We start from the raw sequence: 57671 nt of genomic DNA, 5'->3' as shown, positions 1-57671 counted from the left end.
ATATATTCAATGCTCTGGTCAAAAGCCCACTCAAAAACGCCGTGTTCAGATTTGAAGTGAGCCTCGCCCTCAAGATTCTTGAGCAGCGCACTATCGGAGGAAGAACGCAGGGCAGAAACACTGGGCGCCAGATCGCGGGTAGAAAGCTCCACGCTCTCACCGGGCCACTCCCCCATGCACTGAACCTGAACCTGCCCCATCTGCGGATGCTCCACCGTAACCGAATCGAAGAGGCAGCTCAGTGCCGCACCGGCAACCAGCACCGGACGACCGCCGGCAACACGGCGACCAATCACGCGCTCAGCGTCCTTAGCTTTCAGATCTTCATATGCCTCAAGAGAGCTCGCACCGCCGGTAACCACCATACCGTCAGCCTCACGCAGCTGATCGGGCACAGCGGTCACGATAACGTCCGCCCCCGCATCCTGAAGAAGCTTCACCAGGGCGCCACGAGTTCCGGGTTCCCCCAAAACGGCAACCACAGGACGGGCGGTCTGAGCATTCTGTACAGATTCAGTTTCGACGGGTGCGGATTCAACGGGAACAGGCATCGGTGCGCTCCTATTTCATAGGCTCAAGAATTCGGCTCAAGCGCTCTAGCTTGAGAGATAGCGGATTCGGAGTCAAGACATCAACCTCATGCAGAAGCCAACCACACGCGGGTCCATGCTTAGCGCTGAGTCTGAGGAATTTCCAGACGCTGACCGGCATCAACAGAGGTACTGGTCAACGAATTCAACTCCATAATACGAACCACAGTATCACGGGTGTCACCTTGCGGATCCACCGCCTGAGCAATATCCCACAGGGTCTCGCCGTGCTTGACCACAACGACGGTTCGAGTCACCGAAGCGTTCTCCACGGAAGCCGAAGCCGCCGGGCCAAAGAAGCTAATAGCACCGAGCACAATCAGCGCCGCCAAAGTCAGCAGAGGCAGACCCTTCAGGAAACCGCGCACAGTGCCAAGACGACGAATAGAAGAGGGAACCGTGCGCAGAAGCTCGCCACCCTTAGCCAGAAGAGCACTCTTCGCGCCAGGTGCCTGAGCCACAGAAGATGCCTGAGTAGAAACAGCAGGGGCAGAAACAGCGGGAGTAGAAACGGCGGGAGCGTGGGCGGGCTGAGCCACCTGCGCAGGACGGGGTGCATGAGCCGCACGAGAGGAGCGAACAGACTGCGAAGACGCAGGCACACGAGAACGCCCCTGCGCAGTGCGGGCAGGCGCGGTGCGGGCGGACGCAGTGCGGGCGGGGTGAAGTACCACCAAACCTGCCGGAAGGTGTGCAGAAGTGCCACGAGAAGCAATAGGTGCTGCAGTAGTCATTGTGGTTCCTTTCTCTCAGCTCGCCCCGGGGTTACCCCGCGGGTCTAGCAATGCCGAACGATACCCGCTCGGAGGTCCTAGTTGAGTGATAACTATGGAGTGGTGATTGTTAGGCGATAACTATTGGGTAGCTATTCTCTAGTTAGGTCAGAGCGTCGGGTGCACCGGGCTACGCGGGGTCGCACTGGGTGACCCCGGAACCCCATCCCCTGCGCTCTCTCTTCGCCAGATGCTCCCTAGAGCATCCGAGGTAGATCATGCGAAGAGAGGCAGAGGATTCGAATACATTCGAACACTCATTCACTCTCCTCTCCCGGAAGGCTCCGGGTCGAATCTTCGAATATTTTTCGAACATCCACCCGCAAATCCTGAATTTCAGGAGAGATTCAAGAGTATATACGAACTCTTGTTCTAAAGTCTAGCAGAGATGTACTAAAAATTTCTTCGAGTTTCGAAGAAAAAATCTAGAATATTTGTTTGAGTTTTTCGGTGTAGTGTTCTACACTGGTGTCAAGAGACGTTCCACACGCTCCTGATGAATCCTACTCACAGCAGGTTTCTGTACCCGTTACAGCTTGGTTCTGTATCGAATGCAGGTGTTGCTGGCTGAGTTTTATAGGGCGGAGGCACATACTCGTTGCCTGTGTATCGCTCCGGTATCGCTCCGGCACGGATAGAATTCCTCCACACCCTGACGAGATAAGACCCATTTCGGCAGAACCAAAAATTTTTAGGACACCATCAGAAAACGTGTGAAGCACCCATCCGTGCCCAGACCGGAATACAAAGGCCGGAGTACAGACCGAAGGAAAAGAAATGGCAACAGCACCCCGTCCGGCGCTGACCGCGCGCCAGCAGAAGATTCTTGACGCGATCCGCACCGAGATTGAACAAAAGGGTTACCCGCCGTCCATGCGCCAGATTGGTGATATGGTGGGTCTTGCGTCCCTGTCCTCGGTCACTCACCAGCTCGGTCGCCTCGAGACCATGGGCTACATTCGCCGCGATCCCAAGCTTCCCCGCGCCATTGAGGTCCTGGATGAGAATGGCGTCGGCATCCACGGTAGTGCTTCCTCTTCCCTGCCCGAGCTGCCGAACTTCGAAGTCGGCGATGAAGACCTCGTACCCGTTCCCCTGGTTGGACGAATTGCAGCAGGCGGTCCCATCACCGCCGAGCAGTCCGTGGAGGATGTGCTCGCCCTGCCCCGCCAGTTGGTCGGTAACGGCAAGCTGTTCATGCTCAAGGTCAAGGGCGATTCCATGATTGACGCCGCAATCTGCGACGGCGACTGGGTGGTTGTCCGCGAGCAGCACACCGCAGACAACGGCGATATCGTTGCCGCTCTGCTCGACGATGAAGCAACCGTGAAGGTGTTCCGTCAGGTTGACGGCCACACCTGGCTCATGCCGCGCAACTCCAACTACGAGCCGATTATGGGCGACCGCGCAACCGTCATGGGTAAGGTCGTCTCCGTGCTGCGCAGTCTCTAAAAGACGCGGGCTCTAAACAGCACAGCTTCTCAAAGAAGCTGTTTTAAACAACGCAGCTTCTAAAAGACATAGCCGCGAGGCTTTTAGCTCTATATAGAAATCACCCCGGTGATACGTGAACGTTCACGTATCACCGGGGTGATTTCTATATTTCTACAGCGAATATTTTCAAAGCGGCTATTTCCACAGCGGATATTCCTAAATCAGAGCGCGGCGCTGCCAGGATGGATCTTCTTACCCGAGCTAACGCTCAATACTCGCCGAAAGACGAGCCAGCGCGCCAATTACCGCGGCCTTATTCTGCGTTGACCACATCGGCGGCATCGCCTTCATCAAGAAACCGCCGTAGCGTTTAGTCGCCACGCGAGAATCCAGCACAGCCACCACGCCGCGGTCAGACACCGAACGGATTAGGCGACCGGCGCCCTGCGCCATACGAATCGCCGCGTGGTGAGCAGAAACCGCCATAAAGCCGTTACCGCGGTGACGGTTCACCGCCTCCGTACGAGCCTGCGCAATCGGGTCATCCGGGCGCGGGAACGGAATGCGGTCCATCACCACCAGGCGGCAAGAGTCACCGGGAACGTCCACACCCTGCCACAGGCTCATCGTTCCGAACAGGCATGAGTCAACGTCCTCGCTGAACTCCTCCACCAGAGCCTTGAGCGAAGACTCACCCTGCAGAAGAATGTTCAGGTCGCTGTGCTCACGCATGTACTCGGCGGCACGCTCGGCGGCGCGCTTCGAGGAGAACAGGCCCAGGGCACCGCCCTCCGAGGCCTCGCACAGCTCACGCAGACGCTCCAGCTGACCTTCATGCACACCGAATCCCGGAGGTTTCAAGTCTCCGGCAACGTACATAATGCCCTGCTTGCGGTAGTCGAAAGGCGAACCTACGTCGATGCTCGTCCAGCGAGGCGCGCCCTCGCCCTGCAGTCCCAGGGCACCGGCGGCAACGTCAAAAGAGTCACCCACCGTCAGGGTCGCACTCGTCAGAATCACGGTGCGGTCAGCGAACAGGCCGTCACGTAGCTGTAGGCCAACGCTCAACGGGGCGATGTTCAGGGTCGCCGGGTCGGTATCGGAAGCAGCCACATAGCGGCCGTTCTCCCAACCACCCTGACGAGAAATCCACAGAACGTCCTGCTCGCCCGAAGCCTCCAGAATGCGGCTACTCATATCGTGTACCTCAGAGACACGCGAGCGCGCCATCTGCAGGCCGGCGTCAACGTCCTGACCGTCCGGCTTCGTATCGGATAGGGCGGTGCGGGCGGCATCATTGACCGCAGAAATGGCGGTCAAAAGGCGACCATCCAGGCCTTTCAGCAGGCCCTCGGCAAGGCCCTCGAACGCGGTCTCCAGGGTGCCGGCAGCCATTTCCAGTGCGCCGGAATCAGCCTTCGAATGCTTCTTCACGCTACGCGCCGCACGGCGAACCATCGCAACCGTCAAAGAACCAGACACGGCACCTGTCACGCGGTCCACCAGCTCATGAGCCTCATCAATAATGACCGTCTCATGTTCGGGTAGAACCTTCATGCCCTCGAAAGCGTTAATCGCCAGCAGGGCGTGGTTCGTGATGACAATGTCAGCCTCAGCGGCACGGCTACGCGCCATCTCGCTAAAGCACTCTTCCACCAGCGGGCAGCGGCGGCCCAGACACTCGGCGGCACTGACCGATACCTGAGCCCAGGCGCGGTCAGAGACGCCGGGCTTCAGCTCGTCACGGTCGCCGGTCTCCGTGCGGTCAGCCCACTCGCGCAGGCGCACCACTTCCTCACCCACGCGGGAAGTCGAAGAAGGCATGTCAAAGAGAGCATCCGGCTCGTCTTCCGGGTAGCCGCCCTCCAGCTTGTGCAGGCAGAGGTAGTTATTACGGCCCTTGAGCAGAGCAACCTGCGCCTGCGATTCCGGGCGCGGCTCCAGCGCTTGTAGAAGACGCGGAATATCGCGGTTCACGATCTGCGCCTGCAGGGCAAGAGTCGCCGTCGCAACCACAATCGGCTGGTCCGACTCCCCCACCCGCGCCAGGGCAGGAACCAGGTAGCCCAGGGACTTACCGGTACCGGTACCCGCCTGGACTAGCAGGTGACGCTGCAGTTCAAGAGCCTGCGCCACATGCGCCGCCATGGTGCGCTGACCGGCACGGTTCTGACCGCCGGTGGCGGCAACCGCCTCGTCCAGCAGGGTCAGGGCGTCCTTCGCACCGGGCAGGGTCTCAAGCTCCTGCCCGGTGAATCGGGTGCCGTCGGTTGCCGGTCCGGGTACAGTTCCCGGGGTGTTTTTGGGCGCGTTGATGCTCTCGGTCACGCTCATACGCTCCTAGAGAGCCTCGGAGGTAGAGGACTGTTCGGATTCAGAAGCGGTCGCTTCAGCCAGGGCGTGTGCCTCCGCAAGTTCCTCTTCCAGAACCTCCAGTAGGTCGCCCTCCAGCACATACTCGGACAGTTCGGAGGCGACATCCTCACGGACCAGAGCCACCACGAATGTGCCGTCCGATACGAAATCGGTGCTCTTAATTTCGGCGTCCCATTCGTGCAGGCGCGAAATAATCTCACCGTGCGAGTACGGAATCAGCAGCTTCACCTCAATGGAGGGGCGCGGAATGGTGTCCGCAATCTTCTGCTTCAGCTCATCAATACCCTCACCGGTACGCGCCGAAACGATCACGTGCTCCGGCTCGCGCTGGCGCAGACGCTCCAGCACGAACGGGTCGGCGGCATCCGCCTTATTCAGCACAATAATCTCGGGGATATGGCGGGCGTCGACCTCCGCGATGACCTCGCGGACAGCACGAATCTGTCCCTCCGGGTCCGGGTGCGAAGCATCGACCACGTGCAGGATGACGTCAGCGTCAGCGACCTCTTCCAGGGTGGAGCGGAACGCCTCGACCAGCTGGGTCGGCAGCGAACGCACGAAACCCACAGTGTCGGAGAGGGTATAGCCGATACCGTCCGGGGTCTGCGCCTTACGGACGGTCGGGTCCAGGGTTGCGAACAGGGCGTTCTCCACGAGCACGCCGGCATCGGTCAGACGGTTCAGCAGGGAGGACTTACCCGCATTCGTGTAGCCAGCGATAGCCACCGAAGGCACACGGTTACGGCGACGGTTCAGACGCTTCGTCTCACGCGCCGGCGCCATCGCAGCGATCTCACGCTTAAGCTTCGCCATGCGAGCGCGCAGGCGGCGGCGGTCCATCTCAATCTTGGTTTCACCGGGACCACGCGAACCGATACCCTCACCGGCTGCGGCACGGCCACCCGCCTGACGGGACAGGGACGCACCCCAACCACGCAGACGCGGCAGCATGTACTCCAGCTGAGCCAGCTCAACCTGTGCCTTACCCTCGCGGGACTTAGCGTGCTGAGCGAAAATGTCGAGAATCAGGGCGGTGCGGTCAATGACCTTGACCTTCACGATGTCTTCGAGGGCACGACGCTGCGAGGGAGCCAGCTCGGAGTCGACGATGACGGTGTCGGCGCCGGTCGCCTCGACAATGTCCTTGAGCTCCAGTGCCTTACCGGAGCCGAGGAAGGTGCCGGGATCCGGCTTGAGGCGGCGCTGAACCAAGCCGTCCAGAACCTCGGAACCTGCGGTTTCAGCCAGTGCCGCGAGCTCACGCAGGGAGTTCTCTGCATCCTCTACGGTGCCTTCAGTCCACAGACCAGCCAGCACCACGCGCTCCAGGCGCAGCTGGCGGTACTCGACCTCGGTGACGTCCTCAAGTTCGGTGGAGAGGTTCGCGATACGGCGCAGTGCGCGGCGCTCAGCAAGATCTTCCTGGTCACCGTCATATTCTGAGTGCTCGCGCTGAACGTCAGAAATTTCGCGCGCGCGAGTATCCAGCACACGGCGGCTATTGTTGCCGTGGGTGCTGGAAGAGTTATCGCTGTGATGCGCGGTACCGGCGGCGTCATACGTCGTGACGGAGGCGGCGGCCTGGGAGCGGCCCAGAACGCGGTCTACGGTGCGGCGCAGCTGCTCATCACTGGGCAGCTTTTCGGTATTAGATACGGGGGTGTTCTTAGAATTCATACGACTCTAATTCTACCGCCGTTGCCCGCATCAGGTAGGGGGTTCGGTCGCCTGTGCGCTCAGGGCGTGCAAGCTGCTGACCCGCCCCGTGCATTCTCTGCCCGTGTGCGGCGGGTCCTTGCCCTACCGGTACACTGGATAGCATGAGCGAGCAGCATTATTTTTCTGAAACCCCCGAGACCGAATTCAAGCCCCGCCCCGTGCAGGTGGAGCTTGCCGGCCGCAAGGTCACCGTCACCACAGCTAACGGCATTTTCAGCCCCTCCGGCATTGATAAGGGCACCGCTATTTTGCTGCAGGAAGCACCCGATCCGCAGGGCGAACGCATGCTCGACATCGGCTGTGGGTGGGGACCCATCACCCTGACTTTGGCGATGCTCGCCCCGCAGGCGCAGGTGCACGCGGTGGATGTGAACTCCCGCTCCATTAGCCTGACCGAACGCAACGCCGCCGCTCTCGGCCTGTCCAACGTTACCGTGGGAACCCCCGAATCGGTTGACCCCGAACTGCGTTTTGACACCATCTGGTCGAACCCGCCGATTCGCGTGGGCAAGGAGGTTCTGCACGAAATCCTGCTGACCTGGCTACCTCGCCTGGCACCCGGTGGTGACGCCTACCTGGTGGTTCAGAAGAACCTGGGCTCCGACTCGTTGCAGAAGTGGATGGACGCGCAGCTTGGACAGCTGCACCCCGGCGAGTTTGAGGTGTCGCGCTATGCGACCTCGAAGGGCTTCCGTATTCTGCAGGTGCACCGCTACGAGGACTAGAACCTCTCGCGCTAAATCCTCTGGCGCTCATTGCTTAAAAATATAAAAGCGGCGGGTGTTTTCTGAATGTGTTGTCAGAAAACACCCGCCGCTTTTGTCTATAAAATCTCTGTTCTAAAACAGCACGTTATCGCAGCACGACGGTCGCAACCATCTGCGCCGGACCAGCCAGAACAACATGCTCCAGGTCGTCCGGGCCCAGCACGAAAGTCACCGCGAGAGTACCGCCGGGCACATGCACCAGCCACTCATCCGGTGCTTCCTCGCCACCCCAGAAACGGGTCGCCGCAGCCGCCGCACACGCGCCGGTACCGCACGACAGAGTCTCGCCCACGCCGCGTTCGTGCACGCGCATACGGATAGCACCCACATGCGCGCCGCTCTCAACGTCCAGGTCGACCGGCACCACAAACTCAACGTTCGTACCGTTGACCGGGGCGGGGTTCACCTGAGGCAGGCTGTGCAGGTCCAGGCCGTCCAGCTTACCGTCGGAGCCGAGCATCACCACGGTGTGCGGGTTACCCATCGAAATGGACAGGCCAGCACGCGGAGTCTTCAGGCCGCGAGCAGACACCAGGCAGTCCTCGCCACCCTCACGGGCAGCCTCACCGTGAATGAAGCTCCACGGACCCATATCAATCGCGTAGCCCTCTTCGGTGCGCGCCACAGTCTTCACGCCGGCACGGGTACCAATCTTGACGGTCTCGCCCACCTCAAGCTCAACCAGGCCCTCAGTGCGCAGGTACTCCACGAACGCGCGCACACCGTTGCCGCACATTTCAGCGATAGAGCCGTCACCGTTGCGGTAGTCCATGAACCAGACAGCGTCCGGGTGCTCCTCGAGCAGCTTCTGACCCGCGCGGGAGGCGGTGCTACGGGCAGCACGAATGAAGCCGTCCGCGCCAATGCCGAAGTGTCGGTCGCAAGCGCGGGCTACCAACTCGGGGGTAAGGGCGATTTCTGCGTTCTCGTCCGTCAGAAAGATGAAGTCGTTACCGGTGCCGTGACCCTTGGTGAGGGTCAGGCCTGCCAGCTCGCCCCAGATGGAAGGGTTCTCGCTCATATGCTGTCCTTAAGGTTGGTGACCTGTCCGTTTATGATTTTACCGCGCCGACCGGTTCGAGGGAGTATCTGTTCGGCGGCGGCTCGTTATTGTGGCTTATCGGGTGCTTTCGCGGATGATAGCTTCCGCTTCATCGGCAAGGGTAGGTGAGAGCGCATCCAGCCAGTGCACACGCGGATCCGCACGGAACCAGGTCAGCTGGCGGCGCGCAAACTGGCGGGTCGCAATCGTCGTGTCCTCAATCGCCTGCTCCACGCTGTAATCCGCGTCCTCAAGGGCGCGAGCGAACTGCGCGTAACCAATCGCGCGGGAGGCGGTTTTACCCTCCTGCAGCCCCTGCTCGTTCAGGGTGCGAATCTCATCGAGCAGACCCTGCTCGTGCATCAGCTCCACACGGCGGTGCAGACGCTCGTGCAGCAGGGCACGATCCATATCCAGACCAATCTGAATACTCTTCGTCACGTACTCGCGCACCGGCATGAACGCCGAGAACGGGCGGCCCGTCACCTCGAACACCTCCAGGGCTCGAATAATGCGGCGCTCATCCTTCACCCGCGCAGCCGACTCCGGGTCGACCTCCGCCAGGCGGGCGTGCAGAACACCAATACCCTCGGTACGCGCCTGCTCCTCCAGACGCTCACGCACCCGCGCATCCGTGCCGGGGAACTCCAACTTATCCAGGGCGGCACGCACATACAGGCCGGAACCACCCACCAGAATCGGGTAGCGGCCACGGCCGCGAATCTGCTCAATCAGCTCACGGCTACGCTCCTGAAACTCCGCCACGGACGCCTCATCCCGCACGTCCATAATGTCCAGCAGGTGATGCGGAACGCCGCGCATCTCCTCAGCAGTGACCTTCGCGGTACCAATATCCATACCCCGGTAGAACTGCATAGAATCAGCGTTAATGCACTCACCGTTCAGGCGCAGAGCCAGCTCAATGGCGAGCGCGCTCTTACCGGTGCCGGTCGGGCCCACAATAGCGATAACGGGCAGAGTTTCGGAGATAGTCATGCGCCCCATTCTACCGGTTCCCCCACCCCCACTTGCGGTGGCGGCAAGAGCCCGAAGAACAGGGCGCATGATTCGTTATAGGTTTTAGGGGCGCAGACCGATGGTCGGCATGCCCAGACCCACCGGCGCACCGGGCACCTGGGTGGTGCCGGTACCGCAAGAGTCAGCCTGGGAGCGGTCCCACGCGTCACCGGCGCGGGTGCGGCGCAGCTGGTACTGCTCGGCGGTCGGGTCAGAAATCAGGTGGAAGGAACCAGCCTCGGTAATGGGCACGGTGACCATGTCACCGGGGCGGGGAGTCTCGCAACCCTCGGGCACCGAGAAGTGCACGAGGCGCTGGTCCGGGCCGCGACCGGAGAGGCGGTGAGTCTGGTCAGCCTTACGGCCCGCCTCCGCAACGACCATCAGCTCAACGGTCTTACCGAGCTGCTTGCGGTTCTCCTCACCGGCGATGCGGTCCTGCAGGGCAATCAGACGCTCGTAGCGTTCCTGCACGACCTCCTTCGGGATCTGGTTCTCCATGGTCGCCGCGGGGGTGCCGGGGCGGATCGAGTACTGGAAGGTGAACGCGGAGGAGAAACGAGCCTGCTCCACAACCTTCAGGGTGTCCTGGAAGTCCTCTTCAGTCTCGCCGGGGAAGCCCACAATGATATCGGTGGTAATCACGGCGTTCGGGATGCGCTCGCGCACCTTGTCCAGAATGTTCAGGAACTTCTTGGAACGGTAGGAGCGGCGCATGTCCTTGAGCACCTTGTCGGAGCCGGACTGCAGCGGCATGTGCAACACAGGCATGACGTTCGGGGTCTCCGCCATCGCGTCAATCACGTCGTCGGTGAACATTGCCGGGTGCGGGGAGGTGAAGCGTACACGCTCCAGGCCCTCAATCTCACCGCAGGCACGCAGCAGCTTGGAGAATGCCTGGCGGTCGCCGAACTCCACGCCGTAGGAGTTCACGTTCTGGCCGAGCAGAGTCACCTCGATAGCGCCGTCATCGACCAGCGCCTGAACCTCAGCGAGAATGTCGCCGGGGCGGCGGTCCTTCTCCTTACCGCGCAGAGACGGCACGATGCAGAAGGTGCAGGTATTGTTACAGCCCACCGAGATGGACACCCAGCCGGAGTACACGTGGTCGCGCTTAGTCGGCAGGGTGGAGGGGAAAACTTCGAGGGATTCGAGCAGTTCTGCCTGCGCCTCGTGGTTGTGGCGGGCGCGCTCCAGTAGCGCCGGCAAGGAGCCAATGTTGTGGGTACCGAACACGACGTCCACCCAGGGTGCCTTCTCAATGATGGCGTCCTGGTCCTTCTGCGCCAGGCAGCCGCCCACGGCAATCTGCATGCCCTTGTGGGCGCGCTTGACCGGTGCCAGCTGACCGAGGTTGCCGTAGAGTCGGTTGGAAGCGTTTTCGCGGACCGCGCAGGTGTTGAAAACCACCAGGTCGGGCTGGGTGCCTTCCTCAGCGCGAACGTAGCCGTTAGCCTCCAGCAGGCCGGACATTCGTTCGGAGTCGTGCACGTTCATCTGGCAGCCGAAAGTGCGCACTTCGTAGGTGCGGGGGCTGGTTTCGGGGGTCTGGGCGGAATCGCTGAGGGTCGAAGTCATGCCCTATAGGGTATCCGATGGGGGATAATGGCTCTATGCAGGTTTCCCTTAGTAGTAACTTTCCGGCTCTGTCACCGAACGATTCTTCCGCCCCCGCCTCTGACGGGGAGCTTCTGAACACCCTCATTGAGGAGGCAATTGCCGCCTACTCCCCCGTGCCGCCTCAAGCGAGCGCTGATTCTGCCTCGATGCGTCAGACCCTGATGCAGCTGCTCAGCTGGGCGCATTCTTTGGAGCAGGTGGCTGCCCGCACGGTTGAGCGCGTGCAGATTCTGGGCACCGGCATGCGTTCCGTTGTGGTGCGTGTGGTGTATGAGCCTGCCGCCGAGTCTGCACAGTCTTTCGAGTCTACACAGTCTTTGCCGACCTCGATTATTGTGAAGCGTTACCGCCGTAAGGATTCGACGGTGAACGCGGGCGGTTTCGGGTACCTGCGTGAGCGCTACGGTTTGGAGGCGCTGAACCGGCAGGTTCCGGGTCTGTTCCCGCAGCTCTATGGCGCGGACGCTGAGCTGCGCGTGCTGGCGCTGGAAGATGTGAGCGCCGGAACCGTTGAGGGCGAGCAGTATTCGGTCGCCCACGCCCTACTGGAGGGCACCGAACAGCAGGCGCTGGACGCGCTGAACTACTACATTGAGGCGTACCGTTCCCTTGCCGCCAGCGGCATTATGGGTGAGGCGGTGGAGGATTACCGCCTGAACCTGGCGCGTGCCGACCGCAAGGCACAGTTCCCGGGCGCTATTGCCTCGCCGGGTTTGGCCGAGCGCGGTTTGAAGAAGCTGTACGGTGTGGCTGACGAGGCGCGCACCCCCGAGCACGATGCTGACAGCCCGGCTTCCAGCTCTGCCGCGCATGAGGACGCGCCCGTTCTTCCCGCCGCCGTTGAGGAGCTGTCCTTCCGTTTCCGCCGCGTTCTGCAACCTTTCTTTACCAAGCGCCCGCCGGTACCCGAGCAGTTCAAGCTCAACCGCGGCAGGGTGTATATGCTCTCTTCGGGCGATTTTTCGCCGCAGAACGTGCTGATCGGTTCGGCAGACGGCGCGCAGGTGCGCATGGTCGATGCGGAAGGCACCTGCCTGCATCACCGCGGCTTCCCCTTCGTTGAGGCGATGCTGGGTTTCCCCTCCTCGCCGGAGTACCCGCGCTACCGGGTGGACCGCAAGAAGGCGCTGCCGGCGCTGTACTCTGCCCTCTTTGAGGACGCCCCGCTGGATGAGCACCTGGCGGAGGATTTGGCGGTGTGCACAGCGGTGACCGTGTGCGCCCTGTTGGAGCTGTACTCCTCTTCGGCGCGTTCCGATCTGTTGCCTCGTATTCGCCGTGAAGGTGCGCAACTGATGCGCCTGCTGCTTGAGATTGCCGGTTCTCAGGATGCAACCCTCGCCGAGTTCGCGAACCGTCTGGGAGCCGCTGAATAAGCAGCAGAGTAAACAGCGGATATAGCCTCCGACAAGGCTTTTTATAAAGATCAAAAACATAAGGGTGAGCCCGCCACAGAGTATGTCTGTAGCGGGCTCACCCTTTATTGTGCCTATTTTTACGGTCACCCCAGCATGGGTCTATCCGTGCGTGCGGACCGTCTTTATTCACCCTCTACCAGAGCTCGTCCTCCGCACCGTAGGCGGCAAGTTCTTCACGAATCACCGACATCGACACCGAGGAGGAGTACCCGCGGCGAGCCAGCATCCCCAGCAGTCGGCGGGTCACCCTATCCTTTTCAGCGCGGTCACTCAAATCCATGCCGGGGCGCAGCTTCTTACGCACCAGCTCGGCGGCGTCCTCACGTTCCTGCTCGTCGGTGCGCTGAGCCAGCGCGCTCTCCGCCTCTTCACCACGCACCCCGCGTTCAGCGAGCTCACGGCGTAGCGCGGCGCGGGAGATCTTCTTGGTGCGGCTCTTCTGCGCCACAAAGCTTTGGGCGTATTCGGCATCGTCAATGAGTTTTGCAGCCTCGAACTTATCGAGCAGCGGCTCAATGAGCTCCGCGTCGAATCCTTCTGCCTGGAGCTTCTTACGCAGCTGACCTCGGGTTTTTGCCGAGTACGCCAGCTGGTTGTACACGATGGTTTTAGCGCGCGTGTAGGGGTCTGTTTCTTCCGCGGCTCGGGCGGCACGTACCTTCTGCTTCCAGGAGGTCACAGCGCCTTCCGCCTGTGAGGAAGCGCTTCCCTTCTGAAAACCGCGTGTCGGAGAACCGCCCTTTGGGGATCCAGCCGAAGCGGCACGGCGCTTTCCGGTACCGTCGCCCTGCGCCTCCTCCTCGGCAATACCGCGAATGAGTGCTTCTTCGGCGGGGGTGAGTTCTTCGTTCAAGCTACTTCCCTCCCTAAATAGGTTGCTCCCCGAGCCGCGGCCCGCAGGACTCTTGCGGGTTTCCTCGTCGTCACTTCGAGCCCCGAAGGCGGGCGCGTAGGGCGAACGGCTCCGCATTTTCTCTTGCTGCGCCGCACTCATGCGGCGGAACCCACGCTTGTAGTCGGTGTTCTTGGAGGCACGCGAAGACTTGCGTTTCTTCTGCTTAGCCCGCTGAGCGGCTTGCCTCTCGATCTCTTCCTTCTCTTCGGCAGTGAGCCCCGATCCGATGGAGGCGGCACCCGCTCGACTCATACGGCCAGCCGCCATAGGGCGCGGCTCGGCACCGCCGGGGGTGAAGGCACGAATGGGCGCTTCGTCAATGGAGACGGCGGGCAGGTTCGGGTCAACGAGCAGGCTGCGGCGCGGCGATTCGCCGCCTTCCTCAGAACTGCCATCTTCAAAGTTGGCGGGCACAGCCTGCAGGGGCAGCTCGGGTACGCGGAACTCCCCGGCGTAGTCGCCGCCGTTATCGCGGGCGATGCTTTCTTCAACAAAGCCGTGCGCGGCGGGGTGCCAGTCCGGGAACTCCTCAGCGGATACCGAATCCGCGGCCCTGTTCCGCACCCACTTTTTGGGTGCGTTTTCTGTGGCCGCTGACTTCTTCTTAGGCGCTGGCTTCTTCTTATGTGCGAGCTTTTCAGCCTGCCGCGCTTTCGGCTTGGGTTTCTGGGGTGCGGTTTCTTGGCCCCCACGCTGCTCCGCTATCGCTTCTGCGGGTGCCGCTTCGTCCGAGGGTACCCAATATTCCCCTGCATAATATTCCCCTGCGTACTCTGTTTCAGGGTACAAAGGCTCTGCCAGATACGGAGGTTCATCCTCGTAGGGAGGCTCGTCAGGGTATGGAGGCTCATCTTCATACGGGGGCTCTCCAACAATAGGAGGCGCAACGTCAGGAAACGCAACAGCAGGAGGCGCCTCCCAGCTGAGGGTAGGCTCCGCCAGGGCGGCGGGCACCTCAAAATTGAGCGCCTCGAAGCCGCCTACCTCAACCGGCGGGGCTGCAGGTTCAAAGGAAATAGCAGATTCAAAGGAAACAGAGGCTGAGAATACAGAATCACCAAGCACTGAGGAACCGAAGTGCGGTTCGGTCGCATCCAGCGCCGCAAAACCGGCGTCGCCATCACGCGCGCTGTTTCGCTCACGCTCTTCATGACCGTTCTGTTCCGTCAGGCGCTGTTCCGTCATGCGCTGTTCCGTCATGTTCAGTTCCTCCTCTCCCCTGTGTTGGTTCGCTTGGTGGCCCGTGCGCCGGGCTATACGGCGCTCCCCCATTGTAACGAGGCGTTGTCCCGGCGCCCCCGATACTCCCCTTAATGCGCGCCCGTTAACGTGCTTCTTCCGTTAACGACAGATTGCCGTGCACCGTGCGGAATGCACTGCACACGGCAATCAGTCGTGGCGTTAGCAAGAAGCTACGCGGGCCGGTTTAGAACTCCTCAGCCAGCTCGTCCAGCGGGTCGTTACCCTCGGACTCAGCAGCTGCCTGCTCGTCAGCTTCTTCCTCAATGATGCCCAGCTTCACCAGAACCTTGTACTGCAGTTCCTCGGTGAGCTCGGGGTTGTCCTTGAGCAGCTTACGAACGTTCTCGCGGCCCTGGCCCAGCTGCTCACCGTCGTAGGTGAACCATGCGCCGGACTTCTTGACGATGTCGTTCTCCACCGCCAGGTCCAGGATGCCGCCCTCAACGGAGATGCCCTCACCGTAGAGGATGTCGAACTCAGCCTGCTTGAAGGGCGGAGCCATCTTATTCTTCACGATCTTGGCGCGGGTGCGGTTACCGATCGGGTTAGCGCCGTCCTTGAGGGTCTCAATGCGGCGGATGTCGATACGGACCGAAGCGTAGAACTTCAGCGCCTTACCACCGGTGGTGGTTTCGGGAGAGCCGAAGAAGACACCAATCTTCTCACGCAGCTGGTTGATGAAGATTGCGGTGGTGCCGGTTGCGGAGAGGCGACCGGTAATCTTACGCAGAGCCTGGCTCATGAGGCGAGCCTGCAGACCCACGTGGGAGTCACCCATGTCGCCTTCAATTTCGGCGCGGGGTACCAGCGCGGCAACGGAGTCGACGACCACGATATCAACGGCGCCGGAACCAACCAGCATGTCCATGATTTCCAGTGCCTGCTCACCGGTGTCGGGCTGAGAGACCAGCAGCTGGTCAATGTCCACGCCCAGCTTAGCCGCGTAAATCGGGTCCAGCGCGTGCTCGGCGTCGATGAATGCTGCCACGCCGCCTGCCTTCTGAACGTTCGCTACAGCGTGCAGCGCAACGGTGGTCTTACCGGAGGACTCGGGACCGTAAATCTCGATGACGCGACCGCGGGGCAGACCGCCAATACCCAGAGCGGCATCCAGGGCGATAGCGCCGGTGGAGATAACCTCGGTCTTGGTGATTTCCTTATCACCCAGGCGCATGACTGCACCCTTGCCGTAGTTCTTGTCGATCTGTGCCATCACGGCTTCAAGTGCCTTGGCGCGACCCTCTTCGGGAACGCGAGCTACGCTCTGAGACTTGGTGTTCTTAGCCACGGTAGTACCTCGTTCTTTGTGTTGTCAGTGGTTGACGGGAGTAATGTTTCTTCGGAATCGGTGGGACTCGTGATCGAGACCTTGAAGGTTTTGGCCTACCGGTTCCTTCTGAGACTACTCTAGGGTCACAGCCTGACAGGATAAGGCCATTTTTTAAAATCTGTGGAAAACTTTGAAGATTTTTCCGAAAAATTCCTGATGTGGAAAAGTCTAGCACGAGTCGAACAAAATTACGACCCGGTTTCGAATAAATCGGATAGGGTTTCGGCATATATTTTCGAAAAACCCCGGATTATCGGCTAATTATTCGAAAACACCTCCCGCGCGAGCGCTAGCACTCGAACACGCGGCAGGCCCCACCCCTATGCTAGAACACGCCAGACTTACCGACTAGCGCAACGGCTCCTTATCGGGACCCAGGCGGCGCTCCTGCGGAATCTCCTGCTCCTCACAGATCGCAAGCCACACATCCTTCGGGTTAACGCCCTGGTCCAGCGCCTCCGCAGCGGTCACATGACCCAGCGCGCCCAGCACCAAGTCACGCGCCAGCACCGGCGCATACCCGGCACCGAACTCATACTCCATGCACGCCCAAAATTCACTCAGCTTCACAAGCGCTCCTTCCGCTTCACCGCTAGTTCGCTTCATAATTCGTCACATCGCCCACATCTCGCCCGAGAGTAAACCCAGAACAAACCCGAGAATAAGCGATGCCGCACACCCACCTTACGGGGATGCACGGCATCGCTTCACGTTTAGCGCGGCATGTGCCGCTTCTCGTTACTTCGAGAGAATGTAGTAATCGCTCTTGTACTGCTCAGACATTTCAGCCGGAACAGTATCCGGAATCTGAACGCCCTCGAGAACCGCCATACGGTCGGCAACCTCACGCAGCATCTGGGACATCGGAATGTCCAGAGCCTGGCAAATCCACGCCAGCAGTTCGGAGGATGCTTCCTTCTGACCGCGCTCAACTTCGCTCAGGTAACCGAGGGAAACACGGGCACGCTGGGAAACCTCGCGCAGGGTGCGACCCTGACGCTGGCGAACATCGCGAAGAACCTCACCGATTGCCTGTCGCAGGGGAACAACCTTAGCTTCCTCAACGACCGGGGCGACCTGTCGGGGGGTCTCCTCGATTTCCTTCCACTTAGTAATGCCATTAATCGATACGCGCTGCTTAGCCATGAGCTTCTATATCACTTTCCTGAGTAGGTATTCCCGACCTGCGGGACTGTACAGAGTTAAGCCTAACTGATTTTTGGAGCGTGAGCTAGGAGCCCCGCCATTTTCGTCCTCTTCTTATGGCTTGTATCTATTCAAACAGGCGAACCTATGCCTTTATTCCTGCGGAGCTGAAAGAACCCTGTGAATATATTTGAACCGTAAATTTTTTTAGGTAGGCGCCGCACAGCCCTAGTACGCTACGCCAGCTCGTCCTTCAGAACCCCACCGGCGCCGCCGCGCACCGCACGCGCCAGCAGGGCAATCGCATCCGCGCTCGCCGCCGCACGAATCTGCGCGCGATCCCCCGAATAGTGGCGCTCAAACACCTCAGAACCACCAGGGGAACACACGCCAATATAGACCGTACCCACCGGCTGGCCATCCGCAGGATCAGGACCGGCAACACCCGTGGTCGACACCGCATAATCGGCACCGCACACACGCGCCGCACCGACCGCCATCTGCACCGCCACCGCAGGATGCACCGCCCCCTCACGCGCCAGCAGCTGAGCGTCCACGCCCAGCACCTGAGACTTCACCTCGTAGGCGTACGAAATCACGCCGCCGCGGTAATACGCGGATGCGCCCGGCACCGTACAAATCGCGCCGCCAACATCCCCGCCGGTCAGCGACTCAGCCGTCGCCACCTGCACCGGCCCCTCCTGGGCGGCGCGCAATTGCACCGCATCACGCAGCAACAGCGCCGCCGCCTCCGGGGTACCAGAGAAAACCTCAGCGGAGGAAAGCTCAAGGGACAGAGCATCTTCAAGTACGAGGGGAACCATTATTCTCTCCTTTCAGCGGCGAACCGCCGCCCAAAACCTCACACGGCACACAACGCGCCGCAGGTACAGCGAAGGGGAGCAGCACACGCCGCTCCCCTCGCCTCTACTTACCGCCGCCCTGGGAGGCCTGAGCCTGCAACCAGTTACGACGCAAAATATACGCATCACGCACATACACCAGGCCGGTCCACACGGTAATCGCGGTGACCGCGCCCATCAGAACCCAACCAGGAATCAGCCAGCCAAGACCCAGCTGACCCAGCGGCAAAAGCATCAGCACCAGCGCCACCGTCTGCAGCACGGTCTTAATCTTGCCGCCCTTACTAGCGGCCATCACACCGTACTTAATAACGAACAGACGCATGATCGTAATGCCCCACTCGCGCAGCAGAATCACAATCGTGACCCACCACCACAGCTCACCTAGCGCCGACAGCACGATGAACGCCGCGCCAGTGAGGAACTTATCGGCAATCGGGTCAGCAATCTTACCGAAGCTCGTAATCAGATTACGCGAGCGCGCCAGGTAGCCGTCTGCCCAGTCCGTGAGCATGGCAAGAATGAAAATAATCCACGCCAGCCAGCGGTGCGTCGGGTCAGCGGCACCAAAAGTACCGCCCGCAACCAGGGCAACAATGAAGAAAGGAACCGCAATAATACGCAGAACCGTCAACACATTCGGCACATTCCAGTTCGAAGGCTTCGCTGTGCTGACCGCACCGGCGGATGCGGAATTGCGAGCTTCACTCATAACGGCTCCTTACGGGTAGATGGCTTTCGACGGTGAGAGACCGCGTACGCACCGACACCTAAACGTATCGGGGATACGCAAACACCCCGTACCGTCCATTATACGTGTGCCGTAGCAGACATCACAGGGACGATACGGGGTGCATGTCGCGCACTCACTCAGCCGAATGGATAGGGCGCTGAAGGGCTAGCGGCCGGTCAGCTGCCAGGCGTCCTCCGAGCCCTCATCATCGGGCTCATCGAAATAGTCGGTGACCGGCTCGCCCGGGTCCACCGCGTTCGCGTACGGGTCGACAGCCGGAGGCTCCTCACCGCGAATACGAGCCAGGGTCGCCTGCAGGTCATCCGGGCGGATGAGTACCTCACGTGCCTTCGAGCCCTCCGAGGGGCCCACCACACCCTGCGACTCCAGCAGGTCCATGATGCGGCCAGCCTTCGCGAAGCCCATGCGCAGCTTACGCTGCAGCATCGAGGTCGAACCGAACTGGGTCGTAATCACAATCTCTGCCGCCTGCAGCAGATCGTCGAGGTCATCGCCGATTTCCTCATCAATCTGCTTCTTCGCGGCAGAGACCATCACGTCCTCACGGTAGATGGTCGGCGCCTGCTTCTTCACGTGCTCAACCACGGCGTGAATCTCAGACTCAGACACCCACGCACCCTGAACACGCATCGGCTTCGAGGCACCCATCGGCAGGAAGAGCGCGTCACCCTGACCAATCAGCTTCTCAGCGCCGGGCTGATCCAGCACCACGCGAGAGTCAGTGACCGAGGAGGTCGCAAACGCCATACGAGACGGAACGTTCGCCTTAATCAGACCGGTCACCACATCCACCGAAGGACGCTGGGTTGCCAGCACCAGGTGAATACCCGCCGCACGTGCCAGCTGCGTAATACGAACAATCGCCTCTTCCACGTCACGCGGGGCGACCATCATCAGGTCAGCGAGCTCGTCCACAATCACCAGCAGGTACGGGTACTCGTGCACCGTGCGCTTGCTACCGGGATCGGGCTGAACCTTACCCTCACGCACCGCCTTGTTGAAGTCGTCCACGTGCTTGTAGCCGTAGTGAGCGAGGTCATCGTAGCGGGCGTCCATCTCACGAACCACCCACTGCAGGGCCTCAGCAGCCTTCTTCGGGTTCGTAATGATGGGCGTAATCAGGTGCGGAATACCCTCATAGGCGGTCAGCTCCACACGCTTCGGGTCAACCATCACCAGGCGCACCTGGTCCGGGGTTGCACGCATCAGAATCGAGGTAATCATCGAGTTCACGAACGAAGACTTACCGGCACCGGTCGCACCAGCGACCAGCATATGCGGCATCTTCGCGAGGTTCGCCAGCACAAAGCCGCCCTCAACGTCCTTACCCACACCCATGACCATCGGGTGCTGGTTCGCGTGAGCCTGCGGGGAACGCAGCACATCACCCAGGGCAACGGTCTCACGGTCCGTATTGGGGATCTCAATACCAATTGCGGACTTACCCGGAATCGGGGACAGAATACGAACATCCGGGCTCGCCACAGCGTACGCAATGTTCTTGCTCAGCGCGGTCACACGCTCCACCTTCGTGGCGGGACCCAGCTCAATCTCGTAACGGGTCACGGTCGGGCCGCGCGAGAAGCCGGTGACCTGCGCATCCACCTTGAACTGCTCCAGCACGTTCGTCAGAGCCTCAACCACGTGCTCGTTGACCTCGGAGGATTCCTTAGCGGGCGGGCCAGAAACCAGCATCTCCTCAGAAGGCAGCACGTACGCGCCGCGGGAGGACTGCACGACCTGCTCGCCGCGCGCCTGCTCGGTGGTTGCCACCTGAGTATTGTTCTGCAGCGGGCGGGATGCGCCAGCCTCGGGCGCTCGCGAAGCCGCGGGGGCCGCGTTCTTCGGGTGCGCGCCGGGCGAGTGCATGCGGGTCGGAATCGGAGGCTGAGCCGCGGGTGCGGCAGGAGCCTGGGATGCAGAAGCCGAGGCGGCGGGCTGTGCGGCAGACTGTGCAGGGTTCACCACCTGGTGCGGCTTCGTCTGCGGTGCAGCTTCCTCAGAAGCGCCAAAGCCGTCATATGCCTCAACGTCAAAGAGAGGCTCCTCGCCAGGATTACGGTTCACGCGGCCGTTCGCCACGGCGGCGCGCTGCACCTGATCCAGGCGGGCTGCGGGCGCATCCGACGCCTCAACGTCAAAGAGGTCAGGGCTGCTCGAATACGCGCTGTTCTGCGCAGAAGCACCCTGCGCGGCCGGTGCCTGGTTGAGGCGACCGGGCAGACGGGACAGGCGGTTCGGCTTAGCCGCCGGGCGCGTCTGCTGAGCGGATCCCCGCGCGGAATCCTGTGCAGAGTCCTCCGGCTGTACCGGCATCTGCGTGGTTTCCGGGTGAGTATCATCCACCACGGCGCTCACGAATGCCTCATCACCGGCGTACTCGTCCAGGGAAGAATCGGTCGACGCAGCGGGAGCAATGCCCAACCAACCGCGCAGACGCGAGAGCAGTCCACCAGACTTCTGAGCCGAGCGCGCCGGCTTCTCATCGTCACCGTACAGGTAGCTGCGGTCGTGCTCCTCAGCGTTCAGGTCCACGGTCTGAGTCGCATCCGAAGGGCTATCATTCGCGGAGGTTCGAGTCGTGCCGTTCGGCTTCTCGCCCAACGCCAGTCCGACCAGGTGCAAAGTACGCGGCACCACCTGACGAATCGGAGTGTTCGTTAGAACCATCAGACCGGCAATACCCAGAAGCAGGTGAATCAGAATCTCAACGAACGCAATACCACCGCTCACACGCACAATGGGAGTGCCCAGCAGCACGCCAGCCACGCCACCACCAGCCCAGACGGCGTCAAAACCATCCGCGAAGGTCGGGTGACCCGCATGGCGAGCAAAGAACAGGGAGGTCGCCACCAGGATGATGAAGGAGCCCAACGCCACGCGGTTATTACGTTTAATCAGGTCGGGCCCACGGAAAACACACCACGCCATGATGAGGCAAAGCACCGGGACCAGCAGGGCGCCCTGACCGAAAATACCGCCCAGCATGGTGTGCCAGGCGTCCAGGGGCGCACGCAACAAACCGAGGGAGGTGTGGGCACGCCAGTTGTACCACTCCACTCCGGCGCTAATCAGGCCGAACAGCAGGATGGTGAGCGCGCCGCCGTCACGGCGGTCTTCGGGCGCAAGGTCGGTGCGCACCGTGCCAATGGAGCGGAAGAGCCCACCGATAGCGTGAGCGATGCTCAGCCAGACGGAGGAGATAGCGCCCGCTACAGGGTTCGCCGCGTTGGCACCGCGCTGGGCACCGCCTCGGGAGGTGGTGCGCTTGCGGGTGGTCTTCTTAGTGTTTGTTTTAGTAGAGGTCGTGTTACGACCCTTCGTGGTCCGTGGAGCCATACCTTTTAGGGTATCAACCTTCCCGTTAATGTACCGATTCTTTCGTTATCAGTGAGCTAAAAAGTGTGCCCCGCCCTGTGCCTGTGAGGGCATTGATAGGGCGCTGATGAGGTGCTTCTCCCCTGCCGCGTTCACTTTCGCGTAGCTTTCGCGCATACGTTTGGCAGATACACAGCAGGCGGGGCCGACACAACGTATCGACCCCGCCTTTCCGCTATGACGGGCACCTAGCCTCGCGCAGAGTATTAGTTCTTCGCGGCCTTCGAGGTGTTCTCAACAACCACGGGAACAATCATGGGCTTGCGGCGCAGACGGCGAGAAATCCAGGCACCGATGGTGCGGCGCACAATCTGCTGCAGCTGCTGCACGGTGTGTACCTTCTCGGGTGCGCGGTGCAGAGCATCCTCCAGGGCGGCGGTAATCTTCGGAACAATCTCGTCGAATACTGCGTCGTCCTCCGCGATACCGCGAGCGTGAATATCCGGGCCGGTCACCACGCGCTTGGTTGCGCGGTCCACCACGGTCACGATGGACACGAAGCCCTCTTCGCCCAGGATGCGGCGGTCCTTCAGGTCGCTCTCGGTAACCTCACCGACAGAGCGGCCGTCAACGTACAGGTACTCGCAGGGAACCTCGCCCACCACGGACGCCACGCCATCGCGCAGATCCACGACGGTGCCGGACTCGCAGAGCAGCACGTTCTTCTTCGGAACGCCGGTCTCCATCGCCAGGTCACCGCTAGCAATCAGGTGGCGAACCTCACCGTGAACCGGCATAACGTTCTTCGGCTTGAGGATGTTGTAGCAGTACAGCAGCTCACCCGCGGCAGCGTGACCGGAAACGTGAACCTTCGCGTTGCCCTTGTGCACCACGTTAGCGCCCAGCTTCATGAGGGCGTTAATGATGCGGAAGACGCTGGTCTCGTTACCGGGAATCAGCGAGGAGGCGAGCACCACGGTGTCGCCGGGCTCAATCTGAATCTTGTGGTCACCGTTCGCCATGCGCGACAGTGCCGCCATCGGCTCGCCCTGCGAACCGGTGCACATCATCACGATCTGGTCGGGGCGGTAGTCGTCAACCTTCTTCAGGTCCACCAGCACGTTGGCGGGAACCTTCAGGTAGCCCAGCTTCTCAGCAATGGTCATGTTACGCACCATGGAGCGGCCCACGAGCACGACCTTGCGGCCACGCTCAGCGGCTGCGTCCAGCACCTGCTGCACGCGGTGAACGTGCGAGGAGAAGGACGCCACAATGATGCGGCCGCTTGCGTCACGGAAAACGTTCGACAGCACCGGACCGATGTGCTTCTCGGTCGGGGTGAAGCCGGGAACCTCAGCGTTGGTGGAGTCCGGCAGGAACAAGTCCACGCCCTCCTCGCCCAGGCGAGCGAAGTGGCGCAGGTCGGTGATGCGGCCATCCAGCGGCAGCTGATCCATCTTGAAGTCACCGGTGTGCAGAACCTTGCCTGCCTTGGTGCGGATGTAGACAGCCAGTGCATCCGGAATCGAGTGGTTCACAGCAACGAACTCACACTCGAACGGACCGAAACGCTCCACCTGGTGCTCCTTCACCGCGAGGGTGTAGGGCTTGATGCGGTGCTCGGCGAGCTTCGCCTCAACCAGTGCCAGGGTCAGTTCGGAACCGACTAGGGGGATGTCGGGGCGGCGGCGCAGCAGGTAGGGAACCGCGCCGATGTGGTCCTCGTGGCCGTGGGTCAGCACCATGGCAACCACGTCGTCCAAACGGTCGACAATGTAGCTGAAGTCGGGCAGGATCAGGTCCACGCCGGGCTGGGACTCTTCGGGGAAGAGCACGCCGCAGTCAACAATCAGCAGCTTGCCGTTGATTTCGTACACGGTCATGTTACGACCGACTTCGCCCAGGCCGCCCAGGGGCACCACGCGCAGGGTGTCCTTCTTCAGGCGGGGAGGGAGGGGAAGATTCGCTTCAAAGACGCTCATCGTGTGTCTCCTCTTTCTTCTATGTTTTCTTGTGATGTCTGTGATTCGTAGGCGACGCTTCGTACCGCAAGCACTCCAGCCGGTTCGGCTCTCACATGCCGAGGAGGTGGGGTGCTGCCGGTGCGTCCAAATCACCGAAAGTATTCAAAAGTATTTGGGGGCGTAGTGCTCGGGTGCCTCTACCTAAGCTGGGCCCCTGTCTGAGTGGGTGGTCGAATCATCGACGGTAAACCGCGGCAATACGCCAGAGCGGACCCCTCACCTAGTGTTAGGTGTGGAGTCCGCATCCGTTGGCTACATCATGCGCCCCGAAGCCGGGGTGTAACGGTAGCCGAAGTCCTCTATATATACGCGCTCTGCACGATAAGTTGTGCAGGTTCTGCGTTAAAGTTTAGGCGTTCTTCAGGGTGTGAGCGATGCTCGAGGAGAGCAGGTCAGCTCGCATAGCCTGGGCAACCTCCGGTTCGGAGAGTACGTGCGGCAGGCGAACAACGGGCTCATCCAGCACACCCTGCCAGGAAAGAATTTCCTTGGCGGCAACGCAACCGGGGGCACGGCCCATAGTTGCTCGGACAATCGGAGTCAGTTCCAGGTGAAGACGCTGAGCCTCCACCAGGTCCTGTGCAACGACAGCATCAATCAGGGCACGGAAGAGTGCGGGTGCCACATGTGCGGTCACCGAAACGAGGCCGACGGCACCCATTGCCATCCAGGGAAGGGTCAGTCCGTCGTCGCCGCTGTAGTAGTGCAGGTCGGTGGTTGCCATAACTTCGGTTGCGGCACCAAAGTCTGCCTTGGCGTCTTTCACCGCTACAATACTATCAATTTCTGCAAGGCGGCGGTAGGTTTCGGGTGCGATGGGGATGCCCGCACGACCCGGAATATCGTAAAGCATGACGGGGGTCTCAGTTGCTTGAGCAACGGTCGCAAAATGGGCGTAGACACCCGGCTGAGTCGGCTTGTTGTAGTAGGGGGTCACGACCAGCAGGCCGTCCACGCCAACCTTTTCGGCACGGTGTGCCAGCTCAATGGTGTGCGCGGTGTCGTTCGAACCAACACCGGCAATAATCTTCGCACGAGAACCGACGGTGTCCTTCACAATCTGGAAGACGCGCTCGTTCTCGTCATCGGTCATGGTGGAGTACTCACCGGTGGTACCGCAGACCACCAGGCCGTCGTGGCCGTTCTCCACAAGGTAGTTCGCCAGGTCTGCGACCTGCTTTTCATCAACGGAACCGTCCTTCGCGAAGGGGGTCACCATTGCGGTCAGGAGGCGACCAAAGACAGGCTCAACAAAAGTACCGGGGTTCGAAAGGTTCTCAGACATATGTCCAGAGTACGCCCGAAATGCAGATTTTTGCTACAGAACGCATAAGTTTTCATGCGTGTTCTACAATTCGGACTCTTTCAAACCCGCGGTACTTCCACGAGAGCCTATGAAACCGGGCACATAGCCTCGGCGTTATCAGTCTCATACCGAAAATAAATGTGGCATTGACTAGGGATCGCAGCGCTAGCGCCTAACGCATGCCCTTCGCCTGACCGCCCGAACGCAACGCCCACGCGTTGCGCATCGCCGCACGAGCACGCTTACGCTCGCCGCCCGCATCATACATGCACGCCAGGTTGAACCATGCCTTCCAGCTATTCGGCTCCTGCTCCACCGCCGCGGCGAAGCTCTCGAACTCCACCGCCGCAGCCTCACGGTCCACACGACCCGCCGGGGTGCGCGGCAGGGTATCCTCCGCCAGTTCGCCTGACGCCGCCAGCTCCTGAGCCATACGCTGGATACGAGCGCCGAAAAGCACCTCACGCACCAGCGCCCACGCACCCAGAATCGGCAGCAGAATCATACCCGCGCCGAGCACCATGCCAGCCACCGAACCGGACGTGAGCATCACAAAACCCTGCTGCGCGATATGCACCAGGTACAGGGTCAGCAGTGCGCAGGTCAGCGCCGCGAAAGTCTTACCCCAGCCGCCTGCATCCACCGTCACAAAGACAGCACTAAAAATCAGCACACCCATAATAGAGGCACGCGCCGCCAAAGGCAGCGGCAGAATCAGCACGGTCAGCACCATCAGCACGCAGGCGCAGACAGTCCACAAACGCAGCGAAGTCCACCAGGGGCTACGAGCCTCGGAAGATACCGGCGAGGCGTCGGGTGAAGTCTGTTCAGACATAACGCTCCCCTACGACAAATCCATGTAGGCGTCCAAGCCCACGCTCAAACCCGGATGCGCCGCCACCTCACGCACACCCAGCAGAACACCGGGCATGAAGGAGGCACGGTCAAAGGAATCGTGACGAATCACGAGCTGCTGACCGGGATCGCCCAGCAGAATCTCCTGATGCGCCACCATGCCGCGCAGACGCACCGCATGTACGTGAATATCGTCGATTACGGCGCCGCGCGAGCCCAAAGGATCGGAGGTGGTGGCGTCCGGGCTTGCACCCACGCCAGCCTCCGCGCGGGCGGCAGCCACCTTGCGGGCGGTGTGCACAGCGGTACCGGAGGGGGCATCCACCTTATTCGGGTGGTGAATCTCAATAATTTCTACCGATTCGAAGTAGCGTGCCGCCTTCGCCGCGAACTCGGTGGCGAGAATCGAACCAATCGCGAAGTTCGGGGCAATGAGCACACCCACCTCGGGGTGCTCAGCCAGCAGCTCACGCAGGGAGTTCAGACGCTCGGGGGTCCAACCGGTCGTACCAACCACCGCGTGCATACCGTGCTCCACCGCGAAACGCACATTCGCCTCGCTGGATTCGGGAACGGTCAGGTCAATAACAATCTCTGTGCCGGCATCGACCAGCTCCTGCAGGTCGTCGCCGCGGCCCAGTGCCGCCACCAGGTCCATGTCTGCGGAGGTGTTGACGGCGCGCACCGCCTCAGAACCCATACGGCCCGCGGCACCGAGTACCGCTACCTTCCAGATTTTTTCGTTACCCTCGCGGGTCATGATTCTCTCCTCCGTAACTTATGAGCACCCCGACGATGGGGCAGACGCTGTGACGTACAGCCTCTATTATCCCCCGTGTGGGCGCAGTTCACGCCATCGCACACACGAGATGAGATACCTTGCAGAACCTCAGCAGCATAAAAACGAAATCTTATGTGCGTCATATACGGGCATTTATATGTCATCTAAAGATAGCAACCATATAATTAGGAAGTATTTCTATAATTTCCGTCCTACGGAGTACACAGACAGTATGAAGTCCCTCTTTACCTCCTCCGTGCGTCCAGATGAGGCTAACCGGCGTTATATTCTGCCGGGTCTGGACGGCCTGCGAGCAATCGCTGTGCTCCTCGTGATGGTGTACCATTTCTGGCCCACCGTACTACCCGGCGGCATGATTGGCGTGGATATCTTCTTCGTCATCTCCGGTTTCCTGATTACCTCCCTGCTTCTGCGTGAAGGTGCTCTCACCGGAAAAATTGCCCTGGGCAACTTCTGGATTCGCCGTGCCCGCCGACTGCTTCCCGCCATTACCCTGCTGATTCTGGTCATGGGACCGGTCAGCCTGCTCATTGGCGGCGATATTCAGGTGAACCTCGGCCGACAGCTCGCCGGTGCGGCGACCTTCTCGTCCAACTGGATTTCCATTTTTGCCGGTAACGACTACTTCGCGCAGACCTCCCCGGAGCTCTTCACGAACTTCTGGTCCCTGGCAGTGGAAGAACAGTTCTACGTAGTGTGGCCGCTACTCATTGTTGGTGCTGGCCTGTTGTTGCGCCGCTCGTGGCGTCGTTTCAGCGTGGTTATGGTGCTGGGTATTATTGCGTCGCTGAGCACCGCCACCGCACTGCTGATGTCCGGCTCCCCCATTAGCCGCGTCTACTACGGCACCGACACTCACCTGTACGGCCTGCTGCTCGGCGCCCTGCTGGCGTTTGCGCGCCCCTGGTCGCTGTACCCGCCGTTGCAGCAGTCCGTGCTGTACCGCGTGGCTCAGCCCTTCGGCCTGGTTGCCTTCGCCCGCGTCATGATCAGCTGGCTGTCCCTGTTCGCTCTGATTCCCTACGCAATTCTGGTTCCCGAGTCGGCTCCCGGTGCGATTCCCTGGGGTCTGTTCGGCGCCTCCCTGCTGGCGCTGGGCGTGATTCAGGGCATGCTTCCGGACATGCTTGCTGGCGCCTCCGAGGTGCTGCGCCGCCTGCTGAACTTCGCTCCCCTGCGCTGGGTGGGCGAGCGCTCCTATGGCCTGTACCTGTGGCACTGGCCGCTCGCCGTGGTCATGCACTACGCTCTGGGTGCGGACCGCTCCCCGCTGGTGAACGTGGGTGTTCTGGTGGCGACCTTCGCTATCGCGGAGATGTCTTTCCGCTGGGTTGAGACCCCGATTCGCCGTTACGGTTTCCGCGGTAGCGCTAACCGTGCGGTGGCGGCGTTCCAGTCCTCGCGCACTAAGTTCCTGCCGGTTTCGGTGGTTCTGGCTGTTGTTGTGGCGGCTGCTTCGACCGGCCTGGCGGTGCACACCGCTCCCGCTATGACCGCCGCGCAGCAGTCCGTTGAGGACGGCAAGCGTGCCGCGGCTGAGCGTCTGAAGGCGCGCCAGGAGGCGCAGGCCGCGAGCGCATCGGCAAACCCGAGCGCAACGGGTAAGGACGCGAAGGCTTCGGCAAGCCCCTCGGTGTCGAAGGCTGCAACCGGTTCGGTGGATTCTTCGAAGGTGACCATTGTGGGTGACTCCATTGTGGTGGCGGTATCCCCCGAGCTGTACGACAAGATGCCCGAAGCAACTATTGACGCGCAGGAAGCACGCACCATCGCCAAGGCCCTGCCGATTATTAAGTCCATGGGTGCCAACGGCCAGATTCGTAAGACCTTCGTGCTGTCGGTGACCGCGAACTCGACCATTCTGGACGGTCAGCTCGACGAGGTTCTGGCGGCTATGCCTGCCGATTCTAAGCTGGTGCTGGTCACCGGTTACGGCCCGCGCAACCTGACCTGGATTGACTACTCGAACGGTAAGATTCGTGAGTTTGCGGCTCAGCATTCTGATCGTGTGATTATTGCGGATTGGAATTCTACGATTCGCCAGGCTCTGCAGACTCAGAGCGGTCTGCTGGCCTCTGACGGTGTTCACCCGGAGGCTGCCGGTCAGGAGCTCTACGCCCAGGTGCTGATGGAGGCTATTGCCAAGGCACAGAAGTAGTAGCTCTCCGCAGTAGCTCTCATAGGTAGCTTTTTTCGGTTCTGCCGCTCATGCTGAGCGTCAAGAGCATGGGCGGCAGAGCGCCCGGAAGCACTTCTTGGAGGCATCTCTTCGATAGGTGCCGATACATACAAAATGCCCGTTCCCTCCCCCTCAGATGGGGTGTGGGAACGGGCGTTTTTATGCCTTATCCGCGTTGTGCGTTAGAGATGTTCAGGGGTTAGCGCACGATGGTGGTAATCATCTGCTGCTGCCCCAGGTACGCCGCCAAGTCGCGAACCTCCTCCAGAGAGACCGCGCGGATCTTCTCCAGCAGCTCATCGGTGCTCGTGAACAGACCCGAATCCAGCTCGGCGCGGCCCAGGCGGGACATGCGCGAGCCCGAATCCTCGCTACCGAGCACGGTGGAGCCAGCCAGCTGGCCTCGGACCTTCGTCAGCTCCTCCTCGGTAATACCGGCGGTGGCGAGCTTATCGAACTCGTAGCCCATGACCTCACGCACCTGCTCAGTCTTAGCGGGCAGGCAGCCCGCGTACATGCCGAAGTAGCCGGCATCCGAGTACGCACCGGAGAACGCGAACGTGCTGTAGGCCAGGCCGCGCTTCTCACGAATCTCCTGGAACAGGCGCGAAGACATGCCCGCACCGAACGCGCTGGTCAGCACGCTCATTGCGTAGCGGCGGTCGTCACCGGCGATAATGCTCGGGCAGCCCATCACAATGTTGGTCTGTTCGAAGCCCTTCTCCACCTCACGCAGCTCACTCAGCGGAACAATGCCGCTGTCGGTGCGTACGCGACGCGGTGCCGGTGCCACGCCCTCCTGCAGGTTCCAGCCGTAGCGGGTCAGCGCCTCCAGCACGAGGCGGACCATGGTGCTGTGCTCCAGCGAACCGGCGGCAGAAATGACCAGGCGGTCCGGGGTGTAGTAGCGCTTGTAGTGCTCCCACACGGCGTCACGCGGCACCTCGGTAATCTCCTGCGGGGTACCGCCGATGGGGCGGCCCAGCGGGTTCTCACCCATGAGCTGCTCCACGAAGTTCTCGAAAGCAACGTCGGTCGGGTCGTCCTGGTCCATGGCGATCTCTTCGAGGATTACGCCGCGTTCCTGCTCAAGGTGAGCCGGATCCAGCAGGGCGTTGGTGACCATATCGGTGATGACGTCCACCGCCATGGGTGCGTCATCGTCGAGCACACGCGCGTAGTAGCAGGTGTGCTCCTTAGCGGTCAGGGCGTTGGATTCGCCGCCTACCGCGTCGAAGGAGGATGCGATGTCCAGGGCGGTGCGGGTGCCGGTGCCCTTGAACAGCAGGTGCTCCAGGAAGTGGGTGGAGCCGAGCATGCCGGGGGCTTCGTCGCGGGAGCCGACTCCCACCCAGAACCCGATGGATACGCCGCGGGTACCGGGCATTTTTTCGGTAATCACGCGTACGCCACCGGGCAGGATGGAACGGCGCACCTCGTTACCGCCCACACCCTCGTAGATGAGGCGGCCGTGCTCGTAGTTGAGCTCTTCGGCGATGGCCTCAAGCTCGACGGGCAGGGAAATAGACATAGAGAGAAGAACCTTTCAACAGGTACGTCTGAAGGTAAGCATTCCCGCCCCACTACCTGTAGGCAGTCCCACAGTTGGTGGGGCGGGTGAGCATCAAAAGATGCAGGGCAAGCACAGCGAAGGGGCGCCCGGTGCATCCGGCGGGGAGTGAACCGCACCGGGTGCGCCGAACGCCCCTCATCACTTAGCGGGGGTTACGACTACTCGTCGTCGCCACCCTCAACGACCGGTGCGAGCGAGAGCTTGCCGCGGTCATCAATCTTGGTGATCTCCACCTGGACCTTCTGGCCCACGGAGACAACGTCCTCGGCGTCAACCACGCGCTTGCCGCCGTTGAGCTTACGCATCTCGGAGATGTGCAGCAGGCCGTCCTTACCGGGGGTCAGGGAGATGAACGCGCCGAAGTCGGTCACCTTCACCACGGTACCCAGGTAGCGTTCGCCCACCTCGGGAACCTGCGGGTTAGCGATAGCGTTCACTGCCGCACGGGCAGCCTCAGCGGAGGGGCCGTCAGCTGCACCGATGTACACGGTGCCGTCGTCCTCAATCGAGATGTCTGCGCCGGTGTCTTCCTGGATCTGGTTGATCATCTTACCCTTGGGGCCGATGACCTCACCAATCTTGGCAACCGGGATCTTCACGGAAATAATGCGCGGTGCGAACTCGCTCATCTCATCCGGTGCGTCAATCGCGCTAACGAGCACCTCGAGGATGTGCAGGCGAGCCTCACGTGCCTGGGTCAGCGCGCCAGCGAGCACGGATGCGGGGATACCGTCGAGCTTGGTGTCCAGCTGGATAGCGGTCACGAACTCGGAGGTACCTGCCACCTTGAAGTCCATATCGCCCAGTGCGTCTTCCGCACCGAGGATGTCGGTCAGGGCTGCGTAGCGGGTCTCGCCGTCAACCTCGTCAGAGACCAGGCCCATTGCGATACCTGCAACGGGTGCGCGCAGGGGCACACCGGCGTTCAGCAGGGACAGGGTCGATGCACAAACCGAGCCCATGGAGGTCGAGCCGTTGGAGCCCAGAGCCTCAGAGACCTGACGGATTGCGTAGGGGAACTCTTCGCGGGAGGGCAGCACCGGGGTGATTGCGCGCTCTGCGAGGGCACCGTGACCGATTTCACGGCGCTTGGGCGAACCCACGCGGCCGGTCTCACCGGTGGAGTACGGCGGGAAGTTGTAGTGGTGGATGTAGCGCTTGGACTTGACCGGGTGCAGGGAGTCCAGCTGCTGCTCCATCTTGAGCATGTTCAGGGTGGTGATACCCATGATCTGGGTTTCGCCGCGCTCGAAGAGAGCGGAACCGTGAACGCGGGGCAGGATTTCAACCTCAGCGGTGAGCTGGCGGATGTCGGTCAGGCCGCGGCCGTCAATACGAACCTGCTCGGTGAGGATACGCTGGCGAACCACGTGCTTGGTCAGGGCAGCGAATGCTACGGAGACCTCGTTGGAGCGCTCTTCGAATTCCTTACCTTCGCCGGTGAGAGCTTCCATGAGCTCTTCCTGCAGCTCGGCTGCTGCTGCTTCGCGTTCCTGCTTGCCAGCAATGGAGTACACCTCTGCCAGGCGGTCTGCTGCGAATGCCTCAACTGCTGCGTCGACGTCCTCGCCGTGGCCGCCGAAGAAGGGCAGTTCCAGGGCGGGCTTGCCTGCGCGGGCCACCAGGTCAGCCTGTGCCTTGCACAGTGCTGCGATGAAGGGCTTAGCTGCTTCCAGACCCTCTGCGACGATCTCTTCGGTGGGGGCAGTCTGGCCGTCTTCCTTGATGAGCTTCCAGGAGTTATCGGTTGCTTCTGCCTCAACCATCATGATGGCGACGTCTTCGGTACCGTCAGCCTTGGTGACGATACGACCTGCAACAGCCATGTCGAACACAGCGTTTTCCAGCTGGGAGTACTTGGGGAAGCAGACCCACTGGCCGTCGATCAGTGCCATGCGCACGCCACCGATGGGGCCGTTGAACGGCGCACCGGACAGGGAGGTCGATGCGGATGCAGCGTTGATCGCGAAGGTGTTGTAGATTTCGTCCGGCTCGTAGGTCAGGACGGTCACAACGACCTGCACCTCGTTGCGGATACCCTTGGTGAAGGCGGGGCGCAGCGGGCGGTCAATCAGGCGTGCAGCCAGGATTGCTTCGGTGCTGGGGCGGCCTTCGCGGCGGAAGTACGATGCGGGAATCTTGCCGCCTGCGTACATGCGCTCTTCCACGTCCACGGTCAGCGGGAAGAAGTCGAAGCCCTCACGGGGAGACTTGCCGATTGCGGTTGCGGAGAGCAGGGTGGTCTCGTCATCGATGGTGACGAGGACGGAGCCAGCAGCCTGCTTTGCGAGGCGGCCGGTTTCAAAGCGCACGTGGCGCTTACCGTGAATGCCGTTGTCGATTTCGACTTCAGCAAACTTGATTTCGGGACCTTCCACGGTTCCTTCTTTCTTCTTGGCAGGCCGTACGGCGCACGAGTCGGCCTTCGATAGGAAACCACGGCACCTCTCCCCCGCCTTTTCGTGTGCTCGACGTGTGTCGGCACGGTTGTGGGGGTGGTGTTGTTCCGTAATTCGCTACCGAGGACCGCGGCGTGTGTGCCGGTACGGCCTTCTGTTCTTTCTTTCAGGTGGGGCGGTGTCTTCTACCGATTTCTCGCTGTGAATCTAGCGCTGGATCTAGTCTTGGAATCTAGTGCTGGAATCTAGCGAGCGGAAGATGCGCCCCTCAACGCGGCAGTACGGACGCGCTGGCGCTACCCGCCTCCGTGTTGGAGGGTTGGTAGTGCTGACAGCACGTCCGCACACACCGCCTAAAGGCGATTAATCACCACAAAAGCGTCAAGACGCTCCTGTTTTATCGGCGCAGACCCAGGCGCTCGATCAGCGAACGGTAACGCTCGATGTCGACGCTCTTCAGGTAGCCGAGCATGTTGCGGCGACGACCAACGAGGATCATCAGGCCACGACGGGAGTGGTGATCGTGCTTGTGGAACTTCAGGTGCTCGGTCAGGTCGGCGATACGACGAGACAGAACTGCAATCTGAACCTCGGGCGAACCGGTGTCGCCCTCGTGGGTTGCGTATTCCTTGATGATTGCCTGCTTGACAGCGGGATCCAGTGCCACTTTTAACTCCTAGAGTTAGTACCGCATACGTCCCGTACGGACGGTTGCCGCCGGGTGGTGGGCTTACGCCCTGTAATACACGTCGTCTACTGCGGACTGCAGACGCGTTCTTCCCATTCTACGCTACCGGGGCGCTTTCGTGGAAGGGTGAGCAGAAGCCCGGCGACAGGTAGCTCATCACACTACCGGTCGCCGGGCTTCACAGCCGGGTTTCACAGCCGAGTTTCACAACCGGGTTCTCGCACCGGGCTCTACGTTTATTCGGTGTCTGTGCTTCTGCTCCCTATGCTTCTGCTGCTTCACTGCGAGCGCGCACCACCACGAGGCGGTAGTAGCCCAGCAGGAACAGGCACCAGATTGCGCCCATCACCAGCGCCAGCTGGGTATCGGTGAAGCAGCCGAAGAGCACCACGATAAAGATCATGAACGCCAACGCCAGGTAGCTCAGCCACAGGGGCTGGCGCACCGGCTGTGCCTCGGTATCGGCACCGCTACGCTTGAAAGCAATGTGCGCCAGCAGAATCATGACCCACACGAATACGGTCGCGAAGGTTGCCAGGGAGGCGACCACCTCGAACGCGTTCTCGAAGAGCACGTTCACAATCACGCCGACCGCCATGACCAGCACCATGATGAGGGTGGTCATCCAGGGCGCACCGTTCTTGGTAACCTTCGCAAAGGAAGCCGGCGCCAGGTTCTGCTTCGCCAGGCCGTACATCATGCGGCCGGCACCGTACACGTCCGCGTTCAGCGCAGAGATGGCGGCGGTAATGATGACCACGTTCAGAATTGAAGCAGCAGCCGGAATGCCCAGACCCTCAAAGATCTGCACGAACGGCGAGTTCGCCTTCGTCACCGAGTACCAGGGGTATAGGGACATGATGACCGACAGGGTCAGAATGTAGAAGATGAGGATGCGGAACGGCACCGTGCGAATCGCCTTGGGAATCGAGGTGCGCGGGTCCTTTGCCTCACCGGCGGCAATACCGATGTTCTCGATACCGCCGAAGGCAAACATCACCACGGTAAAGCAGGCGAGGAAGCCGGTAAATCCGTTCGCGAAGAAGCCGCCTTCAAGAGCCCAGAGGTTCGTGACGGAGGGGGCGACCGAATCGTGCGCCTGCACGCCCACGAAGAGCAGAACCACGCCGCCAACGATCATGGCGATAATGGCGCTGACCTTCACGAGGGTGAACCAGAATTCGGTTTCGCCGAACGCCTTGACCTTCGCCAGGTTAATGGCGAGCAGAATCAGCAGAACCGAGACGATCCAAATCCAGGAGGGGCTGTTCGGGAACCAGAACTTCATGTACAAGGCAAAGGCGGTGACGTCCGCAATGGCGACCAGCGCCATTTCCAGGGCGTAGGTCCAGCCGGTTACGAAGCCAGCCCAGCGTCCGAGGTAGCGGGTCGCGTATTCGGAAAACGCTCCGGAGACCGGGTGCGCCAGGGCGAGTTCGCCCATTGCGCGCATCACCATGAACACTGCCGCGCCGCCAATAACGTAGGCAAGCAGCACGGAGGGACCCGCCAGCTGAATGGCGGAGGCAGAGCCGTAGAACAGGCCGGTGCCGATGGCGGAGCCGAGGGCGATGAACATGATGTGGCGCAGGGAGAGTCCACGCGCTAGCTGCGGGCTCTCGGAGGCTACTGCTCCCTGCTGTACCGGGGATGAGTCCGGAGTGGTATTCATCTTCTTCTTTTCCTTTACCTCGTGGGGTGTACCCGCCGGTGGCGGGGAAACTTATCGAGCGGTGCCGCAGCTCAGCAGGTGACTGAGAGCGGTACCGGTTGATTCACTCCCCATCGAGTGATGGGGCGTTGCGCAGAAAGTGTTGCCTTCGCGCGTCGCCCCGGCGCATCCCCACCCAACCGGTACGGTGGGAGGGAACGCAAAAGACGGCGGGAAGGCAACGTTGCCTTTCCGCCGTCTTTTCGTCAAAGACTACTTCTGTCGCTTACGTCCAATGACGATAGAGCACAGAGCGGTTGCAGCAGTCACGGTGTAGACTGCAGGCCACGCGCCAAGCTTCTTGGCGAGCGGATGAGCGGCGCCGAACGCGCCGAGGTAGACAGCGGTGAGGAAGGTGGCACGGCCTGCGCCAGCCTTACGCTTCCAATTCTTGTAAGCCACGGCACCGCACAGTGCCAGGACAGCGCCACCGAGCGGGCGGATGCCGGTGCTAGATGCAACCTTGTAGCCACCGAGCAGACCGGTGACGGAGGCGAGAGTCGGGCAGAACTTCACGACGTACTCCTCTGTGAGATCGGACAGTTTCCACATTCATAGTACTCCACGACACACAGAATGTATATTCACCGCGGTTAATATTTCTGCATTTCTTACGGACCGGGTACGTCAAAGTGCCTGATCATAAAAAGACTGGGACGCAAAAGGACCGGCATAAAAGGACCGGGGCGCAAAGAGCGGGGCGCAAACCCGTCAGGTTCACGCCCCGGCACTTGCCGCATGCGAGCTCCCATCGTGCCGCATGCTCTAGAGCTTTAGAGAGCCAGCTCCAGCGCCTCCAGCTGCGCTTCGGTCCACAGCTCAGCAGCCAGCTGCAGCGCGTAACGAGCCGAACGAGGAGCCACCACGTCCACGGAGAGGTGGAAGTCCTGGTCAGCCTCCGGGCCGCACAGATCAGACACGCAACGCACCCCGATAAACGGAATCTCGTAGTTGTGGCAGACCTGCGCAATAGCGGTGGTCTCCATGTCGGTGCTGATGGCGCCCTCGAACGCCTCGCGGGTGTCCTTCACGTTGTGGGCAGTTACGAAGGAGTTACCCGCCAGCATCTGGCCGCGGCGCACCTCCCACGGGCTCTCAGCCTGCTCACGCACCGGCTCCAGTGCGGCAAGCGCATGCTCCAGGGCATCCTGCCACTCATCCGCCTGACCGTCGTAGCTTTCGGGCATGCCCGGAACCTGGCCGCGCGCGTAACCGAACGCGGTCGCGTCGGCGTCAGTGTAGGTGTAGTTCTCGCCAATCAGCACGTCGCCCACGTTAATGCCGCGAGCCAAACCGCCGGCGGTACCTGCGCTAATGACGCCCAGGCAGTTCGAGGAGTAGCTGATCGCCTCGGTGACGGCGCTCGCCGCGTTCACCAGACCGATCTTGGAGCGAACCAGCAGCAGCGGAACCTGGTCCTCGCCCACCTGCAGGTAACGCGGATGGAATACTGCGGCGCCCTCGGTGAAGGACGGCTGCAGCTCCTCGGTCACCTTCAGGAAGGGCGCGAGCTCCTCATCCATAGCCACCTGAATGATGATGGCGTTGGACATGCCGTCCATCAGCTCAAACATGCTGTTGAATGCCTCAGCCGGGTCGAAAGCGTTCGGGTCAAAGTCCACCGGGTTGAAGGCGGATGCGAAAGCATCAGGGATCTGTGCGCTCATTACGCCATCACCTGAGCCCACTCATCGCGTGCCGCGAGGAACTCGCGAGCCGCAGCCTGCGCGCCTTCGAGGGTGTGGTTGGCACCCCAACCGCACTGCACCTCGTTCGCTGCCGGAACCTCGGTTGCGTTGAGGATATCGTTGAGGGTTGCTTCCAGGATGGGGAAGAAATCCTCGGGCTCCAGGCCCAGGGTCAGCGCGTAGAAACCGGTCTGGCAACCCATCGGGGAGAAGTCAATCAGACGGTCGGTGTGGTTGCGCATGTGCTCGGCGCTCAGGTGCTCGATGGAGTGCACGGTCGGCATTTCCAGGTGCGCGGTGTTCGGCTGGGTGAAGCGGATATCGTACTTGATGAGGGTGTCGCCACCGGGCAGGACCTTGCGGTCTGCGATACGCACGTAGGGTGCTGCTACGGCGCGGTGGTCGAGGTTGAAGGATTCGACGTTCATTTTTTCCATGACTCTATCTTCTCTTAAAACGGGGGCGACTAAAACAGGGGTGCCTTGCTATCGGCGCTGGACGTATAGGCAGGCGGGCACGCAAAAGCCCCGGCGGCAGATCCGAAAATCTTGCCGCCGGGGCTTCAAAGCCGTTAAAGGCAAAAGCTATGAGCGCAGGATGCTGCTCTTAGAAGTGGGGATGCTTCACTTCCGCCTGCACCGGGCACTCCGGCGGGCAGTAGTTCTTCGCGTCCTCAGCCAGCACCTCACGGGTCTGCACCACGTCATCGTTAATCTGCTCAATCAGCGCCTCAACACCGGTGTACGCCACCATGGGGCGCAGACGCTTCACGAACTCAATCAGCACACGCTGACCGTACAGGTTGAAATCCTCCACGCGCTCTTCCGGGCGGTCAATCACGTGCGCCTCAACCTGGCGGTGCTCAATACCGTCAAAGGTCGGGTTCGTACCCACCGAAATAGCGGAGGGGTGACGGTTACCGGATTCGTCCACCAGCCAGCCGGCGTACACACCGTCGGCGGGAATCAGGCCTCGCGCCTCAAGCTCAAGGTTCGCGGTCGGGAAGCCCAACTCGCGGCCGCGCGCCAGACCGTGTACGACCTCACCAGCCATCATGTGGTGGCGGCCCAGCTGCTCGGTTGCGGCGGGCATATCGCCCTCCAGCAGCAGCTGGCGGATGCGGGTCGAGGAGCAGCGGGTGTTCTCATCCACCATCAAATCCTCAACGACAACCACCTCAAAGCCGTACTTCTCCCCTAGCTCACGCATGGTGTTCAGGTCGCCGGAGTTGTTCTTACCAAAGCGCACGTCGTCACCGATGACCACGAAACGCGCATTCAGCGCATCCACGAAGGTGGACTTCACGAACTCCTCGGGGGTCTGTGCAGCAAACTCCAGGTTGTAGTTCAGCAGCAGGTAGTCGTTCAGACCCAGCAGGCACATGAAGTAGCGTCGCGAACCCTGACCCATAATGTCGTGGTGGGCCGCCTCGGGACGGTGCACCTGCATCGGGTGCGGGTCAAAAGAGACCGCGATAGAGCTCAAACCGTGCTCTTCAGCAAGGGAGACCACGCGCGAAATCACGCGGGCATGTCCACGGTGCACGCCGTCAAAATTGCCGATGGTCACGACCGAGGGGCCGTAGCCGGCGGGGACCTCGCTCAAAGCGGTGTAGAGGGTCACGGGCTCTCCTGAAAAAGATAAATGTACCTAACCATCCTAGACCACAGGCGGCAGGATGCAGAATTCAAAACGGGAATCAACAGGGAATGGAACGGCGTCCCTCGCAGGCGGTGCCCTCTCCCCTACCTTTGCGGATACGGCGGGGTATCTGGCACGCAACTGTACAGCCTCTGCACCTGGAAAATCCATGCGCAGCACCCACCCAGAAAAAAGCCCGGGCAGGCACCCCACCGTGCGGCAGGAACCTCCCCGGGCGTTACGACTACTTACGAGCCTGGTTACGAGAAGCCTTCAGCATCTCCTCGCGAATCTTATTGGACTTGTTGATCCAGCCGTACCAGACCAGCAGGCAGGGCGGAATCACAAGCTCAGTCACCATCAGCACGATCAGCGACCAGTGCGGGGTGCCGAAAAACGCCCACGACAGGATACGACCCACACCGCCCAGGAAAACCACCAGGCAGGAGAACGCGAGCATGTTCACCCACTTGAACTTAATGGCAATGAACACGAAGGACAGGCCCACACCCACATAGGTTGCCGCGAAGAACACGTAGTTCGACTGCACCGAGGGGTTCGCAAAGTCCTGAGGCGCATCCGGAATAACGCGGATACCGCCCAGAACCTGCCACACACCGTACGCAATCATGAACAGACCGTACAGCGCCACCGCCGCACGGAACGCCGCACGGTTCTGAGGCTTAGCCGCCTCCTCAATGCTCTTGGGGCGGGCAAACGCCTCGCGGGTTGCCTTCTTCTCAGCCTTCTTATCGGCCTTCTGCGACGCCTTATCGCCGGACGCCGGTGCGGCTACGCGAACACCCTCGGGTGCCTTCGCCGCAGAAATAGGCTCAGCAGTCTTAGCACCGGCAGCCTTCGCGGCACCGCCCTGAGTAGCAGCTCCGGTCGCAGCAGCCCCGGTTACGGTAGCTTCAGCCTGTGCAGACTCCACGCGGGGTACCGGCGCGGTACGAGGCTCACTAGCCTTCTTAGCGGAGCTCTGGTTCTCGCTCATCTTCTCTCCTTCAGCAGGGCCGGGCGGCACCCGCACGAGTAGTCATGTGTGTTCAGGGGTTGTTTACGTTAGCGTGTTGAATGAATAGGGCGCACATTCGGTAGGGCGCACATTCAATAGGGCACTGAATCAATAAAGCGTGAGGAGTGCCGGCACGAACACCGAACCCTCTTCGCCCATCATAAGCCTTCAACGCCTAGTTGAAGGAACGATTCGCCTCAAAAACCAGCACCGGGGCGGCCTGAACCTTCCCCCGCTGCTTCTTATTCTCCAGGAGGGCAACCAGGGTACCATCCGGGGCGAAGCCCGCCACAATACCCTCAACGCTGGCATGCTGCACCGCGCCGGACTCATCCGCGCTCGCGTGCACGGAACGCTTCACCACGGAACCGTCACCGCTGGGGCTAATACGACGACCGTAAGAAATATCGCTCGCCTCCGCGGCAGAGAGCTCACGCGCACCAAAGATGCGGCGTGCCGCCTCCTCCAGGGGAAGCAGCGGCAAATCTTCCAGCGGCGCCTCCGATTCTTCACGGCGCTGCTTCAACTGCGCCAAATCGGCGGCATCCTCAAGCACCACCGCACCCACACGGGTACGGCGAAGAGCCGTCAGGTGGCCACCGGTGCCCAGAATCTTGCCCAGATCACGCGCCAGAGCACGAATATAGGTGCCCGAAGAGCACGAAACCGTCACGTCACAGTCAACCACGGGAACCGAAGTTGCCGCGTGTTCGCCCTCGTTCTCGGGGTCCTCAATCACGTACTCGGCAAAACCAGGGTTGATGGAATGCACCGTAAACTCGCTAATCGTCACCGGACGCGCCGCCAACTCAACCTGCTCACCGCTACGCACACGCGCATACGAACGAACACCGTTGATCTTAATAGCGGACACCGCAGAAGGAACCTGCAGAATATCGCCACTGAGCTGCGCCACAGCCTCCAGGATGCGCGCACGCATCTGCTCAGCGTCCAAACCGGTCAGCGCCTCAACGGCGTCAGGATGCGCGGCGGTGTGCTCACCCTCGGCGTCCTCAGTCAGCGTCTCAATGCCCAGACGAATCGTCGCGTCATAGGTTTTATCCTGACCTACCAGGTAGGTCAGCAGCTTCGTCGCCTTATTGATGCCCAAAATCAGCACGCCGGTCGCGGCGGGATCCAGCGTACCAGCGTGACCAACCCGCCGGGTGCCAGCAATACGACGCATCTGAGAGACCGCGTCGTGGCTGCTCATCCCGGCGGGCTTATCAATGACCATCAGACCGGACGGGCCCTGAGGTTGCTTCTTCGCCACTTAGGCGTCCTCACCCTCGGCAGGCTCATCCTTCTTGTAGGGGTCAGCCTCACCAGCGTACTCGGCACCCTCAGCTGCAGCAGCCAGGGCGGCGTCGCGCTCGCGAGTCTCACGCAGAAGCGCCTCAATGTGGAAGGCGTTCTCGGGAACCTCATCAGCGACGAAAGTCAGGGTGGGGGTCAGGCGGGCAGTGATGTTCTTACCCACCTCGGCGCGCAGAATACCCTTAGCGGATTCCAGCGCCTTCTTGGTGTTTGCGGCGTCCTCTTCGGAGCCGAACACGGTGTAGTACAGGGTTGCGTGCTGCAGGTCGTTGGTCACGCGGGCATCGGTAATGGTCACAAAACCGAGGCGAGGATCCTTAACACGACGCTCCAGCGCCTTCGCCACAATTACCTTGATGCGGTCGGCAAGTCGTGCCGCGCGGGCTGCATCAGCCATGTGTTTCTCCTTGAAATGTCGTGGTGAAATATCGTGGCGCCTTCCGCGAACACTCGGGGTGCTGTGGAGGCGTTCCAGGTAACGCGGAAGCGCCCGCCCCGCCAGCACCCGCCCCGCAGGCTCTAAGTTTTAGAAGCCTGCGGGTGCGGGAATACTAGCGGGTGACGGGCGCATCAGCGTGTGAGTCTTAGACACGCGGCTTTTCGCGCATCTCCCAAGTCTCGATAATGTCGCCTTCCTTGATGTCGTTGAAGGAGCCGAGGCCAATACCACACTCGAAACCTTCGCGAACCTCGGTAGCGTCGTCCTTGAAACGACGCAGCGACTCGATGGTGAGGTTGTCTGCCACCACGGAACCGTCGCGCACCAGGCGTGCCTTGGCGTTGCGCTTGATGATGCCGTTCTTGACGATCGAACCTGCGATGTTGCCCCACTTGGAGGAGCGGAAGACCTCGCGGATCTCTGCGGAGCCGAGCTCCACTTCCTCGTACTCGGGCTTGAGCATACCCTTGACGGCCTGCTCAATTTCCTCAATCGCACGGTAGATGACCGAGTAGAACTTCATCTCGACGCCTTCGCGGTCGGCAAGTTCTGCAACGCGCTCTGCCGGGCGGACGTTGAAGCCGATGATGACCGCGTTGTCCACGGTAGCCAGGTTCACGTCGTTCTGGGTAATAGCACCCACACCGCGGTGGATGACGCGCAGCTGAACCTCGTCGCCACCGGCGTCGATCTTCATCAGGGACTCTTCCAGCGCTTCGACAGCACCGGAGACGTCACCCTTAATGATCAGGTTCAGGGTGTCCATCTTGCCCTCAGCCACAGCGGCGTCGAAGGACTCGAGGGTCACGCGCTTACGACGCTTAGCCAGCTGAGCGTTACGATCAGCAGCCTCACGCTTCTCAGCGATCTGACGAGCGGTACGCTCTTCCTCGGTGGAGAGGAAGGTGTCGCCTGCACGAGGAACGGTGGACAGACCCAGCACCTGAACGGGGCGGGACGGGCCAGCTTCCTTCACAGCCTGACCGTTCTCATCGAACATTGCACGAACGCGACCGTGAGCAACACCGGCAACGATAGCGTCACCGACGCGCAGGGTACCGGACTGAACCAGGACGGTGGAAACCGCACCGCGGCCCTTATCCAGGTTTGCTTCAATAGCAACGCCGCGTGCTTCCTTGTTCGGGTTAGCGGTCAGTTCGAGCACGTCAGCGGTCAGGGTGACAGCTTCAAGCAGCTCGTCGATGTTGGTGCCGTTGCGAGCGGAGACGTCCACAAACATGGTGTCGCCACCGTACTCTTCGGGGATCAGACCGTACTCGGTGAGCTGGCCACGGATCTTGTCCGGGGACGCGCCTTCCTTATCGATCTTGTTCACAGCAACCACAATCGGCACGTTAGCTGCCTGTGCGTGGTTCAGTGCCTCAACGGTCTGGGGCATAACGCCGTCATCCGCTGCGACCACGAGGATTGCCACGTCGGTGACCTTCGCACCACGGGCACGCATAGCGGTGAACGCCTCGTGACCGGGGGTATCGATGAAGGTAATCGCGCGGTCTTCACCCTCAACGGTGGTGTGGACCTGGTATGCACCAATGTGCTGGGTAATGCCGCCGGCCTCACCCTCAATGACGTTGGTGTTACGAATAGCGTCCAGCAGGCGGGTCTTACCGTGGTCAACGTGACCCATGACGGTAACAACCGGGGGACGAACCTCCAGGACATCCTCGCCCTCAGCTTCTGCTTCGGCTTCGAGGTCGATGTCGAAGGACTCGAGCAGCTCGCGCTCCTCATCCTCCGGGGAAACGATCTTGATCGAGTAACCCAGTTCGGCACCCAGTAGCTCGAAGGTCTCCTCGTCCAGGGACTGAGTCTGGGTAGCCATCTCACCCAGGTGGAAGAGAACCGTAATCAGCGATGCCGGGTTTGCGCCAATCTTCTCAGCGAAGTCCATGATGGACGCGCCGCGGCGCAGACGAATCTCGGTCGAGCCGTCGCCGCGAGGAACAACCACGCCACCGGGTGCCGGTGCATTCAGCTGCTCCTGCTCATGGCGGCGAGCTGCCTTGGACTTGCGGCCCTTACGCTTGGAACCGCCGCGGCCGAATGCGCCCTGTGCGTTGCCGCGACCGCCGGGGCCGGGACGACCCGGACCGCGGTTGAAGCCACCGCCGGAACCGCCGCCGCGACGTGCGCCGCCGCCACCGTTACCGCCGCCGTTGTTGGAACCGGACGCGCCGCCACCAACGTTGGAAACCTTGGGCATCATCGAGGGGTTCGGGCGTGCGCCGCCGCCACCAGCCGGACGGGGTGCACCGGGACGTGCGCCAGCTGCCGGACGGGGGCCACCGTTACCACCGGGACGTGCGCCACCTGCGGGGCGAGGACCGCCGTTACCACCGGGACGTGCGCCACCGTTGCCACCGGGACGACCGTTACGTGCCGGACGGGGACCGCCGGAACGCTGGGAGTCGCCGCCGCCACGCTTCATGCCCTGCTGGGATGCGAAGGGGTTGTTACCGGGGCGAGGACCGGGCTTGGGGCCGGGCTTCGGAGCGGCAGGCTTGGGTGCTGCCGGCTTCGGTGCAGCCTCGGGGCGTGCCATGCCCTGCTGGGATGCGAAGGGGTTGTTACCCGGGCGGGGGCCGCCGGGCTTGGGTGCTGCTGCCGGCTTTGCGGCGGGCTTAGCTGCTGCGGGCTTGGGAGCTGCGCTCTCAGCTGCTGCGGGCTTAGCTGCAGGCTTGGGTGCCGGCTTAGCGGCAGGCTTTGCCGCTGCGGGCTTGGGGGCTGCCGCAGGCTTAGCGGCGGGCTTAGCTGCTGCGGGCTTGGGTGCCGGCTTAGCGGCAGGCTTAGCTGCCGACTCCGCGGGTGCTGCCTTTGCGGCAGGCTTAGCGGCTGCGGCGGGGAATTCCGCGCGCAGCTTCTTCAGAACCATGGGGTTCAGGGTGGAAGAGGAGCTCTTAACGAACTCGCCCATATCCTTGAGCTTGGCGATAACTTCCTTGGAAGGTACGCCTACTTCTTTAGCAAACTCGTGTACTCGAGGCTGAGCCAAATTTTCTCCATTCCCGGTCCGCACCGGGAATGGTGCGGACACTAATGTTTACGGGGTGCACGCCCGAAGGCGCGCCAATTCGTGAAATTGCCGGTGGGTGAGCACGAAAGGGTACTCATTTCGCGGCACTCATTAGATATCCATCAGTTTTCTGACTCGCTTTCAGATAAGAAGTCGTCAAACTCGTTGACTTACAGAGGGCATATACCCGAAAAGCGTCTATGAGGGGGTCGAGTCCGCAATAACGGCTCGAATCTGCTCACAGCACGCCTGCAACTGGGCTGCAGGGACCGCTTTTTTGAAGGCGCGCGCCAGACCGTTCTTTTTCTGCAGAGCGGCTACGCACTTTTCGCTCGGATGGATCCAAGCGCCTCGTCCGGGCATAGTTCCCGCCGTATCGGGCTGATAGGGCGGGGTGTCCGCCTGCTCGGTAGCAGACGTGACGGGTGTGCGGGCGATACGCAACAGGTTGCGCTGTTCATCGCGGGCACGGCATCCGATGCAGGTGCGGACCGGTCCTTCAAACGCTTCGGAGGTTGCGGTGAGGTCGTGATTGCTCATGGTCCTCTCCCCTCTCTAGCGTGTGTAGAACCGCGTTCGCAGTACATTCGTGATGCTCTATCCGGTGCGTGCGAGGGCGCGTTAAAGCGCCCGGTTACGCACCGGTACATCTTAATAGTGTATCCCGTTTTTAAGAATCATGGGCAAAACTGTGACGCAGGCGCAAGAACACCGGGCACGAACCTGCCCGATCTCTTGCGCCTGCATCAAAAGGATATGCCGCGGGATACGCCCCTCACCGGGGCTAATGCTTATTCAGCGTCCTGTGCGGACTCTTCTGCTGCTTCTTCAATTGCCTTCTCAGCGGAAGCTTCTTCAGCCAGGCTACGAGCCACGCGAGCTGCAACCTCTTCCTCGGCACGAACCTGAGCGTACTTAGACTCGGAGAGAATATCGATACGCCAGCCGGTCAGCTTCGCTGCCAGACGTGCGTTCTGACCCTCACGGCCGATAGCCAGGGACAGCTGGTCATCCGGAACCACGGCACGAGCGGAGTACTCACGCGGGTTCGCGATAATGACCTCGGTGACCTTCGCCGGGGACAGCGCCGCAGCGATGAAGGTTGCCGGATCGGTCGAGTAGTCTACAATGTCAATCTTCTCGTCGTTCAGCTCGGCAGCAACCGCACGCACGCGGGCACCCATATCGCCGATGCACGCACCCTTAGCGTTAATGGTCGGGTTCTTCGCGGACACAGCAATCTTGGAGCGGTGGCCAGCTTCACGGGCGATGGAGTTAATAGCAACCAGGCCCTCAGAAATCTCGGGAACCTCGTGCTCGAACAGGCGCAGAACCAGGTTCGGGTGCGAACGAGAAACCACAATCGAGGGGCCCTTGGGGCCGCGGCGAGCCTCAACCAGGTAAGCGCGCAGGCGGGAGCCGTGCGGGTACTTCTCGCCCGGAACCTGCTCGTTGCTGGGCAGGACAGCCTCAACGGTGCCCAGGTCAACCTGAACCATACGCGGGTTGTTGCCCTGCTGAATCACGCCGGACACCAGGGTGCCCTCACGGTCCTTGAACTCGCCCAGAACGGATGCGTCCTCAGCGTCACGCAGACGCTGCGAGAGCACCTGACGGACGGTTGCGGCAGCGATACGGCCAAAGTTGTTCGGGGTATCGTCGAACTCGTCAATCTTCTGGTTGTCCTCATCAAGCTCAGGAGCCAGAATGACGAACTCGCCGGTGGTGTGGTCGATGACGGCACGAGAGCCCTTAATAGCGCCGGGCTGCTTCATGTACGCGAGCAGCAGGGCGTTCTCAACCAGGGTGAAGAGCTCCTCCATGACGAGAGAGCGCTGCTTCGCCAATGCGCGCAGTGCGCCCAGGTCAATAGTTTTAATATCCTCCACGCTTTTCAGCCTTTCCCAGTTAGCACGGCGCCGGGACGCTTAGTGCGCCCCGGCTCCCGAACGGTATATACCTGGCACGGAGCACCCCGTGCCTGAAGCTTTAATAACTCTATTCTACCGGCTCAGCGGGCGAATTGAAGTCAATCTCGACGTGAGCAGAAGCAATATTTTCCCACGGAAGCAAGCTCGGCTCGTGGTACGACTCCTTCTGGCCCTTCTTCGTGTTCTTCTTACGAGCCAGCACCGGACCCTCATCCTGCACCTCGTGCAGACGCGCCAGGTACTCGGTGCCGTCGGGTGCGGTGACCGCAATCAGGCGGGTACGGGCACGCTCCCAGTGGCGGCGCTCGGTCAGGGCGCGGGTAGCGCCGGGCGAGGACACCTCCAGCTCGTAGGGGAAGAACTCGTCGTTTTCATCCGCACGGTCCAGGGCGCTCGAAATCGCACCGGAAATCTCCGCGAGGGAATCCAGCGACAGCGAATCGGTACGCTCAGCGGTGTAGTCCACCGTAATCTTCACGGTGCGGTTCGCCGCCGGGCCCGAAATCTTCAGGCCCTCCAGCACCAGCGAGAACTCGGAGATGACCGGGGCAATCGCCTCGGCAACCTCTTCCTCACGGATCGCGCGGGTACCCACGCGCACCGGTGCCTCCACCACGGGCTCGCTCTCAGCGCGAGTGCGGGGAGCGTTCACACCATTCGCCACGCGGGATGCGGCACGGCGAGCGCGCGCATTCGGGGCGCTCTTCTTAGAGCCAGAACGCTTCGGCTTGTATGCCATAGTTCTCTTCTTTCATTCTTCCGCCGCTACCCTGCCCCACCACCTCCTGGGAGGCGGGGCAGGTGGCTACGGTTTTACGTCTTTGCGGGCTAGTGGCGTGCCTTAGGCGCCGCGCACCTCAGCGATGACCTCAGCCACCGCGTTCTCGACGGACACCTCGCGAGCCTCACCGCTGCGGCGATCCTTCAGCTCCAGCACGCCGTCCTTGAAGCCGCGGCCAATCACCAGGATGGTGGGCACACCCAGCAGCTCGGCGTCGCCGAACTTCACGCCGGGGCTGGTCTTCGGGCGGTCGTCCAGCATGACCTGCAGGCCGGCGGATTCCAGGGATGCGCTGAGCTCTTCAGCGTACTCGTGGGATGCTGCGTCCTTGCCGGTGATGACAATGTGCACGTCTGCCGGTGCCAGGTTACGCGGCCAGATCAGGCCCTTCTCGTCGTGGTTGCCCTCGGCGATAGCAGCCAGTGCGCGGGTCACACCCACGCCGTAGGAGCCCATGGTCACGGTCTGCAGCTTGCCGTTCTGGTCCAGGACCTTCAGGCCCAGTGCCTCAGCGTACTTACGGCCCAGGGCGAAGATGTGGCCCATCTCGATGCCGCGGGCGGCCACCAGCTCGCCGGAGCCGTCCGGTGCCGGGTCGCCTTCGCGCACCTCGCACGCCTCGATGACGCCGTCGGCGGTGAAGTCGCGGCCGAAGACCAGGTTCGCCACGTGTTTGCCCTCTTCGTTTGCGCCGGCCACCCAGCGGGTACCGCGCACCACGCGGGGGTCAACGAAGAAGGGAATGCCGGTTGCGGAAGCTACCGCATTCTCGTCCTCGGTGTGCGCACCGAACAGGGGCGCGTCCAGGCTCAGACCGGGGCCAATGTAGCCCTTGACCAGCTGCGGGTATGCCTTCAGGTCCTCTTCGCTGGCTGCCTCAACCTCAACCTCGCCGCCGATGCCCAGCAGGGCGCCGATGTTGACCTCAACGCGGCCCAGGTCCACGGCACGGTCGCCGGGAACGCCCACGGCGAAGACCTTACGCTCACCGGAGGGGGTGATGACGGTGCCCAGGAAGCACTTGAGGGTCTGCGAAGCCTCGATAGCGCCGCCGGTCACCTCGGTGTGCAGTTCGTTCATGCGCTCCACCAGAGTCTCAATGGTTGCGGAGTCGGGGGTGTCCAGGATGACTGCTGCGGGGGTATCCTCGGTGATTTCGATTTCCTCGGGAACCACGGTGGTCACGGCCTCAACGTTTGCCGCGTAGCCGCCCGCGGAACGCACGAAGGTGTCCTCACCGATGGGGGTCGGGTGCAGGAACTCTTCGCTGCGGGAGCCACCCATCGCGCCGGACTGTGCGGTCACAATGACAATCTCCAGGCCCAGGCGCTCGAAAATGCGCTGGTAGGCGGCACGGTGCGCCATGTACGCCTCGTTCAGGCCCTCATCGTCAATGTTGAAGGAGTAGGAGTCCTTCATGACGAACTCGCGGCCGCGCAGCAGACCCGCGCGGGGGCGCGCCTCATCGCGGTACTTGGTCTGAATCTGGTACAGGTAAACCGGCAAATCCTTGTAGGAGGAGTACAGGTCCTTCACCAGCAGGGTGAACATTTCCTCGTGGGTGGGTGCCAGCAGCATGTCTGCACCCTTGCGGTCCTTGAGGCGGAAGAGGTTATCGCCGTACTCGTCCCAGCGGTTGGTTGCCTCGTAGGGTTCGCGGGGCAGCAGTGCGGGGAAGTGAACTTCCTGCGCGCCGATGGCGTCCATCTCTTCACGAATGATGCTCTCGACCTTGCGCAGTACCTTCAGACCCAGGGGCAGCCAGGTGTACACGCCGGGGGCTGCGCGGCGGATATAACCGGCGCGGACCAGCAGCTTGTGGCTGGCGACCTCAGCGTCTACGGGGTCCTCGCGCAGAGTGCGCACGAAGAGGTTGGAAAGGCGAAGTACCACGATTCTCCTTGAAGGGTCGATAGGTTTAGGTGGGGTGCCCAAGTCCGCAGGGTAAGCCACGAAAAAGGCACAGTCGTCTTTAATTTTATAGCGTTTTAGGATTCGGCGTGTTTAGCGCTCAAAAATGATGGTCGAGAACTGCCCAATCTGCTCCCAACCGGTCCCCCGGTACATGGCAAGAGCGCGGGCGTTGTAGTCGTTCACGTACAGGCTCAAGTGCGGGTAGCGGCGCTGCAGAACCTGCGCGGCGGCGGCAAAGAACGGCTTAGCCAGACCGTAGCCGCGGTAGTCCGGATGCAGCCATACGCCCTGCACCTGCGCGGCGTCCAGGTTCACGATGCCCGCATCCGCTTTGAAGATGACGCGACCGTTCACGTCGGTGACAATGGCGCTGCGCTGGCCGGCAATGAGCGTGCGCAGGCGCGCCGCATAGCCGTCACCGTAGCGAGCAATCGGGTCGAAGCCGACCTCCTCGGTGAACATGGCGGCCGCGGCGGGCAGAAGCTCCCCCAGGTCCGCGGAGGTGGCGAGGCGCGCATACCCGGCAGGCTCACCGCCGAGTTGGGAAGCGCCGGTGGGGGCTTCGGCAGGTTTGAAGGGCGCGGGCAGGTGCACCGGCAGCTCAGGAAGCTCCGCCTCGTAGAAGCGGGCGAGGTCCTTCTCCGGCGGCAGATACAGTAGCGGCTGATTGGGACGCTCCGACAGAACCCGCGCACGGTGATCGCAACCGTCACCCAGGCTTGGCTGCAGCATCTGCAGTAGCGGGCTCTTATCGCCGCGAGTCTGCTCGCACAGCTCCTGCATGCGCGTCCACAGGGGCATCACGAAGACGCTCTCACCGAACATGGAATCCAGGCGAGAACCCACCTGCAGCAGCAGCTGAGCCAGCGCGTCACGATGTGCGAGCGCCGTAGCATCCAGCGCCGCAGTGTCCGAGGTGGGGGCCTCAGAGGTTTCTGCCTGTTCGGCAACATCATGTTCAACGTGTTCAGCGTGCTCAACTGCGGCACCGCACAGTCGCACCGGCACCACGTTCGAACCCAACAGCAGCACACAGCACAACTGCCCGTCACGCTCACAACCCACAAAACCCTGATAGTAGTGCAGCGGAATACGCGGGGACCTCACCGGAAGAGGGCACGCCAAATAATGCTCAATGGAGTACAGATTCGGGACCGGGTCACTGAACAGGACCTCCTCCAGCTCATCGCACCACCGAGCATCCAGAGCAAAAACGTGTTCCTTCACGCGATCAGGCATAGGGGAAGAATCCATCGACGAAACAGCAGCAGACGAAACAGCAGCACGCCGGGCACGATTAGCCTTACGGCGGCGAGAAAAAAGAGTGAACATGACCTGTTGAGTGATAGAGAATGAGCGACAAAAAATAAGTGAAAACACGGGGACGCACCCCCGAAAAGGTAGCCGGATCCTGCGGCCACAACCGGCAGCGGCAAGCACCGAGCATGCCACCACCATAACCGGACATAACCGGAAAAGCGCGGAGGCGCCCTCACCAGGGCGCCTCCGCGCACAAAAGCTAACTAGCTCACCGAAACAGCCGGGGAACCCTCGGGAACATACTCGCCCGAAGCCTCCATCTCAGCAGCAATACGGGTCGCCTCTTCAATCAGAGTCTCAACAATCTGATCCTCAGGCACAGTCTTAATGACCTCACCCTTCACAAAAATCTGGCCCTTACCGTTACCGGACGCAACACCCAGGTCAGCCTCACGAGCCTCACCCGGGCCATTCACCACGCAACCCATCACGGCAACACGCAGCGGAACCTTCATGTGCTCCAGGCCCTTAGTCACGTTCTCAGCAAGCTCCCACACATTCACCTGCGCACGACCACACGACGGGCAAGACACGATATCCAGCTTGCGGGGGCGAAGGTTCAGCGACTCCAGGATCTTGGTGCCCACCTTCACCTCCTCAACCGGAGGAGCAGACAGCGACACGCGAATAGTATCGCCAATACCCTGAGACAGCAGAGTACCAAACGCCACCGAGCTCTTAATAGTGCCCTGGAACGCCGGACCAGCCTCAGTCACACCCAAGTGCAGGGGCCAGTCACCGCGCTCAGCCAGCTGACGGTACGCCTCCACCATCACCACAGGGTCATTATGCTTCACAGAAATCTTGAAATCACGGAAACCATGCTCCTCAAAGAGCGAAGCCTCCCACACAGCAGACTCAACCAGAGCCTCCGGAGTAGCCTTACCGTACTTCTCCAACAGACGCTTATCCAGCGAACCAGCATTCACACCAATACGCAGAGAAACGCCGTGGTCCGAAGCCATCTGAGCGATTTCCTTCACCTGGTCATCGAACTTACGGATATTACCCGGGTTCACACGCACAGCACCGCAACCAGCCTGAATAGCCGCATACACGTACTTCGGCTGGAAGTGAATATCAGCAATCACCGGAATACGGGACTGCTTCGCAATAATGGGCAGAGCCTCCGCATCCTTATCAGTCGGGCACGCCACACGCACAATATCGCAACCGGCAGCGGTCAACTCAGCAATCTGCTGCAGAGTCGCACCAATGTCGTGGGTCTTAGTGGTCGTCATCGACTGCACCGAAATCGGAGATTCAGAACCAACACCGACAGAACCCACCTTAAACTGGCGAGTCTTACGACGCGGGGACAGAACCGCGGGAGCGGGCTTCGGCATACCAAGGCTGACCGACAAGGTTTTCCTCCATACATGGGTTATGAAGGACGTACGACGCATCCTTCGTTCAACTTTTTATTGTGCCACTGACGCGAAAGAAAGCACTAATACGGGTACCCTTACCGCGCGTGACAACACACTAAAACAGGGTGATGGGCTTAACAATATCCGCCACAATCAGAATGACCGACATCACAATGAACGCGCCCGCCACCACATACGTCAACGGCAACAACTTCACCGGATCAAACGGACCCGGATCCTTACGCCCAGTCAAACGCGCAAAGAAACGACGCACACCCTCCCAGAGCGCACCCAACACATGGCCACCATCCAGAGGCAGAAGCGGAATCAAATTAAACGCAAAAAGCATCAAATTCATATTCGCCACCAGCGAGACCAACATCGCAGCCTTCGCCTTCACATCAATACGGTCAGTAGCCGTCACCTCACCGGCAATACGACTCACACCAACCACAGACACCGGCGACTCAACACTACGCTCACCACCAGTCACCAAAGTCACCGTCAACTCCCACACACGCTGCGGCAACGAAAGCATCGACGAACCCACACGAGAGAGCGTATCGCCCACCATCGCAGGCACCTCAGTAATAGAACCAGGCACCAACTCACTCGACGGCGAAACACCCACAAAACCGCCACGAGTCGTCGCAATCGAACCATCCGCAGCACGCGCATACTGGCCCTTACCATCAGAAACCGGGCGGATCATCTCAACCGGAGTCACCGACAGGTCCAGGCGCTGACCATTACGCTCCACCGTCAAAGTGCTCGGGTGAGAACCCGCCGCACGAATCGCCGAAGACACAGCCTCCCACGACCCCGTCGACGCACCATTCACAGCAACCACACGGTCACCCACCTGCACACCCGCAGCCTTCGCAGGCGACGGAGTGGACTTATCCGTACACTCGCCATAGCTAATCGAATCATGAGTGACATTCACGCTCGGCACGCACTCAGACACCGCCGATACCTTATTCGTCACCTGCGCCGTACCAAAACCACAAATCAGCACAGCAGTACACACCACACCAATCAGTAGGTTCATCATCGGGCCGCCCAACATAATCACCATGCGCTTGAACACCGGCAACTTATAGAACAGGCGGTCCTCATCACCGGGCTTCAGACGCTCAGCATCCGCCGCACGAGCCTCCTCAGCCAAGGACGCAAACGGGCTGGTACTGCCCGAATGGCCCTCCTCATGGTGCTCCTTCACCTCAGCAGGGCTCGGCGGGTACATGCCAATCATCGAAATGTAACCGCCCAACGGGATTGCTTTGAAACCGTACTCAGTCTCGCCGCGGCGGAAAGAGAACACGGTCTTACCGAAGCCAATCATGTACTGCGGGACGCGCACATTGAACAGCTTCGCGGGCACCAGATGCCCCACCTCGTGCAGGGCAATCGAGACGGCAATAGCGATTGCCATGAGGATAATGCCCACAGCGTACAGCAGGATTTCCACGCTTTTTCTCGTTTCGGTTCGGGGATACGAAGCTTCTAGGATACTCGCTTAGCCTGTGAAGGCGCCCTCCCCCGCTTTCTGGAGGGGCTGGATGGGGACGATAAAAGGGGCGGTGTTCGTCCTCGTTCCTACAGGGGCACCCGCCCTCGCTTCGCTTCGGGCACCCTGATGTCACTTTCGGACGACACCGCCCCTCCACACGCACGCTAGGCCACCCGAGGTGGCGCGCCGTGTTTTCCGGATGCGCCCTCAGGGTGTCACCCGGACGCTCTCCGCAGCGAAGCAAGGAGGAAGCGGAGCGTCCGGGTGACGGGTGCCCCTGCGTAGGCGCGGAGGAAACATGCGGCGTGCCATCCTAGACACTGCATGAGGCGAAAGGACGAACACCGCCCCCTCCAAGCCCCAACCGGGGGCAAGCACCTACTCAACGCGATTAGCCTGCCGCCAGGGTCTGTGCCGGATCAATACGCGAAGCCTTCGCAGCCGGGTACAGACCAGCCAACACACCAACCAGCGCACCAGCGCCCAGGCCCAGCAGAATAGTGTCGGCACTAATAATCGGCGTCCAACGGTTCATCAAAGACACAATCGAGATGCCGTTAACCGCCAGCACAATACCAGCCACAGCGCCCAGGATACCGGTCAGCAGCGCCTCCGCCGAGAACTGCAGCAGAATACCCGAAGGGCGCATACCAATAGCCAGACGCAAACCAACCTCACGGCGACGCTCCATCACCGCAACCAAGAACGTATTCATAATACCCATCGCACCAATTACGAGGGTAATAACGCTCATGGCTATAAGCATGGTGCGTTGCTGCTGGTCGACAGCCTCACGAAGGGTCTTCGGCTCCGGCGGAATACTCACGCTATACAGGGCGGGACGTTCCGGCGAGAGCGCGTACGGTGCTTCCTCCGCGATCTGGTTTGCGGCACCGGCAACAGTACTCACCACAATCTGAGTGGAACGCTTACCGGTCTGCGCCGCAACGGCACCGCCACCGGCAGCGGGCTGCGCTTCTTCAACATCGGCACCAGGCTTCGCGCCCAGAGGCAGGTAGACCGAACCGTACGACAGAGTCAGCGAGGGATTCTCCCGCACCACACCGATGACGGTGTACGGCTCATCATAAATATAGACCGTAACTCCGGGGCTATAGGGTAGCGCAAGCTGGCGCATCACGCTTTCACTGAGCACCACGACCTTATCGTTCCGCTCCACATGCCCCTCGTCGAAAGTGCGGCCCCACACCAGTTCATGACCCTGCACGCTAAAGATGCTGGGGGTTGCCGCACGGACGGCAGCCGTCACGTTAGCACCGCGCTCACCGAAGTTGTCTGGACCGCGCTGAATATCCGCGGATTCATACAGCTGATCCACCAGCGCGGTACCGGTCACTCCGTTCAGCTGGCTAACACGCCGGTAGTTCTCACTTGCCGCCAGGCTCAAGAGTTCAGCCCGGCTCATGGATTCGGTTCGGGTCGAGCTTATCGTCAGGTGCTTAGCCCTAAAAATGTCGAAGCTGTCAGCCAACTGCCCAGAAATGGTGGCGGTCAGACCAACGGTCAGCACGAGCGAAGCGATACCCAGAACCACACCAAGCATGGTGAAGATATTGCGCCTCACCCGGTGCACGGTAGCGTCCCAGGCTTCTTTGAGGGAGGCGAGCGCCCAGGGTGCACGACCACTGCCCTGCGGCTTAGAAACTTGTTCCTCAGCAGAGCTAGGCAGGTTCAGAGACGCGCGAGCGGTCGTTTCTTCCTGCCGCTGTGCATCCTGCTCGATGAGCTGCCCCTCGTGCATACGTAGCACCCGGTCGCAGTGCTCCGCCACGAGCGGGTCGTGGGTAATCACAATCGTGCTTTGCTGATCGCCCGTACATTCACGGAGCAGATCAATGACTTCACGGGTGAGCTCTTCATCCAGCGAGCCGGTCGGTTCATCACAGAGCAGCAACGCCGGTTCCCCAATGAGCGCACGAGCAATAGCCACACGCTGCTTTTCACCGCCTGAGAGAGTGGTGATGGGTGCATCCGTCCGGTGGCTCAGCCCCAGCAGGGCGAGAGTGTCTTCAACCCGTTGTGCTCGTTCCGCTTTGGGCACGCCACGGTAGATGAGCGGTAGCTCAACGTTGCGGTACACGTTCTTATGCTCGATGAGGTGGAACGCCTGGAAGACGAAACCGATGCTGTCCAGGCGCGCTTCAGCTCGCTGTGCCGCGTTGAAGGTTGCGGTGTCTGTACCGTCCAGCAGGTAGCTGCCGGAGGCGGGCGTGCTGAGCAGACCGAGGATGTTCAGCAGGGTTGATTTGCCGCTGCCGGACGGTCCCAGGATTGCGACGACTTCTCCGTAGCGGACTTTCAGGTCAATATTTTTGAGCACGTCAATTCGAGTGTCACCCTGCATAAAGTGCTGGGACACTCCCTGAATATCGACGCTATAGGCTGGTGGGTGCGCGTGAGCGGCGCGGGAGTCAGTCATGGCTACTCCCTACTTTTTCTCGCGCATGATTTTGACGCTGTCGCCTTCGTGCAGGTCACCGGTGACGGCGTTCTTGCCGTTGGCGTTGCTGATGACGGTAACTGTTACCTCACGTTCTTCACGGGCCTTCGATCCGTTGGAGCTTTCGGGGCCGAGCACGATGACTCGGGTCTGTCCGTCACGGGTGTAGAGCGCCGATGAGGGCACGACCAGGTGCGCGTCGGGGGTTTCTTCGAGGGTGAGTTCCGCGTTGACGGCGCCTCGGAGGCTGTCCGCCTTATCCCCTACGTCGAGGGTGAGGATGCGTTCCCCTTCGGTGCTTCCTGCCGCACCGGCTGCGCCGTTGAGGTTGGAGCCAGCCGCACCTTCTGCGCCATTGGCCTGGCGACCGGCCTGGCTGTTGCCTGCGGCACCTACGGCTTCGGTGGTGTTCTTGTATCCGAGGGTTGCGACGTACTCAGTATCACCGAGGGAGGGCACGGTTACCTTCTGGCCGCTACGGGCTTCGGGGGTGAGCCTGCCGGTGGTTCCGGTGCAGCTGAGGGTCTTGCTACCTTCTGCGATGGTGGCTACGGGACCATCTGCGATAGCGCCGGTGGCGCGGGGGTTGCCGGTGACGAGTCCGGCACGGTTGATGATAAGGAAGTAGCGGGCGGGAATAGGCTGGTCAGTCTTGACGTGCGCGTAGCCGAGGCTGTCGAGGAGGTTGTTGAGAGCCTCGTAGGTGTCTTCGGTAATGCGCGCGGGCTGCGGGCCCTGACGTCCCATGGCGGTCAGTGCCTCGTTGAGGAGTGCGGCGTCGGGGCCGCTGTCGTCGAGTTTGAGGTCGCGGTAGAGCGCGAAGCCGCCGGTGAGGGTGATGAGAGGTTCACCGTTGACTTCTGCGATGAGGGTGCCGTTGCCGACGGTGTCACCGTGTTTGATGGTGATTGCGGTGTACTGTCCTTCACCGCTGTAGCGTAGCGGGGTTGAGGTGGCGTAGTTCGCGGTGCAGGTCAGGGGCACGGTGGTGCGCAGTTTCTCGCGGGTGACCGTGGCGGTGATGGTGGAGGGGTCCGGGGGTGCCGCTTCTGCGTCTTTCTGGGCGGTGGTTTTGATGTTTTGGGCGCTGATGAGCGTACCCACGGTGATGATGAGGAGCAGGGCGATAATGCCGTAGAGCCAGAGGGTTTTCTTCTGGCGGGTGGGGGTGGCGCTCATGGTGTCCCTTCTTTGGGTGCGCGTACGGGAACGCTATTGTCTGTGCCGTTTGGGCTTAGGGGCGGCGATGCCGTGTGGGGTTAGTTTGTGCCCGGCACGGGGATACGTGCCGGGCACAATACGCTGTGACGAGGTGCAGCCTCCGTGGCTACTCTGTACGCCTGTTCTGGTTAGTCCGGAGGATTAGCTCAGAATCTTTCGGGCGTTCTCTTCAGCAGTTTTCT

The 57671-nt window shown here is 61.1% G+C and carries 44 protein-coding genes (2 of these 44 running past the window's edge); 4 read left to right on the top strand and 40 right to left on the bottom strand.

The window, feature by feature from the left end; all coding sequences use genetic code 11:
* Both O3675_RS04665 and O3675_RS04660 read right to left on the bottom strand, forming a co-directional pair.
* On the bottom strand, nt 1–551 hold the 5' portion of the coding sequence (locus O3675_RS04665) for an imidazole glycerol phosphate synthase (protein ID WP_371571253.1). The gene continues 202 nt to the left of window position 1, outside the view; 551 of the gene's 753 nt are visible here — the first part of the coding sequence; the start codon lies at nt 549–551; its stop codon lies off the left edge, out of view.
* Between the two features lie 119 nt (nt 552–670).
* Nucleotides 671–1324 carry a LysM peptidoglycan-binding domain-containing protein gene (locus tag O3675_RS04660; protein ID WP_303972694.1) on the bottom strand — a complete coding sequence of 218 codons (654 nt, stop codon included), beginning with the start codon at nt 1322–1324 and terminating at the stop codon, nt 671–673.
* Nucleotides 1325–2140: 816 nt separating this feature from the next.
* Between O3675_RS04660 and lexA the strand changes: the two genes are divergently transcribed.
* Entirely contained in the window at nt 2141–2815 is a 675-nt protein-coding gene (gene lexA, locus O3675_RS04655) for a transcriptional repressor LexA (RefSeq protein WP_005507121.1), read from the top strand.
* Nucleotides 2816–3058: 243 nt separating this feature from the next.
* On the opposite strand, the gene O3675_RS04650 is transcribed toward lexA, so the two are convergent.
* Both O3675_RS04650 and hflX read right to left on the bottom strand, forming a co-directional pair.
* On the bottom strand, nt 3059–5131 hold the full coding sequence (locus O3675_RS04650; protein WP_371571249.1) for an ATP-dependent DNA helicase: 2073 nt from the start codon (nt 5129–5131) through the stop codon (nt 3059–3061).
* Between the two features lie 6 nt (nt 5132–5137).
* Complete coding sequence (hflX, locus tag O3675_RS04645) at nt 5138–6850, bottom strand: GTPase HflX (RefSeq protein WP_371571247.1); 1713 nt, start codon at nt 6848–6850, stop codon at nt 5138–5140.
* A gap of 143 nt (nt 6851–6993) precedes the next feature.
* On the opposite strand from hflX, the gene O3675_RS04640 reads away from it, so the two are divergent.
* Nucleotides 6994–7617: a class I SAM-dependent methyltransferase gene (locus O3675_RS04640; protein ID WP_070643910.1), complete on the top strand. Its 624-nt coding sequence runs from the start codon at nt 6994–6996 to the stop codon at nt 7615–7617.
* Between the two features lie 127 nt (nt 7618–7744).
* On the opposite strand, the gene dapF is transcribed toward O3675_RS04640, so the two are convergent.
* From dapF to miaB, 3 genes are all read right to left on the bottom strand, one after another.
* The gene (gene dapF / locus O3675_RS04635) at nt 7745–8680 is read right to left on the bottom strand and encodes a diaminopimelate epimerase (RefSeq protein WP_371571243.1); all 936 of its coding nucleotides are present in this window, start codon (nt 8678–8680) and stop codon (nt 7745–7747) included.
* Nucleotides 8681–8776: 96 nt separating this feature from the next.
* A complete protein-coding gene (gene miaA, locus O3675_RS04630) occupies nt 8777–9697 on the bottom strand; it encodes a tRNA (adenosine(37)-N6)-dimethylallyltransferase MiaA (RefSeq protein ID WP_371571241.1) in 921 nt (306 codons plus the stop codon).
* An 84-nt stretch (nt 9698–9781) separates the two neighbouring features.
* Nucleotides 9782–11296 carry a tRNA (N6-isopentenyl adenosine(37)-C2)-methylthiotransferase MiaB gene (gene miaB / locus O3675_RS04625; protein ID WP_049328025.1) on the bottom strand — a complete coding sequence of 505 codons (1515 nt, stop codon included), beginning with the start codon at nt 11294–11296 and terminating at the stop codon, nt 9782–9784.
* Nucleotides 11297–11331: 35 nt separating this feature from the next.
* Here miaB and O3675_RS04620 point away from each other — a divergent pair, with 35 nt between their 5' ends.
* Nucleotides 11332–12714: a hemin ABC transporter substrate-binding protein gene (locus tag O3675_RS04620; RefSeq protein ID WP_371571239.1), complete on the top strand. Its 1383-nt coding sequence runs from the start codon at nt 11332–11334 to the stop codon at nt 12712–12714.
* 175 nt (nt 12715–12889) lie between these two features.
* On the opposite strand, the gene O3675_RS04615 is transcribed toward O3675_RS04620, so the two are convergent.
* The 11 genes from O3675_RS04615 to dapB all read right to left on the bottom strand — a co-directional run bounded on the left by O3675_RS04615 (nt 12890) and on the right by dapB (nt 27249).
* Nucleotides 12890–14851: a regulatory protein RecX gene (locus O3675_RS04615; protein ID WP_371571238.1), complete on the bottom strand. Its 1962-nt coding sequence runs from the start codon at nt 14849–14851 to the stop codon at nt 12890–12892.
* A 226-nt stretch (nt 14852–15077) separates the two neighbouring features.
* Nucleotides 15078–16181 (bottom strand): recombinase RecA, encoded by a 1104-nt coding sequence (recA, locus tag O3675_RS04610; protein WP_005507111.1) that lies wholly within the window; start codon nt 16179–16181, stop codon nt 15078–15080.
* Between the two features lie 390 nt (nt 16182–16571).
* Nucleotides 16572–16793 (bottom strand): DUF3046 domain-containing protein, encoded by a 222-nt coding sequence (locus tag O3675_RS04605; protein ID WP_070616870.1) that lies wholly within the window; start codon nt 16791–16793, stop codon nt 16572–16574.
* Nucleotides 16794–16961: 168 nt separating this feature from the next.
* Nucleotides 16962–17369: a helix-turn-helix domain-containing protein gene (locus tag O3675_RS04600; RefSeq protein WP_005507109.1), complete on the bottom strand. Its 408-nt coding sequence runs from the start codon at nt 17367–17369 to the stop codon at nt 16962–16964.
* Nucleotides 17370–17605: 236 nt separating this feature from the next.
* Complete coding sequence (locus O3675_RS04595) at nt 17606–18196, bottom strand: CinA family protein (protein ID WP_049345098.1); 591 nt, start codon at nt 18194–18196, stop codon at nt 17606–17608.
* Nucleotides 18197–18296: 100 nt separating this feature from the next.
* A complete protein-coding gene (gene pgsA, locus O3675_RS04590) occupies nt 18297–18944 on the bottom strand; it encodes a CDP-diacylglycerol--glycerol-3-phosphate 3-phosphatidyltransferase (protein WP_005507107.1) in 648 nt (215 codons plus the stop codon).
* 186 nt (nt 18945–19130) lie between these two features.
* Nucleotides 19131–22325, bottom strand: coding sequence for a DNA translocase FtsK 4TM domain-containing protein (locus tag O3675_RS04585; protein WP_371571236.1), 3195 nt, complete (start codon nt 22323–22325; stop codon nt 19131–19133).
* Nucleotides 22326–22570: 245 nt separating this feature from the next.
* A complete protein-coding gene (locus O3675_RS04580) occupies nt 22571–24286 on the bottom strand; it encodes a ribonuclease J (protein WP_005507894.1) in 1716 nt (571 codons plus the stop codon).
* Nucleotides 24287–24677: 391 nt separating this feature from the next.
* Nucleotides 24678–25613 (bottom strand): 4-hydroxy-tetrahydrodipicolinate synthase, encoded by a 936-nt coding sequence (gene dapA / locus O3675_RS04575; RefSeq protein ID WP_005507895.1) that lies wholly within the window; start codon nt 25611–25613, stop codon nt 24678–24680.
* A gap of 193 nt (nt 25614–25806) precedes the next feature.
* Nucleotides 25807–26469 (bottom strand): tetratricopeptide repeat protein, encoded by a 663-nt coding sequence (locus tag O3675_RS04570; protein ID WP_371571234.1) that lies wholly within the window; start codon nt 26467–26469, stop codon nt 25807–25809.
* A 9-nt stretch (nt 26470–26478) separates the two neighbouring features.
* Nucleotides 26479–27249: a 4-hydroxy-tetrahydrodipicolinate reductase gene (gene dapB, locus O3675_RS04565; RefSeq protein ID WP_371571232.1), complete on the bottom strand. Its 771-nt coding sequence runs from the start codon at nt 27247–27249 to the stop codon at nt 26479–26481.
* A gap of 253 nt (nt 27250–27502) precedes the next feature.
* On the opposite strand from dapB, the gene O3675_RS04560 reads away from it, so the two are divergent.
* Nucleotides 27503–29449 (top strand): acyltransferase family protein, encoded by a 1947-nt coding sequence (locus tag O3675_RS04560; RefSeq protein WP_371571230.1) that lies wholly within the window; start codon nt 27503–27505, stop codon nt 29447–29449.
* A 220-nt stretch (nt 29450–29669) separates the two neighbouring features.
* Here O3675_RS04560 and O3675_RS04555 read toward each other — a convergent pair whose 3' ends face one another.
* The 22 genes from O3675_RS04555 to O3675_RS04450 all read right to left on the bottom strand — a co-directional run.
* The gene (locus O3675_RS04555; protein WP_005507100.1) at nt 29670–31001 is read right to left on the bottom strand and encodes a pitrilysin family protein; all 1332 of its coding nucleotides are present in this window, start codon (nt 30999–31001) and stop codon (nt 29670–29672) included.
* A gap of 200 nt (nt 31002–31201) precedes the next feature.
* Nucleotides 31202–33421, bottom strand: a complete 2220-nt coding sequence (locus tag O3675_RS04550) for a polyribonucleotide nucleotidyltransferase (protein ID WP_005507901.1) — start codon at nt 33419–33421, stop codon at nt 31202–31204.
* A gap of 418 nt (nt 33422–33839) precedes the next feature.
* Complete coding sequence (gene rpsO / locus O3675_RS04545; RefSeq protein ID WP_005507098.1) at nt 33840–34109, bottom strand: 30S ribosomal protein S15; 270 nt, start codon at nt 34107–34109, stop codon at nt 33840–33842.
* A gap of 283 nt (nt 34110–34392) precedes the next feature.
* Complete coding sequence (locus O3675_RS04540; RefSeq protein ID WP_371571228.1) at nt 34393–35802, bottom strand: amino acid permease; 1410 nt, start codon at nt 35800–35802, stop codon at nt 34393–34395.
* A gap of 252 nt (nt 35803–36054) precedes the next feature.
* Nucleotides 36055–36393 carry a hypothetical protein gene (locus O3675_RS04535; RefSeq protein ID WP_005507096.1) on the bottom strand — a complete coding sequence of 113 codons (339 nt, stop codon included), beginning with the start codon at nt 36391–36393 and terminating at the stop codon, nt 36055–36057.
* A gap of 221 nt (nt 36394–36614) precedes the next feature.
* On the bottom strand, nt 36615–37508 hold the full coding sequence (gene mtnN, locus O3675_RS04530) for a 5'-methylthioadenosine/S-adenosylhomocysteine nucleosidase (protein ID WP_005507095.1): 894 nt from the start codon (nt 37506–37508) through the stop codon (nt 36615–36617).
* Nucleotides 37508–37966 (bottom strand): S-ribosylhomocysteine lyase, encoded by a 459-nt coding sequence (locus O3675_RS04525; protein WP_005507905.1) that lies wholly within the window; start codon nt 37964–37966, stop codon nt 37508–37510. The genes mtnN and O3675_RS04525 overlap by 1 nt, the downstream gene beginning before the upstream one ends.
* Nucleotides 37967–38135: 169 nt before the next feature.
* Nucleotides 38136–39152, bottom strand: a complete 1017-nt coding sequence (locus O3675_RS04520) for a bifunctional riboflavin kinase/FAD synthetase (protein ID WP_371571226.1) — start codon at nt 39150–39152, stop codon at nt 38136–38138.
* Nucleotides 39153–39414: 262 nt separating this feature from the next.
* A complete protein-coding gene (locus tag O3675_RS04515; RefSeq protein ID WP_371571224.1) occupies nt 39415–40167 on the bottom strand; it encodes a DUF4345 domain-containing protein in 753 nt (250 codons plus the stop codon).
* A gap of 196 nt (nt 40168–40363) precedes the next feature.
* Complete coding sequence (truB, locus tag O3675_RS04510) at nt 40364–41461, bottom strand: tRNA pseudouridine(55) synthase TruB (RefSeq protein ID WP_371571223.1); 1098 nt, start codon at nt 41459–41461, stop codon at nt 40364–40366.
* Nucleotides 41462–41902, bottom strand: coding sequence for a 30S ribosome-binding factor RbfA (rbfA, locus tag O3675_RS04505; protein WP_005507090.1), 441 nt, complete (start codon nt 41900–41902; stop codon nt 41462–41464). It abuts the gene before it with no gap.
* A gap of 187 nt (nt 41903–42089) precedes the next feature.
* A complete protein-coding gene (gene infB / locus O3675_RS04500; protein WP_371571222.1) occupies nt 42090–44957 on the bottom strand; it encodes a translation initiation factor IF-2 in 2868 nt (955 codons plus the stop codon).
* 219 nt (nt 44958–45176) lie between these two features.
* Entirely contained in the window at nt 45177–45518 is a 342-nt protein-coding gene (locus O3675_RS04495) for a YlxR family protein (protein ID WP_049341695.1), read from the bottom strand.
* Nucleotides 45519–45769: 251 nt separating this feature from the next.
* Nucleotides 45770–46867, bottom strand: coding sequence for a transcription termination factor NusA (nusA, locus tag O3675_RS04490; RefSeq protein ID WP_070674100.1), 1098 nt, complete (start codon nt 46865–46867; stop codon nt 45770–45772).
* Nucleotides 46868–46976: 109 nt separating this feature from the next.
* Nucleotides 46977–47648: a ribosome assembly cofactor RimP gene (gene rimP / locus O3675_RS04485; protein ID WP_314390766.1), complete on the bottom strand. Its 672-nt coding sequence runs from the start codon at nt 47646–47648 to the stop codon at nt 46977–46979.
* Nucleotides 47649–47750: 102 nt separating this feature from the next.
* Nucleotides 47751–49583, bottom strand: coding sequence for a proline--tRNA ligase (locus O3675_RS04480; RefSeq protein WP_371571219.1), 1833 nt, complete (start codon nt 49581–49583; stop codon nt 47751–47753).
* Between the two features lie 111 nt (nt 49584–49694).
* On the bottom strand, nt 49695–50936 hold the full coding sequence (locus O3675_RS04475; RefSeq protein ID WP_371571217.1) for a GNAT family N-acetyltransferase: 1242 nt from the start codon (nt 50934–50936) through the stop codon (nt 49695–49697).
* Between the two features lie 191 nt (nt 50937–51127).
* The gene (gene ispG / locus O3675_RS04470) at nt 51128–52270 is read right to left on the bottom strand and encodes a flavodoxin-dependent (E)-4-hydroxy-3-methylbut-2-enyl-diphosphate synthase (RefSeq protein ID WP_044142245.1); all 1143 of its coding nucleotides are present in this window, start codon (nt 52268–52270) and stop codon (nt 51128–51130) included.
* Between the two features lie 139 nt (nt 52271–52409).
* Nucleotides 52410–53765 carry an RIP metalloprotease gene (locus O3675_RS04465; protein ID WP_371571216.1) on the bottom strand — a complete coding sequence of 452 codons (1356 nt, stop codon included), beginning with the start codon at nt 53763–53765 and terminating at the stop codon, nt 52410–52412.
* Nucleotides 53766–54198: 433 nt separating this feature from the next.
* The gene (locus tag O3675_RS04460; protein WP_371571214.1) at nt 54199–56247 is read right to left on the bottom strand and encodes an ATP-binding cassette domain-containing protein; all 2049 of its coding nucleotides are present in this window, start codon (nt 56245–56247) and stop codon (nt 54199–54201) included.
* 9 nt (nt 56248–56256) lie between these two features.
* On the bottom strand, nt 56257–57447 hold the full coding sequence (locus O3675_RS04455; RefSeq protein ID WP_005507080.1) for a hypothetical protein: 1191 nt from the start codon (nt 57445–57447) through the stop codon (nt 56257–56259).
* 183 nt (nt 57448–57630) lie between these two features.
* Nucleotides 57631–57671: the 3' end of a chromosome partitioning protein ParA gene (locus tag O3675_RS04450; RefSeq protein WP_371571212.1), read on the bottom strand. Its footprint extends 814 nt past the window's final position; only the last 41 of its 855 coding nucleotides appear in the window; its start codon lies off the right edge, out of view; it ends in the stop codon at nt 57631–57633.

Origin of the sequence: Rothia sp. 27098_8_27, from assembly GCF_041432805.1 — a bacterium.
In the GTDB taxonomy this organism is placed as follows: Bacteria; Actinomycetota; Actinomycetes; order Actinomycetales; family Micrococcaceae; genus Rothia; species Rothia mucilaginosa.
Note: the sequence above shows the minus strand (reverse complement) of the source record. Positions and strands in the feature narration are given on the sequence as shown.

Bases quoted from the DNA above. Each gene is read 5' to 3' on its own strand.
- O3675_RS04650 (WP_371571249.1), bottom strand. From the start codon at position 5,131: ATGAGCGTGACCGAGAGCATCAACGCGCCCAAAAACACCCCGGGAACT.
- O3675_RS04515 (WP_371571224.1), bottom strand. From the start codon at position 40,167: ATGAGCGAGAACCAGAGCTCCGCTAAGAAGGCTAGTGAGCCTCGTACC.
- O3675_RS04535 (WP_005507096.1), bottom strand. From the start codon at position 36,393: ATGTGGAAACTGTCCGATCTCACAGAGGAGTACGTCGTGAAGTTCTGC.
- lexA (WP_005507121.1), top strand. From the start codon at position 2,141: ATGGCAACAGCACCCCGTCCGGCGCTGACCGCGCGCCAGCAGAAGATT.
- O3675_RS04525 (WP_005507905.1), bottom strand. From the start codon at position 37,966: ATGGAAAAAATGAACGTCGAATCCTTCAACCTCGACCACCGCGCCGTA.
- O3675_RS04620 (WP_371571239.1), top strand. From the start codon at position 11,332: ATGCAGGTTTCCCTTAGTAGTAACTTTCCGGCTCTGTCACCGAACGAT.
- O3675_RS04555 (WP_005507100.1), bottom strand. From the start codon at position 31,001: ATGTCTATTTCCCTGCCCGTCGAGCTTGAGGCCATCGCCGAAGAGCTC.
- dapF (WP_371571243.1), bottom strand. From the start codon at position 8,680: ATGAGCGAGAACCCTTCCATCTGGGGCGAGCTGGCAGGCCTGACCCTC.
- O3675_RS04600 (WP_005507109.1), bottom strand. From the start codon at position 17,369: ATGGCTAAGCAGCGCGTATCGATTAATGGCATTACTAAGTGGAAGGAA.
- O3675_RS04585 (WP_371571236.1), bottom strand. From the start codon at position 22,325: ATGGCTCCACGGACCACGAAGGGTCGTAACACGACCTCTACTAAAACA.
- rbfA (WP_005507090.1), bottom strand. From the start codon at position 41,902: ATGGCTGATGCAGCCCGCGCGGCACGACTTGCCGACCGCATCAAGGTA.
- dapB (WP_371571232.1), bottom strand. From the start codon at position 27,249: ATGACCCGCGAGGGTAACGAAAAAATCTGGAAGGTAGCGGTACTCGGT.
- O3675_RS04495 (WP_049341695.1), bottom strand. From the start codon at position 45,518: ATGAGCAATCACGACCTCACCGCAACCTCCGAAGCGTTTGAAGGACCG.
- O3675_RS04615 (WP_371571238.1), bottom strand. From the start codon at position 14,851: ATGACGGAACAGCGCATGACGGAACAGCGCCTGACGGAACAGAACGGT.
- O3675_RS04580 (WP_005507894.1), bottom strand. From the start codon at position 24,286: ATGAGCGTCTTTGAAGCGAATCTTCCCCTCCCTCCCCGCCTGAAGAAG.
- O3675_RS04660 (WP_303972694.1), bottom strand. From the start codon at position 1,324: ATGACTACTGCAGCACCTATTGCTTCTCGTGGCACTTCTGCACACCTT.
- O3675_RS04560 (WP_371571230.1), top strand. From the start codon at position 27,503: ATGAAGTCCCTCTTTACCTCCTCCGTGCGTCCAGATGAGGCTAACCGG.
- rimP (WP_314390766.1), bottom strand. From the start codon at position 47,648: ATGGCATACAAGCCGAAGCGTTCTGGCTCTAAGAAGAGCGCCCCGAAT.
- O3675_RS04455 (WP_005507080.1), bottom strand. From the start codon at position 57,447: ATGAGCGCCACCCCCACCCGCCAGAAGAAAACCCTCTGGCTCTACGGC.
- O3675_RS04640 (WP_070643910.1), top strand. From the start codon at position 6,994: ATGAGCGAGCAGCATTATTTTTCTGAAACCCCCGAGACCGAATTCAAG.
- pgsA (WP_005507107.1), bottom strand. From the start codon at position 18,944: ATGAGTGAAGCTCGCAATTCCGCATCCGCCGGTGCGGTCAGCACAGCG.
- miaB (WP_049328025.1), bottom strand. From the start codon at position 11,296: ATGACTTCGACCCTCAGCGATTCCGCCCAGACCCCCGAAACCAGCCCC.
- O3675_RS04460 (WP_371571214.1), bottom strand. From the start codon at position 56,247: ATGACTGACTCCCGCGCCGCTCACGCGCACCCACCAGCCTATAGCGTC.
- O3675_RS04570 (WP_371571234.1), bottom strand. From the start codon at position 26,469: ATGTCTGAACAGACTTCACCCGACGCCTCGCCGGTATCTTCCGAGGCT.
- hflX (WP_371571247.1), bottom strand. From the start codon at position 6,850: ATGAATTCTAAGAACACCCCCGTATCTAATACCGAAAAGCTGCCCAGT.
- miaA (WP_371571241.1), bottom strand. From the start codon at position 9,697: ATGACTATCTCCGAAACTCTGCCCGTTATCGCTATTGTGGGCCCGACC.
- O3675_RS04475 (WP_371571217.1), bottom strand. From the start codon at position 50,936: ATGTTCACTCTTTTTTCTCGCCGCCGTAAGGCTAATCGTGCCCGGCGT.
- ispG (WP_044142245.1), bottom strand. From the start codon at position 52,270: ATGCCGAAGCCCGCTCCCGCGGTTCTGTCCCCGCGTCGTAAGACTCGC.
- dapA (WP_005507895.1), bottom strand. From the start codon at position 25,613: ATGTCTGAGAACCTTTCGAACCCCGGTACTTTTGTTGAGCCTGTCTTT.
- mtnN (WP_005507095.1), bottom strand. From the start codon at position 37,508: ATGAGCGCACAGATCCCTGATGCTTTCGCATCCGCCTTCAACCCGGTG.
- O3675_RS04540 (WP_371571228.1), bottom strand. From the start codon at position 35,802: ATGAATACCACTCCGGACTCATCCCCGGTACAGCAGGGAGCAGTAGCC.